The following is a 57,671-nucleotide window of genomic DNA, read 5'->3' as shown; positions in this document are numbered from 1 at the left end:
CTTCAATTTCTATAGGCTTACTAAAAGATCAAGAAAAATGTATCATTGACTATTCAAAGGAACTCTTCTTCGTTAGTAATGACAAAAAGTGTCCTTTTAGAAATAAGACGATACAATTTCTAAAAGAAAATAATTTATCTCAGCGTCAACTTCAACAATTAGATTCTTATTCGCTTATGGAAGAGTTTATTCAGGACGGAAAAGGGATAGCCTTTTTGCCGATTAAAAATGATAAATTGGTACCAATTGAAGATGTTCCAGTTGAGAAATTAGCTGTTCATTTTTTTACAAATCAAAACTCTTTCAAACAAATCCCTGATGAACTATTTGGTTAATAAAAAATCCCTCCTTTATGAATCTAAAAGAGGGATTTTCATATTCTATACAATTGATTTTTCACACATTTTGCTCCACTTCTGCACTTTTCTCCTTCTTATTCCGTTTCATATTCTTCAGTCCCTTAACCGTCCCAACCAATCCTTTCGGAAAAACGAGTAGCACGATAATATACAATAAACCTAGAATAATCGTCCATCTTTCAAAAATCGGATATTCCGTCGCTAGTTCTGATAAATAATATTTTAGTGATTCAATAATTCCAGCTCCTGCAATTGCTCCAATTAACGTTCCAACCCCACCAACCATCGTCATCAATAATGCATTTAATGTCATTTCAATTGAAAATACAGTCGTATTAACAAAACGTAATGTAATAACAAATAAACCACCGCTAATCGCAGCTACTACTCCTGCAACAATGCTAGCAATAATTTTATAATGAAGCACTTTATATCCTAGTGCTTCAACACGTTGCTCATTTTGTGAAATTGCTTTTAATACTTTTCCAATAGAAGATTTGGTGAAAAGACGTAAGAGAACAAAAATGATAAGTAAACATATAAGTGTTACATAATAAAACGTAAAACGATCACGGAATACGTCTGGTACACCAAATGTAAAACCATCTCCTCCGTGAGTGAGCCCACGCCATTTTTCAGCAAGGACGAAAAACAACTGTGAAATAGCAAGTGTTAACATTGCATAAAAATGACTTTTCAATCGTAAAGAAAGCAAACCAATTATATAACTAACGATTGCTGAAACGATAATTGCAGCTACTATTCCAATTAAAAAGTTCGTTATTGATACGCCTTGTCGATCAAATAAAAGCGCTACCCCATATGCTCCTATCCCAAAGAACATACAATGACCGAACGATACAATTCCTGTATACCCAAGCAATACATCAAAACTCATTGCAAAAATAGCAAAGATGAAGATTTGAGTGAACAAAATTAACAGGCTCCGTGAATCATTTACGAACGGAAATACACTTAAACAAATGAGCATACATACTCCGAAGTATACTTTAATTCGGTCCGATGTGTTGTTCACCATTTCACCCCTTTTCACCAACAAGTCCAGTTGGCTTCACTATTAAGAAAAATAGTAACATTAACATATTAATTGCAAGTGATAAATCTGGTATAAAATACGCTGTAAAAGCACCAGCTAATCCAACAATTAAAGAAGCAATAGCTGAACCTTGGACGCTTCCTAATCCACCGATAATTACTACTATAAAAGCTAAAATTGCATACTGCATGCCCATCTCGGCGAAAATAACGCCCGAATACGGTGCTAATAAGAATCCTCCCAAAGCTGCCATCCCTGCTCCTAATAAAAAGACGAAAGAAAATATCGCTTTTACATTAATACCAAGCGCTTGAACCATTTCTTTATCCATTACACCTGCACGGATCATAAGACCTATCTTCGTCTTTTTGAGTAATAGTAGTAGTGCGATGTAAATAATTATCCCAATCAAAATAACAAATAGACGATATTTAATTAATATAATACCTCCGAATGTAAAACTTCCTTGTAACCATAACGGTAATTTTGCACTAATAGGGTTTGGCCCCCAAAATATTTTAATACACTCACTAAGAACGAGCATTCCTCCAAGCGTAACGAGCAGCTGTCGAACATGATTTCCATATACCGGTCTAATAAGAAACCTTTCTAAAATAAATCCTAGGAACATTCCCATGGCTACTGCTCCAACTAAAGCTAATATATAACTTCCTGTCATATTAAATAACCAAACACCTGTAAATGCTCCCCATGCAAATAAACCACCGTGTGCAAAGTTTAAAACGCTCATTAGACCGAAAATAAGTGAAAGACCTGATGCTAACAAAAAAATGAGCATCCCTGTTGAAATCCCATTTACAAATAAATTGATTAACACATCCATCCTTTTCACCTCGGATTCATGTTAAGAGATTCCTAAATATTTATGACACATTTCCTTATCCTTTTTTAATTCATTCATAAAACCGTTATGAACAATTCGTCCGTTATCCATAATGTAAAAATAATCACCAATTTGACTAGCCATCATAAAATTTTGCTCAACAAGTAAAACTGTTGTTTTCTCTTTCATCTTCAAAATAGCTACCATTAATTTCTCCACCATTATCGGGGATAGCCCTTTGCTCGGCTCATCAATAAGTAATAATCCATCACTATTAATAAACGCTCTTGAAATAGCCAACATTTGCTTTTGCCCTCCGCTCAAGAGCCCACTTTTCTTATTCCAAAACTGCTTTAAATCCGGAAATAGTTCCAGCATCCACTCTATTTTCCCTTCTACTTCCTCACCTTTTCCCCTAGCAAGAGCGAATGTTTCTTCTACTGTCAAATCATGAAAAATACCTTGATTTTCTGGTACATACCCTATTCCTTTCCTTGAAATTAAATGTGTTGGTAATCCACTTACTTTTGCACTATCATAATAAATTTCACCATCTGCAATGCGGTGAAACCCCATAACTGAACGTAATGTCGTTGTTTTCCCTGCCCCGTTTCTACCAAACAGTACAGTAATTGTCCCTTTCTCAACAGCAAGAGATACTCCTTGCAAAATATGAAACTGATCTAAATACGTTTCTATATTATTCACTTGTAATAGTGCCACTATATAATCCCCCTAAATAAGCACTTTGTACACGCTCATCTTTCATAATTTCTTCTGGCAATCCTTCAGCCAATAACTCTCCATGAAATAAAACGATAAGATGATCTGACAAACCTAGTATCATATCCATTTTGTGTTCGATAAGTACAATTGTGCTCTCTGGATGTTTCTTAATATTTTCAATCACTTGTAATATAGCAGGGACCTCCTCAACCGAAATACCTGCCGTCGGCTCATCAAGTAATAACACATCCGTTTTTAAAGCCAATAACATCGCAAGTTCTAGCTTTCTTTTCTCTCCATGTGCCAAATCTTTCGCTAATACGTTCTCTTTCTCGTGAAGTAATACTGTTTTTAAGAAACGTCTCGCCTCTCCAACTTGTTGCTTTAATTTTGCCGAACTCGGAAAAAAACTATAGTAATCTTGTACGAATGATTGAACACTTAAACGGACATTTTCAAGTACCGTTAATTCTGGGAATATGTTTGTAAGCTGAAAAGAGCGACCGATTCCTAAGCGTGTTCGATCTGAAATCGATAGTTTTGTAATATCTTGCCCTTTAAAATACACTTCACCTGTTGTAGGTGAAATCTGTCCACTTAGTAAATTAAATAATGTTGTCTTCCCCGCACCATTTGGCCCGATAATAGAAATGAGCTTTCCTTTTTGGACAGTTAAATTTACATCTTTAATAACTTGATGTTCACCAAAAGATACACTAAGATTTTTCGTCTCTAGCAAATGTGTCACGAAATCCCTCCCTTTAAAGCCGTGAGTATGAAGGAAATATGTATAAAGAGGGTCCACCCTCTTTATACAAAAACAACAGAAAATTCAGTCTATTTATTTTGAACTGGTGGTTCTGTTTCTTTCATCGTTAATTCTCGCTCTAACACTGGCACCGGATAATCAACACCATCTTGCTTTTTCAATGTGATAGAATACAGCGTCTGCATCGCTTGGTGGTCCTTCTCTCTAAACTTCATCTTTCCTTTCGGTGTATCAAATTCCATTCCTTCCATTTTCTTAATCAATGTATCTACATCTGTATCACCTTTTGTTTTCTTTAAGGCTTCTACAATAGAAATTGCTGCTGACATTCCTCCCGCTGTAAACAAATCTGGCACTACACCATTAAAACGTTTTTTATGCTCTTCAACTAGCCAATCATTCACTTTATTTTTTGGAAGTGTGTGATAATATACAGAAAAACCTTGCATACCTACTAATGCATCCATTGTTTTTAATGCTGGTATATCTGGCGCACCTGTAGAAATTTTAATACCTTGCGCTTCCACATTCATATCTTTCAACTGTTTCCAAGGTGAATTTGCCCCTGCCCAAACGATAAATAAATAATCTGGTTTTGAACTAATGATATTTTGAATATTCGCTGTAAAATCTGTTGAATTTGTATCCGCGTATTGCTCATTCACAATGCTCGCACCTAATTTTTTCGCACCCGCTTTAAATGCAGCAATCCCTTCACGACCAAAAGCGTTATCTGGGGCAAATGTTGCAATCTTTACACCTTTTTTCGCAATTGCCGCTGCTCCTGCAATCGCATCTTGTGAGGAACTTCTTCCAGTTCTAAAAATATATTTATTCCAGTTCTTCCCGGTAATACTATCCGCAACTGCCGGTTCTACAACCATAATCTTTTCATATTCCCCGGCCAGTGGTAAAACCGCTAACGTATCACTTGAACTAGACGATCCAACTAAAAAATCAACTTTCTCTTCTTCTAATAACTTCGTAGCTTTTTTAACTGCTACATCAGCTTTCGTTTCTGTATCTTCTACAACAAACTTAATCTTTTTCCCATCTACTTTCCCAGTTCCACCAGTTGCATAGTCTAACCCTAATTCAAATCCGTTCACTGTTTGTTTTCCATACGATTCTAGCGGTCCTGTTAAAGAAGCAAGAACTCCTACCTTAATCGTTTTTTCATCCTCTGTACTTGTTTTCTTTCCTGAACAAGCTGCCGTTATTAATAACGAACCTAAAACACAACCAGTAAACATTGTCTTTAGCCACTTACGCTTTTTCATCGACATTGTGATCCTCCCCATACTTTACTTTCTGATAGAATCAAACACGCCAAAATCCCCTGTCCGTAATCATGACTAACTAATTCGATAGATAATGGAAAACTCTTGTAGTACCCTCTACATTCGGCACAAATATATAATCACCTTCCTATGTAATGGAAACGGACATACAATCAATATATATTCTGCAATCCAATTGAAAATACTGTTTCATTTCAGTAATGATCATACAAAAAGACTAACTTATTTTTTAAGTTAGTCTTTTCACCTTAATTAGAGTTAAGTTCTACTTTCTCTAACCCTTCAGCCAATTGTTTCTTATCTAGTCCTTCTCCTATTACTACTAAGTTTGTCGGGAAACCGAAGTCTTGTTCTAATAAAGTTGGTACTCCGAACGAATATTGGAATAGGTGAGGGTATTTATCTCCACGGAATTTCACAAAACCTTTCACTCGATAAATACTATCTGGTAAATTCGAAAGCCATTCATATAATTTGTCTTGATCAATCGGTTTCGTAAATTGATATGTCATCGTTTGTATATGTAAATGCTGTTTGACATGTAGTGTCTCATGTTCCTCATCATTTGGAAATTCTGCTTCTTCTATATCTTTTAAAGATATATTACAATACTTTGTCTCATACATTTTCGCATGATCATTTATTGCCTTTACTTCTTCAAATACTGTGTTCTTATCTTCATCTGTTAGTAAATCTGCTTTATTAACAAGAATGTGACTACCAAATTTAAGTTGCTCATGCAATAGCTGTTGTACATTTGCACTTAATATACTTCGGTTTAACCACCTTACTGCATCTAAAACGACTACAATTGATTTCACTTCCAGAAAAGGAGCTAAAATTGGCGAGACACACGCGTCTAACACTTCAATTGGATGCGCAACACCTGTCGTTTCTATATAAATTACATCTGGTCTTTCTTGTTGGTATAACGAATGTAATTGTATTTCAAGCTCTTCTTTTAATGTACAACAAATACATCCTTTAAGAAGTTCTCTTAAAACATTCTCTTTTCCAATAATATCTGTATCTACCGAGTATTCACCAATTTCATTCATTAATACTGCAACTTTTCTATTCTTCTTTTTCTCTGCTAACAATAAATTTTGTAATAATGTTGATTTTCCACTACCTAAAAAACCACCTAATATATGAATCTCCACTTTATTCATTCAACCGACCATCCATTTCTTTACTTCAAATGTATTCAAAGCGTAATAATTACGATTTATATTTATCATTTTATTAAAAGAATGACCATTTGTAAATATAAGAGATTCACTGTTCATTTACTTCATATGCAACTCTAACTCCAGACTCAATTGCCCCTTGCATCCATCCATGTGTTAATGTCGTATGCTCTCCTGCAAAGTGTACTTTTCCAGATGGTGGTGTAATATACGGAAATAACTCGAGCTCTTGGCCTGGTTCGAAAGCTGTAAATGCACCGCAAGAATACGGATTTTTACTCCAGCTAAAAGATGTTCCAGTGACAAACTCACTATAGACGATGTCACCGTATATTTCCGCTAAATTTTTTAATGCGTAACGAATACGATCTCTTTGCGGGAGACTATCCCATGTTAACGCCTCATCTGCCCACGTATAACTTGCTATAACGATAGCTGGTCCTGGAGTATGAATGCCATAACTCGGATAGTATGTAAAACGTATCGGTAAATCAGTAATAGATTTACCTCCACACTGTCCCGCTTTCTCCCAAAATCTACTTTTAAACTCTATTGCAATTTTAGTTGCAGCAATATAATTTAATTCACGAATTGCTCTTTTTTTAAAATAAGAGAATAAATAGTATGGCTGAACTTCTACAAACCTTAACGCTGAAAATGGAATTGTAATAATAGCAAAATCACTTGTTATTGTAAATTGCTCTAACGTTTGTTCATGATTTCCTTGTAACATTACTTTATTATCTTCTTGTATAATTTTATCAACCTTATACTGCATTAAAATATGTTCCCTTAATTGTGGTAAGAATGCATTCGATAACTTATCCATTCCACCAGTTATTTCATAATATTTCGTTGTTGAAGTAAAGAAAATCATTTCACGTAATACTTCAATTAAGGACATTCCCATATAAGCTTCCATATCAAGAAGTACCCCAATCATATCTATTGCACCATCTGAATAATACTCCATTAAAAATGAACCAAGCGAATACGTTTTATACTTTTTTTCAACGATAAGCCAGTTTTTATCAGGATCCTTCTTAATATAATTTAGTATTGGTTCTAATACCTCAATCATTAGCTCTTCTGCCGTTTTTCCTCTTTCTTTATCCAAAACCGGATATTCAAGTACACTTGGATCATTTTCAAACACATTCAATCTCGTTTGAATGTTATTCGTATAAATGATATCTGCAAAAGTTTTATTTATAAAAAGGTTTAAAGGTAGTTTAAATTTATGAATATACGCTAAGGTTAACTTATGGGTGTCAGGGATTCTCATCGGTCCCGCATTAAAATATAAACCCACACTAAATGGTTCCCGAATCGTATACACTCTGCCACCTATTCTGTTATTTGCTTCTATAATCGTTACTTCGTGCCCAGCCTCTTTTAATAAAGAACCTGCAACTAATCCAGAAATCCCTGCACCTGCAATCGTAATCCGTTTTGGGTTATTCTTTTTAACAAGCCCTGCATGAATAATATGAAGCATTTCTTCCATTGTTAATGGGTTCCCCATACCATTTCCCCTTTTACAAAGGATTTTACTGAATTATATTCGGTTCACTGAATTCCTATGTTTTGTTCGCAGATTTGCACGGATACATTTTCAAATACTTGAATATCTTTTATAAAATGTAATAAACTAGATATGACTCTATAGAAGTAAGACGTATTATCTTACATAACAAAACCAATGAAATTGCGAGGAATTTTGAAATGAAAAAAGGTATTAACCGTGTTGTATTAGTAGGAACAGGAGCAGTTGGATGTAGTTATGCTTACTGCATGATTAACCAAGCCGTAGCTGAAGAATTTGTTTTAGTCGATGTAAATGAAGCAAAAGCTGAAGGGGAAGCAATGGATTTAAGTCATGCTGTTCCATTCGCCCCAGCTCCAACTAGAGTATGGAAAGGCAGCTACGAAGATTGTAAAGATGCTGACCTTGTAGTTATTACAGCTGGATTACCACAAAAGCCAGGCGAAACACGTTTAGATTTAGTTGAGAAAAACGCCAAAATCTTTAAACAAATCGTTCGCAGTATTATGGATAGCGGATTTGATGGCATCTTCTTAATCGCAACAAACCCTGTAGATATTTTAACTTATGTAACTTGGAAAGAATCTGGTTTACCGAAAGAACGTGTAATCGGTTCTGGTACAACGCTTGATTCTGCTCGTTTCCGCTATATGTTAGGTGAGTACTTCGATATTGGTCCACACAACATTCACGCTTATATTATCGGAGAACACGGCGATACTGAACTTCCAGTTTGGAGCCATGTTTCCGTTGGTATCCAAAAACTACAAACACTGCTTGAAAAAGACAACACGTATAATCAAGAAGATTTAGACAAAATTTTCATAAACGTCCGTGATGCAGCTTACCATATTATTGAGCGTAAAGGCGCAACTTATTATGGTATCGGTATGTCACTTCTACGTGTTACAAAAGCAATTTTAAACGACGAAAATAGTGTATTAACTGTATCAGCTTACTTAGAAGGTCAATACGGTCAAAAAGATGTTTATATCGGGGTACCTGCTGTTTTAAATCGCGGCGGTGTTCGTGAAATTTTAGAGGTTGAATTAAGTGAAGATGAAGAATTAAAATTCGACCACTCTGTTCAAGTATTGAAAGAAACAATGGCTCCGGTTCTTTAATTAAGATAAAAAGCAATCCAATTTATTTTGGATTGCTTTTTATTTTCATTATCTCCTATGACTTTTTAGTGATTTTCTATCATTTCTTATTTTTTAGTCGCATCCTCATTATTTATATCAAGTACATCTAATAAAAAGATAAAGATTGGTATCCCGATAATAAGCCCCCATATTCCGAGGAAATGCTCTGAGAAGATAAGAATCATAAATGTGTAGAATATTGGTAAATTTGTTTTTGCAGACATAAACTTCGGATTTAAAAAATAACTTTCAAGAGCATGGATTACTGTTATGAATACGAGTATGTATACTACGTACATAACTCCGCCTACGTTGTAAGCAATGATACAAAGTGGAAACAAAGAAATAATCACACCTGCAACAGGAATCAACCCTAGTAAGAAAATCATAACAGCTAATACAAGTAGCTGTGGAAATCCTAAAACGATTAATGCAATGACAGTAAGAATACAATTTACAACGGCAATTAAAAACTGAGCCTCAATTACTTTGCCGAACGATCTTGCAAATCTTTCACCAAAATATGCAATTTCCTCATAAAAGATTTTTAACTTACTATCTTTAAACTTAGATGTAAATGTAATAATACGCTCTTTTTCTAATAAGAAAAATAAGCTTAAAATTAGAGATAATAATATTTGTAAACTTACCTTCCCTATATTTGCTATCGATTGATAGATGACATCTACACCTTGTTCTATATATTTTGATACTTCCATCCCATTAATTGTCGAAAGTGCATATTTAACGATTTCATTATCAGGTGGATTTTGAAAAAATAGTTTAAACTGATAAATTAATTGTGAAATTTGTATCGTCAGCACAGGTAAATATTTATATAACGTTGTGCCTATAAAGGAAACCAATATTATATATAAACATGCAATAACAATTTTCCGGTTTACTTTCAATTTTCTTGAAATAAAACGTTGAAATCGATCCATTAAAAACGTCAGTATAAACGTAATTAATATTAAATTAATCATACTTTTTAATGCGTATAATACAAGCGCTACTATTATTAAAACGAGAAACCGTTGAAACCCTCTACTTCGAAAAAAACTCTTTACTTCATTCATTAAGAATTAACCTCCCCCTTCAATGGATGGAAATTGAATATATTACATTTTATGAACTCCTATAGACAATCTTTCTTACTAATTGAGAAGAATCCTTTTTTTCTTTTCATATTGTTAGATTCCAGTTATTTTTCATATAATCTTTTATAAACTAGGTAATTTTCTATTTTTAGACTGCTGTTCATACGCATATCCAATATTGAAAAGCTCTTTTTCACCAAACTGTTTCCCTACAAACACTACACCGATTGGTTCTCCATTTTTATCATATCCAGCAGGAACCGCTAATTCCGGATAACCAGCTACAGCTGATAGAAGAACTTCATCGTTATTAATCATAACTAGAGCATCCAAACCTTTTTCTACTAAATACCTATCTAGCTCTTTTCTTGCATTTTCTTGACTCGTTTGCACTACGTTTTCAAACTCTTCTTTCGTTATAACAGATTTTTCAGACCCTTCAATTAATGTTTGTCCGTATTTTATTCGTCTTTTACTATCCTTTTTATTAAACGCTATAATCTCTTCTAACGATTTTACCGGTACATTCTTTTGCTGTGAAAGATAGTCGTTTACATTATGCTTGAACTCATATTCTAATGTTTGCAAATTATCTACACCCTCAGCACTTAACTGGATATTATCAGTTAATATCGCACCTGCATCTTGAAGGTCTTTTCTAATTTTTTCTGCTACTGCTTTTCTATTTTAATCTTGTTGGTCTACAGAAAAAAGAAGCCCTATCTTTTTCCCTTTTAATCCATCTATCGATAAATCCTTTGTATAATCAATTCTTTCTTTATCTTTCATTTTTTCTGTCATAACATCTTTTTCGTCATAACCTATCATTGCATTAAATAATGTTGCTGCATCTTTTACCGTTCTTGCCATAGGTCCTGCTGTATCAAGAGTTTCAGCTAACGGAATAATTCCTGTTCTGCTTACCATACCTAAAGATGGACGTAACCCAACTACTGATTGCTGCGCCGCGGGTGCAACAATCGATCCCGTCGTTTCTGTTCCAATTGCAAGCGGTGCAAAATCTGCTGCAACTACTGTAGCAGATCCTGAACTTGATCCTGAAGTATCGAATGTAATCGGACCGTACGGGTTTAAATTTTGTCCTTTCTTCCCGCTATACCCACTTGGCATTGTAAAAGATAAATAGTTCGCCCACTCAGACATATTCGCTTTTCCTAAAACAAATGCTCCTTCTTCTTTCAACTGCTTCACAATTGTTGCGTCTTGATCTGCAATCCAATCTTTTAATACATAAGTTCCTGCACTAGTCGGCATCACTTTTTCCGTCTGTACATTATCTTTTACAACGACAGGAATACCATATAAATTCGAATTTTTGTTTCTACCCCGCTCTTGATCTAACTTTCTTGCTTCTTCCATCGCATTAGGATTTATCTCTGTAACAGAATTTAATGTTATTCCATTTTGATCATGTTCTTGTATTCTAAAGAGATAAATACTCGTTAATTCTTCATATGACAACTTTCCATCATCAATCATTTTTTGAAGCTCATCTACAGTCGCATTTACGACTTCTTTTTCTTTTATCTTTACATTTTCTATATTGATTCCTTTAAGCTGATTATGTATCGGTTGTAGCACTCTTTCTTTATCATATACAATACGCTCAGGTTCCTTTGGAAAATAATTTTTATACACGTAATATCCACCAGCACACGCTAATAAGACAATGCCTCCAGTGATAGACAGCGTTACCTTTACCCATTTCTTCATGTTGCTTCCTCCACTCTATAAGATGCTTAGCTATACAAAAAAGAGAGTTACCTTTTACTTAACTCTCTCCAATCAAAATGCTAAATGAAAAAATGAAAGATTTCAATCTAATTACTTCTTTTTTTGCATTTGCTTTGCTAACATTTCTTTCACTTGATTATACGTTAACCCTGAATTTTTATTTAAACGCTTTACTTCCTCAACATCAGTACCTACCACTGTATATTTTTTCTCATCATTCATTTTTCTAATTCCCTTCTCACCGTATTATTTCTTATATTTCTTCCCTAAATACGCATAAATTAACACCACTACAAAAAAGGAAGCTGTTTTTAAGCACAGCTTCCTTCTCGTTACATATTGTATTTCTTAATAAAATTTCACTACATCTTCAGTAGGTAAGAACGTTCTTTCTGCTGGTTGTTCGTTTGGTTCACCAAATGGCATTTGACCTACTAAGCTCCACTCTGCCGGAATGCTCCAAGTTTCTTTCACTTCAGCATCTACGATTGGGTTGTAATGTTGTAATGACGCTCCAATTCCTTCAGCAGATAATAGCATCCACACAGTATGTTGTAACATCGCATTTCCTTGATGAGACCAGAATGGGAACTGATCTTTATATAATGGCGCATTTTCTTGCATTTTTTCTACAGTTGCTTGATCTTCAAAGAATAGAACTGTTCCTACACCTGCATGGAAGCCTTTTAGTCTTTCTACAGTCGCTTCAAAGTTTTCTGCTGGTACGCGGGCTCTTAGTGTTTCTTTAACGATATCCCAAAACTTTTCATGCTCTCCATCCATTAATACAACCATACGACCACTTTGCATATTGAAAGATGTTGGTGCGTGTAAAGCTGTTTTTAACACTTCTTCAATTCTTTCTTTCGTAATTGCATCGTTTTTTGCTACTTTACGAATTGAACGGCGGTTCACGATTGCTTCTTTTAAGTTTGTTGTAGTTGCTGACATTTTAATTCCTCCAAATGTTTGTTTTATAATTTATTTTGTTATTTCATAACAAGCGAATTAGCAATATCCATCGGTATTACATTGCATACCTTCAAATGAATTTGTTTTATCCTTTTCAATTTCTTTATCAATGACCCTTTCTAGTGTTTCTTTACTAGCAAGCCCTTGAATGACTTCATCTCCAATCATGACAGTTGGAACAGCCATAATATTCGCTTCATCATATGCGTGTTGAATTGCTTCTTGATGCTTTTCTTTATATTTACGAGTTACTAAAGCATCTTTAAATTCCGCCTCAGGAAGTCCTACTTCTACCGCTAATTTTGTTAACACATCAATATCTTCAATGTTTTGCTCTTCTTGGAAAAATGCTGTGAATACGCGGTGATGATACTCATTACCTAGTCCACGTTCTTTCGCAAATTGACATCCTTCGAAAGCTAAATGTGTATATGGATGCGGTGAAACACGTGGCAAGCGCATATCAATTCCTAACTTCTTCGCTGTCGGAAGAATGAAAGCATCCCATGAACCTAATTTTTCTGGTTCATTCCATGGATCTATTTTTGAATATGGACTTGGACGTAATTCAAATGGCATCCATTCAATCTCTACATCTTTCTCTTTCGCTACCTCATCTAATGGACCTTTTGCTAAAAAACAAAACGGACATATAAAATCTGAGTATACTTTCATTTTTACAGTCATAACTTTTACACCTTACCTTTATTGTTGTAATCAAATCGGTTACATAAATGACAAAAAAATATAAATATGATTTAAGCATTCATTTTTTCTTGCAAAGTTTCAAACAACTGCCCCATTGTAATATTTCTCAAAACTTCTTCCATCGCGGATTGTGCTTGAATTAAAATAATTTCTAACACCGCTTGAATATTCGCACCAATTGGACAATCTGGATTCGGTTTCTCGTGAATATGAAATAGCTTGTCTTCTTCGACTACGTTCACTGCATGATACACATCTAACAATGTGATTTCATATAAATCCTTTAGTAATCCCGCGCCACCCGGTCCACGATTTACGTAAACAAAGCCAGCTTGTTTCAAGTACGACATGATTTTACGAATGACTACTGGATTTGTATTAACACTCTCAGCCATATAGTCTGAAGTACAAAGTGAAGATGGATTGTTTTTCAAAATAGATAAAATATGAACAGCTATGGAAAAGCGGCTACTAATTTTCATCGTAATCACCACCTCGATGTAATCATTATAGTTACAACTAAAAAATAAGTCAATCCTTTTCATAGATTTTTTATAAGTAAATTAAAAAGTGTCCCATTATGATATATGAGACACCTCTTTTTATTCTGCAAATAGCGATTGAAATTCTTCAATAAATAGCTGCACAGCGATTGAAGAATCCTTTAATGAAGGAACAGCTAAAGCAATTTCTCTCCATACTTGTGGTTCCAATTCTCTCGTTTGCACATTTTTTGGTAAATTCGTTAAAGATAATTCAGCTAATATTGCAATGCCCAATCCTTCTTGAATCATATTTAAAGCTGTAGTAACTGTCGAAATTACATATTCAGCCCGAAGTGGTACGTTTGCTTGTTTAAACATATCAATAATGGGTGGTTCGTATCCACCCTTACATAATATGATCGGTTCATTCTCTAAATCACAAATTGTAAGAGCGTCCTTCTTACAGAGAGGATGATCCTCTCTTAAGATAGCAACCATTTTCCCCTTCGTTAATGGAACAATCTCCATATCTTTATTAGGCAAAATAACAATCCCTATATCAATAACCCTCGATACTAACCAATCTTCAACTTCTTTAATCGTCCCTTCACAAAGAACTACTTCTAAGTTCGGATACTTTTCCTTAAAAAGGTTTATCATTTTGGGTAAGAAATGTGCAGAAGCGCTCGGAAAACTCCCAATTCGAATCGTCCCAACTTCGTGTCCTTTCTCCATCGCAACTTCTTGTTCAATCTTCGCTACACCGTTCAAAATCTCTCTAATATGTACAAGAATCCTATTTCCTACATCCGTAACGAGTAGCCCTTTTCGTTTATCACGTATAAGAATCGTAACTCCTAACTCTGACTCAATACTTGAAATCGCATGACTAACAGCTGGCTGCGTCATATTTAACACCCTGGCAGCCTTCGTAAAACTACCTAAATCAACAGTTTTTATTAATACTTGCAGTTGTGTAATGGTCATAACTAATCACTTATACTCCTCATAAAAAAGATTCATTTTATTTATTACAGTCGATATCATATCATAGTGAAATGAATAACAACAAGGAGGTCTTTCAGTGACACAGCTTTCTCGAACTAAGACGGCCATCATCCTTACCTTTCTCGTTTTCATGTGGGGAATCAATTGGCCTTTATCAAAGTTTGCCCTGCATTATACACCACCTGTTTTATTTGCAGGCGTTCGAACTTTAATTGGAGGATTCATTTTACTTCTGTTCGCATTACCGAAATACAAAGAGTTACATTTAAAAGAAACGTGGCATTTATACGTTATTTCTTCCTTACTTAACATCATTATATTTTACGGATTACAAACTGTCGGCCTTCAATATATGCCTGCTGGGTTATTTTCCGCCATTGTATTTCTACAACCAGTTTTACTCGGTATTTTCTCGTGGATATGGCTTGAAGAATCAATGTACGGCTTGAAAATTTTCTGGCTTGTTCTCGGATTTATTGGTGTAGGCGTTATTAGCTCAAGCAGTTTAACAGGACATATTTCTGTTATTGGAATCCTTCTCGCGTTAGGATGCGCTATTGGCTGGGCACTGGGCACAGTATTCATTAAGAAGACTGGTCACCGTGTTAATGCCATTTGGATGGTAACACTTCAGCTTATTATTGGTGGTCTTTGCTTAATTGGATTTGGTTCAGAGTTTGAAAGCTGGTCTAGTATCGCTTGGAGTATGCCATTTGTTAGCGTACTTCTCTTTATTTCATTCTTTGTTATTGCAATGGGGTGGCTTGCATACTTCACACTTGTTGGAGCTGGTGAAGCAAGTAAAGTTGGGGCTTATACATTCCTCATTCCACTAATAGCTATTATTGTAAGTTCAATTTTCTTACATGAGGCTATTACCATTAGCTTATTCATCGGACTATTATTTATTGTTGTGAGTATTTGTTTTGTAAATATAAAACCGAAAACACTTGCTGTAAGGCAGCAAGTTGAATTGAAATAAACGTAAGAAAGAGCCTACTGTTTGTAGGCTCTTTCTTACGTCTTACTTTTTACGACGTACTACAAAAACACACGCACTTACCGACGATACTATGGCAAAAATAGATAAGACAATTGCTATCAATTGCATATTACTAGTACCTTCATTTTTTTCTACACTAGACACTTCACCATGTTCTCCTGTTAATGACGTACCTTTTGCAATTGTAGTAAGTGAATGCGGTTTTTCAGCTTTTTCATCGCCTGTCCATTCAACAATTTCTTCATCTTTATATTGTTGATATGCGTCCCAAGCTATTTTTTGCTCTTTATCCGGATTTTTAGCGACGAAAGTAAATCGCTGGAACTGACCGGGTAAAATCCCTTCTCCTGTTGCTTCCCATACTACAGTTTTAACTTTTCCAGCTGTATCTTTTTGCTCCTCAACTTTCCATCCTGGCACTGGTTCATACTGCTGGAACTCTACTCCAGACGGTATTTTCAGTGTAACTTTTGTTGTTGCTACATTTTTTTCAACTGGTACTTTTATCGTATATGCCTCCCAAGAACCAACGTCAGAAGTTGCTGGTTTTACAGTGACGTGCGCACTAACAGGTAACGAAAACATTCCCATTGCAATAATTGTTGCGATCATTGTTGTTCCTAATTTTTTTATACGTTTCATTTTCTATTAGCTCCTTTTCATACATAGCTTCTTTTTATCTGCCACCGACAATAAATTTAAAATCTGTATCGAAACTATCAAGAGATTTTGTTAACCCATGAACATGTATATTCCAGTTTCCTGTCATATTAATATACATACCTTCTGCTTCATATTCTCCTGGTGAAACTACTGAAACTTTAAATGAACCTTTTCCCATGTTCATATCTAATGATTGAGTCGTCAATATCATTTGTTCCATATCAGTAACAGGCTGTCCCTTTTCGCCCTTTAGTGTAATATGGAATTTATTTTGTCCTACCTTATTCGGACTTACATTTAGCGTAAGTTCATATCCATTATCTAATTGCTTACTCTCTGTAAATGGTCCAGTAGGAGGCATCGGTGGTGTTTGTACGTTTGTCATAAAAGCTACGATTACGAAAATGATAATTCCAATGACAAACTCTACTTTCACCGTAGCTCCTAATCCTTGCTGCGCTCTTATTCTCCCTTTCACATAATGAATAATTCCCAATATCCCCATGAAAATAAATAATAGTATCTTTGCTAATAAAGCCAATCCATACTTCGTATCAAATAACGAGTGGATTGTTGGAATAAAAAATGTACTATTAAAAAGGCCTGTTATTAAAATCACAATGACAGCACCTGTTGCCCACGGTGAAAAACGCTTAATCATATCCCAATACATATGCCACTTATTATCCTCTTTACATAAAAGAAGAATAATAGATGATAAACCACCAACCCATAATGAAGCTGCTAATAAATGTAGAAAATCCATAACGACAGCAATGTCTTTAAACTTTAAACCGTATGCGTGACTATTAAAGGCCTTCATAACAAGTAGCCCTATAAACAATAGTATTGGAATACTCCATACTTTAAACGACGAAAACTTCTCATGCTTCACCGCAAAATACGTAACAATTATAAGCGTACTAATGAGAACCATTTGAGTAATCCATACATAACCAAAAACAGAAAGCTGTAATGTTTCTTTTAATAGTAAAGGATTGAATGCTTCTAGCCATGAAACATCAGCATTTATTTTCGCTTGCAGTGGTAGATTGAATAACAAGCTAATCAATATCCCAAATAAAGAGATCCATATTATGTTCTTACTCCTTGATCGAACCGAGGTTGCATTACCTTTATACATAATAAGATTAAAGAATAGCACTCCTATAAATAGTGAGAAACTTGTATATAAAATTCCACGTTCCATAATCATATCGATTTGTGGGACGTAGCCCATCTCTTCCACTTGTATATCGTCTGTTTCCGCTTCCGCTAATCCAACCCGGAACGGGATAACTCCTTGAATTGGATGTCCATCAGCTGAAATAGCTTTCCACTGAATAGAGTAGAGACCATTTTTGAGATTTTCTTTTAATCCGGCTTCTAATAGTTTTTTATTTTTTTTATCAATATGAGCATCTTTTAAATCGACTCTTTTACCTGATGTATCTCTCACGTACAATGTATTAAAACGTGAAACTTGTATGTCCTCATCGAATTCAATTTTCACAACAGATGGTGCTCTCTTCAACGTTTCATTTTCCATAGGGTTTGATTTCACAACGTACGCATGAGCAGATGCACTTTTCGGTATCAATATGATAAGCACACATGCAAGTAATAACCATGTCCCTAATCTTCTCATTACTTTCACACTCATTTCACTTCTTTCTTCCTCATCGCTCTATTTTCATTACTTTAACTTCCGAAGTTTGATTCTCGGGCGAAATATTAACCTGATTAAATATAAACTTCTATAAAGTATAACTCTTATTTCTCTTCCACCTCTAAACTTCTAATATAATAGTAACTATCACTATAGATACAACTTACATTTTTAAAGTCGATTGTTATTATATCATAAAATATATTTATGTAAGTTATCAAAGAAGAAAAGTTATCGTGAATCATTTGTGAAGAAAATGTGAAATGCATAAATAAAAAGGTGTTACGTAATAACGTAACACCTTTTTAAAAATATCCTTCTTCTATTTCTCTTCCGGATAATCACAATACTCGATAATCGTTCCTTCTGTATCCGCTGGGTTAAGATATATTAATCTTCTACCGTGCTTATTAATCCGAAGTGTATGCTCTAACGTTCGAATTCCTTGTTCTTTCAATTCCTCTAAAGCCACATCTAAATCATCTACTCGATACGCAACGTGATGAACACCTTTACCTTTTTGTTTAATAAAACGGGCAATTGGAGATGTCGTATTATTTGTCGGTGCAAGTAATTCAATTCTATCTCCATCCACTTCAAGAATGGCTACTTCGCTTTCCACACCAGGAGCTTCACTTACGTAACGATCTATTAAAGTTCCTAGTAACACATTTTCATAAAAACGTATCGTACTATCTATATCTCGAACTGCGATTCCGATATGATCAATTGTTTTTTTCATTTTATTTCCCCTACTACTTTATTTTTTCTCATTATTAATAGTAACAAAAAAAGCTATAGAAACAAGTCTATAACTTTTTTTATTTAACCTATTTTCTTATCCGCTCTAGTTGCTGGTTGAACTTGGTTTTTCACTTTTAAAATGCTAATGCCATATCCGATAAATCCACCGATAATCGCTGGGAAGATCCAGCCTAATCCTACTTCCTGCATCGGAAGGAATTTAGTGAACACTTGGCTTACTACTTCAATGTTAACTCCAGCTGCACTTAATCCATCAAATAAGCTGATGATAAATGTTACGATTAAGCTTACTTGATAAACTTCAGCTCTTCCTTTAAATAATGAATGGAAGAATGTTAAGAAAATCAATACGATTGCTAGTGGATAAATTGCTGTTAATACTGGAACAGAAACTGCGATCAATTGTGTTAATCCTACGTTTGCAACAATTGCACTAAATACACATAGCGTAATTGCAATTGCTTTGTAAGGAACATTTGGGAATAACTTATGGAAGAATGAAGAACATGCTGATACAAGTCCCACACTAGTTGTTAAACAAGCTACTGTAATCATTAATCCTAATAATACTCCGCCATATGATCCGAAATAGTAGTTAGAAACTTTCGCTAATACTTCTCCGCCGTTCTCTAAATGTCCAAGCTTTGCAACACTTGAAGCACCCATATAAGAAAGTGCTGTATAGATAATTGCTAAAATAGATGCTGCAATAATTGTCGCTTTTGCACAAACGACCATAATTTGTGTTTTCGTTTTCGCACCTTTTTCTTTAATAGCATTGATAATGATAATCCCGAATACAAATGATGCTAGCGTATCCATCGTTAAGTATCCTTCTTGGAATCCTTTAAAGAATGCATGTGATGTATAAGCTTCCACTGGTGCTTGCATATCTCCAATCGGATGTATAAAAGCAACGATTACTAAAATACCGATGAAAGTCAACTTAATTGGCGTTAAGATTTTTCCAACAATATCGACAATTTTCGCGGGATTTAGCGAAAAAAAACAAGTGATACTAAAGAATATAATTGTGAAAAGAATTAAAGGTGTAGAACCTACTCCTTCTGGCATAAACGGCTTAAGACCAATTTCATAAGAAACATTTCCTGTTCTTGGTATTGCAAATAACGGACCAATCGCTAAGTATAAAACTGTTGTAAACACAATCCCAAACACTGGGTGAGCACGACTAGCTAACGACTGCAAATCATCTTTACCTGAAAAACCAAATGCTAGTACACCTAGTAATGGTAATCCAACACCAGTTACTAAAAATCCAGCGTTAGCAATCCATACATTCTCTCCAGCTGATTGACCAAGCATCGCTGGAAAAATTAAATTTCCCGCTCCAAAAAATAGTGCAAATAACATTAATCCAATAACTACTATGAACGAAAACGGTACTTTATTCGCCATAATATAACCCCCATTCAAGTTTCCTTATCTCATTTTCCAATTTTAACTAATTGAATTTTCTGAATATTTAATTTAAGTATCAACTATTCTTGAATTCATTATAGTTTGCTATATAATATTTTGCAATACTATTTTCGAACTTTTCTTTTATTTTATAAATATACATTTTTTAACATGAAAAATAGACTAAAAAACCAACACGGTCATCCATGTTGGTTTTTCCATTTACTATCATAAATTAAAATTTCGCTGCTACTTTTTTAACGTTTTCTAGACCTTCTTCAACAATTTGTTGTGAACGATCTGGATATTGATTGTGCCCTTCAATTACAACTGTCTCTGGATTTGTAATTCCCCAGAATCCAAGTACAGTTGTTACGTAATTAACTGCCATTTCCATAGGAGCCATTTGCTCTGAAGAGTAATCTGAACCACGAGCACCTAACACAACTACTTTTTTACCACCAACTAAACCTTCTGGGCCATTTTCTGTATATTTAAACGTTTTTCCAGCTTGAGATAAGTATGAAATATATGTGATTAATGGTGCTGGTACTGTAAAGTTCCATAATGGGAATGCAAATACAACCTTATCAGCTTCTAAAAACTGATTTAAATATTGATCTACTATAGCAACTGCCTTCTCTTCTTCAGCTGTTAACTCCATGCCTTGGCTACGTTTATATCCACCTGAAATCGCGATATTTCCGTAATAAGGAAGATCTAATGCAAATAAATCTAATTCCGTAATTTCTGTATTTGGATTTGCTTCTTTATAAGTACTTACAAATGTTTCATACATTTTTGAACTAACTGCTTGCTCCGCTGGACGATCGTTTGCTTTTACAAATAATACTTTTGACATTTTTTTATTCCCCTCTACATTCGTATTTTCTTCTTTTTTACCAAATAATGAGCTAAATAGTCCCATTTTCTTCACCTAATCTTTCTTTTCATATTCATTATTCATCATCATAAAAATTCTTATTCTAAGAAAAAGTTCCAATAGATACCTTAAGTTAAGCCGCCGAAACTTTTTGTTATTTAATTACCTTATGTAAGCAATTGTAATATAGTCACTTACTTTAGTCAAGTAACTTTTAATAAAAAATAAAATCTCAATTTAAAAATATTAACTAAAATACAATTGAACACCAAATACATCTTTATTACTTGTATAATAAACTTAGAGAGGAAAATTCATATATAGAAAGGATTTATTCATGAGCACTATAGAAAAGATTCAAACTTTTATTATTCTTTTTGCTGTTACATGCGGCATCGTACTCGGACAATTTAATATGATACATACGTATTCAGACAAATTTATTGTCCCCTTCTTATTTTTCATGCTATATGGATTATTCCTCAGCATCCCATTAAAAGAAATAAAAAAAGGATTTCGCAATTTAAAATTTGCTGGAACAAGTCTTACTATTAACTTCTTATGGACACCTTTACTCGCTTGGGGGTTAGGGGCACTATTTCTTTCCGATCATCCAGCACTTTGGGTTGGATTTATAATGTTAATGGTTACTCCATGTACAGATTGGTACTTAATCTTTACTGAAATAGCGAAAGGTAATGTAGCACTTTCTACTGCAATTTTACCTGTAAATTTAATTTTGCAAGTTCTACTCCTTCCCATTTATTTATTTTTATTTGCTGGTGTCATGAAAACTGTAGCGGTTTCTGTTTTAGTAGAAAGTATTGTTATCGTAATCGTCTTACCATTTATACTTGCACACGCTACAAAATTCATTATGAATAAAATAAAAAAAGCTGAAACTCTCGAGAATAAACTCATTCCGTTTTTTAGCTCTGCTCAAATTGTATTTTTAAGTTTAGCAATAGTAGCGATGTTTGCATCACAAGGTAAATATTTACTACAAAATATGAATGTTGTTTTATTATTACTCGTCCCTGTTCTATTGTTCTTCATCATTAATTTTTTACTAGGACAATTTATCGGGCGCATGATGCATTTATCTTACAAAGATACAGTAAGTCTAAGCTTAACAACGTTAGCAAGAAACTCACCTGTTGCACTCGCTATCGCTGTGACCGCTTTTCCAGATGAGCCTCTTATCGCACTTGCACTCGTTATTGGACCATTGATTGAGTTACCAGTACTAGCTTGTGTGTCACAAGTTTTGTTGCTTATTAAGAAAAAACGGCAATACGCATAATAAAAAACGTCCCATTTTGGGACGTTTTTTATTATGGAAAGATTACATACAACACTTATTTCTTATTTATCATTACAAATGAAATTACCGAAACTACAAACATAATACTACCAATTATAAATCGATGGGCTCTAAAAATTTTATATGTTATAGAGAATTAACCTTTCGTTACATTAACAGATCCTTTCTAATTAAAAATGATAGGAAACGTAAATATAACGAAAGCTGCCCAAAGTCCGTAGATTGGCAAATACTTCGTAATGGCATCTTGGATAGCTGTCGGTCCTGATTTGTTTTGCAAGAAACGCATATAGGAAAACATAATCCAAATTAGATTTGCCCAGATCAGTATGTTTACACCTAAAACAGCTAGTCTATTAGGTGTAATCCCGTAAGAAGAAAGTCTGAATACTATGGCTGACAATGCGACAGTGTCAATAATAAGCGCCAGAACAATTAAGGAAAAATTTATATAATCTGAAATGTTCTTTTTCTCGTCCGAGTCACTCTCAACGATAGAAAATATAGTAACAGCCAATACACCAAGCAGTATTCCGTTGAATGCCATTAGGAAATTACGATCCAAGAACGGGTTTTTCCCGACCAAAATTATCGTTATAAGATAAATAAACAATGTGACCAGGACAAGCGGACTAAAGATTTTAGATATGTATGGTGTAATATTTTTAGCAAGCTTAAGATTCATTGATACTAAGTATGCAGCCACAATAGCGAGAGCCGCTGCTCCAAATAAAACAACATTACTAAAATAGAATTCTCCTATATCTAAGTCAACAAAGCTAAACAAACGCATGGTGAATATTGCTAGTATCATTCCGCTCACTGCCATGCTCCCGTAGAGAAGACAATATTCTAAATTAAATTTAATATAGGCTAATCTTGTACCGCCTTTTGAATATTCATTTCCTGTAAACGCAAGCCCTACTAAGACCCATAAAAATATAGGAAGATGTAAATAAGCAAGTATGGTACTGTCTTTATAATTTATTGGCAACGTATTAAGATACACCCCGGAAACTAGGAATAACGCTATAAGGGAATAAATAATACTTTTTTTCGGCTTATTATTGTAAACAAAATAAGCAGCAATAAAGGGAATTACACCAAAAGCCAAGTTTATTGGAGCAATTGCTTCCTGCTCAACAAAGTGGAAAATGATCCTGGTGCTTATGCCGGCCAGAATAGCTAAAAGGCCCATGAATAAGAAACCTTTTTGAAACAAAGATGTTTTTTCTTTATTTACTTTCTCCTTGAAATGCAACCTTTCATACCAAGCAGCTAGAACCTGGGAATCAGGGTTTTGGTCCCATGCTTGTGAGAATGCTTTTTTAAAAGCTTTCGGATCTTTTCTATACATCTTCTCCAACTCATGGGGGTTATCCATATGTTTAACAATTAAATTGTTACTGTTCATAATTATACCTCCTCTAATTAAAAAAATAAGATTGTTACCTTTTAACAAAAGTACTTCACTCATTTATTATGATTTTGATTTTAATATAAAATTTATCGTTTTACAATAAAATTTTATTATTTAAAGCATTTTTTTTATCGTTAAATTTCATTTCAAAGAAAAACAAAAGAGCATGACAATTTTATGTCATGCTCTTTTAACAAATTAATTCTCAAATACAAAATTAATCTTATTATCTTTCCACTCTAATTTCGCATCAAACGTTTTCTCGCCCTTTTTAAAGCCTTTAATTAAATCGGTCTTTTCACCTTTTAAGAGCTTTGTCATATTCTTTTGCGAAATTGTTTTACTTAATATCTTCTTTGAAATGGTGAAATCACATTGCGTTGTATTATAGTTAGAACAACCGTAAAACGTTGACTTATCAATTACATCGCCATCACATTTTTTACAGCTACCAACCTTTTTACCCGTTGTAAATTTCGATCCTTTTCGTTCAATCGATTCAACATGTAGTCCAGTGAAATCCCACTTCTCAGACATTTCCACTGCATCTTCAATAATTTTAGCTGATAGCTTTTTCGTTTGTTCCATAAAAGTTGCTGGTGATGCTGTACCTTCACCAATTTCCGCAAGACGTTGTTCCCATTTCGCAGTCATTTCCGGTGAAGCTAGTATTTTGTCACCAATTGCGGTAATTAATACTTTTCCTTTATCAGTCGCATACACTTGGTTTTTCTTTACATCTATATATTTACGGTCTTTCAACATCGTAATAATACCCGCGCGAGTCGCTTCCGTACCTAAACCTTCTGTTTTCTTCAATACCTTCTCTAGCTCTTCATTCTCTAAATACTTACCAGCTGTTTTCATTAACGTAATAAGTTGTCCTTCTGTATAACGCTTCGGTGGCTGTGTTTTTCCTTCTTTCACTTTCACCTTTACAACTTTTCCTTCTTCACCTTCAGCTACAATTGGAAGAATGGTTTCGTCATCTTTATCGTCTTGGAAAATAACTTTACGCCAACCTTCTTGAATTTGCTGTTTTCCTTTTGAAATGAATTCAGCGCGTTCATCTACAAGCGTAATGATTGTTGTATAGTCAAAGATTGCAACTTCATAATGAGCTGCAATGAGCCTTCTTACAATCATATCGTAAATTTTCTTTTCATCACCGGATAGTCTGCTTGGGTTTGTAACTTGCTCTGTCGGAATAATTGCGTAGTGATCTGTTACTTTCTTTTCATTCACATAACGCTTATTGTTCATAATGGATTCAATTGGTGCCGGTAATAAGCCTTTATATTCATCAAATTGACTTAACTTCTGTAAAATATCAGGGAACGTCGCTGCTTCTCCTTGTGTAACATAGTTAGAATCTGAACGTGGATAAGAAACAATCCCTTTTTGATAGAGTGCTTGCGTTATATCAAGCGTCTTTTTCGGTGAAAACTTAAAGGCTTTATTTGCCGTTGCTTGCAGTGATGATAAGTTGAATAAAAGCGGCGGCTGAAACTCTTTACGCTCCGTTTTCATTTCCTTCACAACAGCCGGTTTCCCTTGGCAAAATGCCGCAATTTTATTCGCCATATCAGGGTCTTTTAAGCGGGATTCATTATCCTTCTCCCATTTCCCGTCATATTTCTTTCCTTCTATATTAAAGGTTGCAAACACTTCCCAGAAAGGCTCTGACTTAAAGTTTTCAATTTCTTTCTCACGCTTTACAATCAATGCTAACGTTGGTGTTTGGACACGACCAGCAGAAAATACATCATTCATTCCTTTTTTCTTTAACAAAATACTAAACACACGTGATGCATTCATGCCAACAACCCAGTCAGCACAAGATCTTGTGTATGCTTCGTAATACGTATTAATTGTATCTGATTCATCAAGTAAATTTTTAAACCCTTGATAAATAGCTTGCTTCGTTAAAGACGAAATCCATAGACGCTTCATAGGCTTTTGCACGTTACAAAGATTAATAATATTTCGTACGATTAGTTCCCCTTCACGCCCAGCATCGCCTGCGTGAATAATTTCTGTTACCTGTGGATTATGTAACAGCTGTTTCACAGCGTTAAATTGCTTATACTTTGACTTTGTTACTTCAAATTGAAAACGCTCTGGAATTATCGGTAATGTATTAAGTGACCATTTTTTCCACTCTGCGTGATAATGCTCTGGATTACATAACTGCGTCAAATGACCAATTGCCCATGTACAGTACGCTCCATTTGGAAATAACTCATTCGCTTCTACCTCTAAATATCCATCTTTCCGGCGATATTTAAACTGTGAAACAAGAGCCAACCCTTGATCTGGTTTCTCGGCAATAATTAATTTCATTTTATAACTCCCTATCTGTATTCCAGTGTTACTTTCATTGTCTATATGTTTAGAAGCGATGATAAAACAACAATCTTATTTATCATTCGCGGTTTGTCTCGCAAATGGGAGACCTATAATATTATACGCTTATTCTTTATGGCTTCACAATAGAAACTCATAATATAACAATTTCTTTCACATGCTTACAATTAAAAAAGACGCCCTAAAAAATCAAGCGTTCCTTTGCTTACATCTATGAAATTGTGCAGATAATATGCAGATATAAATTATCATATGTACACATATGATGAAATGAACGATAGGACAAGGAGGTATCATAATGTTTGCTTATACGTTAACTACCTTAACACTTTGCTGTACCTCAATTCTTATTGTATCCAATATTTCTAAACGTAAGGGTACCCTAATGGAGTATATGGTATTTATTATGTCTTTTAGTATGAGTATCGGTTTAAGTATTGGTTTTTATTTAGGCATTCTCTTTAAGGGGGAATTACTATATTCTACTTTACTTGCTATTTTAATTAGTGGTTTTATCGGTTTTTTAGTGGGTCTACGTTTTCACCTATATACTGCTTTAGAAGGAATGTTCTCTGGATTAATGGCAAGTATGATGGGAGCAATGATTACAGAAATGTTAAACGCTCAACAAGCTCATAGTATATTGTTCATTAGCCTTTTACTTACTATAACGATTACTATGTCCTGTGTGATTCAATTGTTATCGGAGAACTTTTCTACTTTTATCCAACGTCGTTTTTTGTTATTCCTTTCAATTAGTGTAGTAATTATCGTTGCCGTATTCGCGACATTCCCAGATCATACTCCTGCACCTTCACCTTCACCTTCACCTTCACCTTCACCTTCACCTGGGCATAATCAACATATACATTAGTACTTGCAACAAAAATGAATAAGCAGCTATCCATAGGATAACTGCTTCCTATTATTCTGGCTTATTAGGAATATTTTGGTTTGGAACATAATCAGATTTATAATCTGTATAGTTCACTTCCGTTACCATCCCTGCTGAAGCATGATGTAGGTCGTGACAGTGGAACATCCACTCACCGGGATTGTCTGCTACAAAGGCTACTTCATATTCTTCTCCTGGTTTTAAGTTCATTGTATCTTTTGCAATTGGAGAACCTTCTATCGGTTTTCCATCTTTACTCAACACCTGGAAGAAGTGACCATGTAAATGCATTGGGTGATCATCCATTTTAGAACGATTTACCAATTTCACTTTTACTAAATCACCCTTTTTCACTTGAATTGGGTCAATATCCGGAAATACCTTTCCGTTAATTGTATATACCATTTCATTTTCATTCATTTGCGTATTTAAGTCCATATTATATGTGGCAGTATACTCTTGATTTAACGTGAAACTACCTAATTTTTTAGCACCATATTTCGTCATATCTAATTTCGCTAATTTTCCCTTTTCATCTGCTTTATCTTTCATCTCTTTGCTGCCATCATACTCAATAACAGCTTTCATTCCTTTTGCACCTTTATTTTTTGAATGGTCCTCAACATACCACTTCCCAGGATTATTAGCAGTAAATTCAATATCATAACGTTCACCCGGTGCGATTGAAATTACTTTATCCTTTATAACTTTTGGATTGTTTATTGGTTGACCATCTGTCGCAATTACTTTTATATCATGACCGTGAACATGTATATCATGTGATAGATAACCAGCATTAACAAGTCGAAGACGAACTTTATCTCCCTTATTCACTTTCAATGGCACTACTAAATCACCGCTTTTTCCATTGATTGTGAATAAATCATACATACTCATATCATGACCTTCCATCTTCATATTTCCATGGTCCATTCCTGCCATATTGCCAGAGTCTTTTTGATCACTGCCCATGTCCATACCAGAATGATCCATGCCGTTCTTATCATCATTCTTTTTCGTATTTTCATCACCTTTAGATTTATTACCTATTTGCCCTTTTGTCATTTCTTTTAACTGCTTTTTAATTTCTTCTTTATCTGTAACCCATTCATCCAACAGTAATGTGTAATCTTTATCATATTTTTCCTTTGTATCCTCTACAATGAGCGCTCCATACAAACCTCTATCTAATTGATTTACAGAATCTTGATGCGAGTGATACCAGTACGTTCCTGGTACGTTCGCTTCAAATTCGTAAGTGAAACTTTTTCCTGGTTCAACTGCATCTTGTGTCACGCCCGGAATTCCATCCATGTTATTTGGGACAGGATATCCATGCCAATGAATAGATACTGGTGCAGATAATTCATTTTTTAATGTCACTTTCACCTTTTCACCTTTTTTCACCCGAATTTCTGGACCAGGAGATGAGCCATTAAATGTCCAGACTGGAACAATAACACCGTTACTTAATTTTTGCTTTTCTTCTTTCGCTATTAAAGTAACTTCTGGCCCTTTTTCAACCTTCAATGGTGTTGTAGCTGTTTCAGTCTGTAGTGTTTTGTTATCATTCATATTTTTATGATCATTTGTTGTATTTGTCGTCACAGAACAGGCAGCAATTAAAAATATTACAGAGACAGTAACGGCTGCTAATACAACTCGCTTCATGGACAATCCCTCCTTATTCTTTTTCAAAATCATTATAGAAGTTGATTTTCAAGAAAATAAGGAGATGTAATTAGATCTTACGTAAGCTAATTGGAAAATTACTAAAAGCGGAGACATTACAAGAGACGAATATTTTAGTAATACAAAATACTTTCCTTGTCGCGACTATATTAGCCGTTCTCGTATTTGTTTTGACGTTATTTCTTAAGAAACAATAACACTGCTATTATTAAATAAGAAAAATGTAGCTAAAATGCTCTTCACAAAAGAACTTAGATTTCTGTATAATAAGAACTAATGTTCCTCACAGACAATGGACTCAAATTACACAAATATATCAAATAGAAGAGGATTGATATACGATGAAAATTGATAGACCAAAAATTTCACCAGAGTTATCTTCAAAGAATTTTCAAGATATTTTTTATGAAGAAGATCCAACATTGGAAGTGTGTGAAATTATAGACTCCACTTTCGAAAATGAATCTGTAGATAGAGTGCGGTTATATGATGCGGTGATAAAAAACTGTAAGTTTACTAATACAGACTTTAGCAATATTGATATTACAGATGTTTGTTTTGAAAACTGTGATTTATCAAATGTTAATTTAAGCAATTCTTCTGTTCACAGAGTCGAATTTAAAAACAGTAAATTAATCGGAGTAAATTTCACAGGATCTAGCTTAGGAAATGTTAAATTTGAGAATTCAATTTTGAATTTAGCGGCATTTGGAAATTCTAAACTAGAAAAAATCATCTTCAATGAAACTTCATTAAATAATGCAGATTTTTTTGACTGTAAACTTAAAAAAGTTGAATTCCAATTATGTAGTCTTGATGAAGCTAATTTTGATCAGACATCACTGAAGGGGATAGATATTAGTTCTTCTACCTTTGATACACTTACAGTTTCAGTGAACGATTTAAGAGGATGTAAAGTATCGACATATCAAGCTGTTCAGTTTGCTACTTTATTAGGATTAATAATTAAAGATTAGTATTTCGAAGAAAAGAACCCTATCCCGAATCATGGATTTTTTAATTGTCCACGATTCGAGATAAAGTTCAAATAAATTAGTGATGACTCTTTTATTATTTTACTACAGCTTGGTTTCCTTTTACATGTTCATTATTTACACTCATAAATTCTTCAATTTCTTCAACTTCCCTAATGATATCTTTTGACAAGTTTTCATACCCGTCTTTCGTTACAAGAATGTCATCTTCAATACGAATTCCAATTGATTCTCCTTCAATATAAAGACCAGGTTCAATTGTTATAACCATACCTTCTTCTAACACTCTATCTTTATATGTTCCTACATCATGTGTATCTAAACCAAGGAAATGGCTGACACCATGATAATAGTATTTTGATAACTCTTCATCTTCTTGAATTAAACCAATTGCTTTACACTCTTCTGCCAGTACCTTTTTTGTATGCTCATTTAATGCAGCGAACTTTAATCCTGGCTTAATAATCTCTGTTGTTTCTTTTAATGCTTTTAATACAATATTATAAATTTGTTTTTGGCGACTAGAGAATGTTCCATTTGCCGGGAATGTATAACTAATATCAGCGTTATAGTAGTCTTTTTGAGCACCTAAATCTAGTAATACTAAGTCACCATTTTGAATTTGTGCATCATTATCTTCATAATGAAGAACTGTAGCATTTTTCCCACTCGCCAAAATTGTATTGAACGCATGGTACTTAATGCCAGATGACTTCAGTGTAAAATCAAATTGTGCTTCTAATTCATACTCCATCATGCCTGCTTTTGCATGCTTAAGTACGTTGTAAATACCGTCTTTCGTTATAGCAATCGCTTCTTTAATAATTTCAATTTCTTCCTCTGTTTTAAATACTCGTAATTCACAAATGTTCGGATATACATTACCAATTGTTACGTGTGGGTATTTTTCTCTTACATGTTTAGCAAATGCTAATGTTTTTGTCTCCGTACCATTCCAATCACGACGTTCTATATCTAAATATAGATGCTTCGCATTTTCTGTAAAAAGTATATTTGACATTGTCTTTTCAAAGCTATCTAAATATATAACTTTCTTTATACCTGAAATTTTCTCTGCTTCTTCGTTAGAAACTGTTTTACCGACCCATTTTTCCATTACTGGATCTGCCTTTTCAATGAAAAGTGTTTCTTCAACACTACTTCCAACCTTTTTCAGCATAAAAATAACATTTGGTTCATCGATTCCCGTTAAGTAGTAAAAATTACGATTCGATACAAATTTATAATGTGCATCAGCTGACATATGCGGTGCTTGTCCCGCAAATAAAATCGTAATAGACCCCTCTGGTAATGTGTTTGCTAATCGTTCTCTATTTTGAGCAAAAAATGTTGATTTCATGATAATCCCCCTAGCGTTTTATGTATAATTGTGAAACTAATTATTCAATACACTTCATTCTATTATTGTTATAATTTTTCGTCAATTTTTAACTAAATTTTAGATAGTATTGACACAGGAAACTAAACAAGTTACAATAACTATAAATTAGTAAGTTGCTAATTTAAATTTAAATAAGAGGTGAACAAAATGCAAAACATTTTATTCCGTATTAACGAATTGTCAAAAAAAGAAAAAGCGAATGGATTAACAGTTGATGAAAAACAAGAACAACAAATGTTGCGCCAAAACTATACACAAACATTTCGTGGAAGCTTAGATTCCATTTTATTAAACACAAAAATTGTTGATCAAAATGGTCTTAACGTTACACCTGCTGCATTACAAGATGCTCAAATACGTTTAAAATTAAGCAAATGAGTTCCGAGCTAAAGAATTCTAATAAAACATAAAAAGAGCTGGATTTCCTATATAGAAATTCCAGCTCTTTTTATTGTCTTTTTTAATTTAGTAAACGAGCGATACATCGCAATTCTCCACGACACAATCATCGCAAATGCAAGTAAGAAAAACATTCCACTTAACTCCGCTAAATCAATCGATTGACTTAAATATGATTTCAACGCTACTCGTACAGCTAATAATCCGACTAAAATAAATATAAATGCTTTTGACGGTTTCATATATATTTGTTCGTCTCTTATTTCAAACTTCGTTGTTTTTATAAGAAATACAGAGAAAATAAGCCCTGCAATAATTGCTTCTATTATTTCTAACGACGTTAATCGGAATTCCGGTAAAAAGTACATCATTGCTCCAGTACTCATAAAAATTGGCGGCAATATAATTTTCTTTTTCGTTACCGGTTTTTTCGCTGCTTTAAAGCGCAGAAACATGACACCAACAGCCATACAAACCGCTAAAATACTTGATAAAAGTGCTATCATACTCTTCCCACTCCTATCTATTTAAAAGACTTTTTGAGCAAAATCATAAACCAAACGAGCCCGATACTTATAATAACATGACCTAATCCAGCCATATGGCTTAAACCGTAAAAGTCAGTTCCATTTACTTGTAGAAGACCTCTCCATAGCATTGTAACAATAGTAAAGATTACTCCTACATTATAAACAACAAACCATGCACAAAAGCTCTTTGTTTCTTGTACATGAAACACTTTACATAAAGCTAAAGCAATTAAAAAGAATACAAAACCGAGCACTAATACATGTGTATGCACTAATTGCAACATTGTGGATCCTTTAATTCCTTGTGCTTTCGAATACTCTCTTGCAAATACACCTGATAATAAACCAATAATTAAGTAAATAACTGCCGCATTATATAATTTCTTCATTCTATTCCTCCTGTTGTAAACTTTCTATATTCGCTGCAATTATTTTAAGCAAAGTTTATGAACGGAGTATGAACAAAATATTACATTCAATTTTTGAAAATAAAAAAGCCATTCCACAAATAATAATTGTAGAATGGCTTTTCAATTTATTTTAAATCTTCTATTGAGAAAGCACCTGGCAGTAACTGCTCAACAGTCACTTCTTTTTCATCACCTTTTACATTCGTTAATAATACAGGCATTTTCGGATCACAGAATTCAGCAATTACTTGTCTACACGCACCACATGGTGAAATCGGTCCATCAGTTTCTCCTGTAATAACTAAGTAACTAAAATCGCGCTCACCTTCTGATACTGCTTTAAATATTGCTGTTCTTTCTGCACAGTTACATAAACCGTAAGAAGCATTTTCTATATTACAACCAGTATAGATTTTCCCTTCTTTCGTAACTAACGCTGCGCCAACAGGAAATTTAGAATACGGAATATACGCTTTCGATAACATCTTGTTTGCTTCTTCAATATATTTTTTCTTACCCATATTATTTCCCCCTCAAAGTAAACGAAATGATGATTAGTCAGTAATAACTGTATGAACTAATTTAGGAGCCACTGCTGTTTCAGCGATAGAGATGTTCTCATAAATTTTTGCTTTTACATCTTCTACATTTTCACGATTTGCGTAGATTGTTACGAATGGCTCGCCTTCTTTTACTGCATCGCCAACTTTTTTACGTAACATTAATCCTACTGCTAAATCGATTTCATCTTCCTTCGTTGCACGACCTGCACCAAGTAACATAGCTGCAATACCAATCTCATCTGCAACAATGTTAGAAATAACACCTGAAGTTTTTGCAGGTACATCAATTACATACTTAGCTTGTGGCATTTTTTCTGGATTGTCTACAATTGAGCTATCTCCGCCTTGATTGCTTAAGAACTCTTTAAATTTCTCAGTTGCTTTTCCGTTTTTCATCACTTCAATTAGCATTTCACGAGCTTCTTCTAACGTATTTGCTTTTTTCGCAAGTACGACCATTTGGCTACCTAATACAAGTACTAATTCTGTTAAATCTTCTGGACCTTCACCTTTTAACGTATCAATCGCTTCTTTTACTTCTAGAGCGTTACCAATCGCAAAACCAAGCGGTTGTGACATGTCCGAAATAACAGCCATAGTTTGACGTCCTACATTATTTCCGATACGTACCATTGCATGTGCTAATTCTTTTGCATCTTCTTCTGTTTTCATAAATGCACCAGCACCTGTTTTTACATCAAGTACGATTGCGTCAGCACCTGCTGCAATTTTTTTACTCATAATTGAACTTGCAATGAGAGGAATTGAGTTAACCGTTCCTGTTACATCGCGTAATGCATAAATCTTTTTATCTGCAGGTGTTAAGTTTCCTGTTTGTCCAATAACAGCTACTTTGTCACGGTTTACAATATCAATGAACTGCTCTTTCGTAATTTCAACGTGGAATCCTTCTACCGCTTCTAATTTATCAATTGTTCCGCCTGTATGTCCTAAACCACGACCAGACATTTTTGCTACTGGTACATCTAAAGCAGCTACTAATGGTCCTAATACTAATGTTGTCGTATCACCAACACCGCCAGTTGAATGTTTATCTACTTTAATTCCTTCAATTGCTGATAAGTCGATCGTTTCACCAGACTCAACCATCGCCATCGTTAAATCTGCACGTTCGCGATCTGTCATATCTTTAAAGAAGATTGCCATTGCAAGCGCACTCACTTGATAATCAGGAATACTTCCGTCTGTATATCCATTAATAAAGAATTTGATTTCTTCAGTCGTTAATTCTTTGCCGTCACGTTTTTTTGCAATAATATCTACCATTCTCATTACAATCACCATTCCTTTTTATATGATACGAATCTATTAAAATAATAAGCCAACGATTGTTGCTGATAAGAAACTTACTAATGTTGCACCGAATAGTAATTTCAAACCAAATCTTGCGACTACATTCCCTTGCTTTTCATTTAAGCTCTTAACCGCCCCTGCAATAATCCCAATTGAAGAGAAGTTTGCAAATGAAACTAAGAATACAGATATAATCGCTGTCGTTCTATCTGAGAAATTAAAGTTTCCTTGTGCTAAATCTGTCATAGCGACAAATTCATTCGATACTAATTTTGTTGCCATAATATTTCCGGCATTAACTGCTTCATGCCAAGGTACACCCATAATAAATGCAAATGGTGCAAATGCATAACCAAGAATTTCTTGGAATGAAATACCGATTACACCTTTAAATACTGCATTAATGAATGCGATAAGAGCAACGAAACCGACTAACATAGCTGCTACTGTAATCGCAACTTTAAATCCATCAATAATGTATTCCCCTAATACTTCAAAGAAAGTCTTTTTCTCTTCTTCTTGTACTTCTAACATATCTTCTTCCTCAGTAACTTCATACGGGTTAATGATAGAAGCAATGATGAAGCCACCGAATAAGTTAAGCACTAAAGCGGTTACAACATATTGCGGTTTTAATAACACCATATATGATCCGACGATAGACATTGAAACGGTAGACATTGCAGATGCACATAATGTATACATTCTTTTCTCTGGCAATAACCCTAATTGTTTCTTAACTGAAATAAACACTTCAGATTGTCCTAAAATCGCAGAAGCAACTGCATTATATGATTCTAGTTTCCCCATTCCATTTACTTTACTTAATGCTAGACCGATAGATTTCACAATAATAGGTAATACTTTAATGTGTTGCAAAATACCTATTAAAGCTGATATAAATATGATTGGCATTAATACACTTAAAAAGAACGAAAACTCTTTTTGATTTACTAATCCACCAAATACGAAATTCACACCATCAGCGGCATATTTTAATAACTCTCCAAAACCATCTGCTATTCCGCTAATTAATATATTCCCTACACTTGTATTTAATAATAAAAACCCCAAAATAAATTGTAATATAACCATCGTTATGATTGGGCGATATTTGACTTTCTTTCTATTATTACTAGCAAGCCAAGCGATACCTAAAATCAATACGAGGCCAAAAATACCAATTAAGTATTTCATAAGCCGTCTCCTCCCATTCGTATCCGCTTACATTTTTTTCAATTATTAAAGCAATAGATACACTTTACTTTGTGTATCTATTGCTCTTCACTTCATTAATGATTAGTAGTTATCTGTAGCACCTTTTGCATCATTTAATACGATTGCAACACTAGCACTTGCTCCAACGCGAGAAGCTCCAGCAGCTACCATTTTGTCTGCATCTTCACGTGTACGAACACCGCCAGATGCTTTTACACCAACGTTTGGTCCTACTGTTTTACGCATTAATGCGATATCTTCAGCAGTTGCTCCGCCAGTTGAGAATCCAGTTGAAGTTTTTACGAAGTCAGCACCAGCTTTTACTGATAATTCACAAGCGCGTACTTTCTCTTCATCTGTTAATAGGCAAGTTTCAATGATTACTTTTACAAGAGCTTTTCCTTTTGCTGCTTGTACTACTTCATAAATGTCTTTTTCAACAAGTTCGTTGTCACCATCTTTTAAAGCGCCTACGTTGATTACCATATCAACTTCAGTTGCACCTTTTGCAATAGCATCTTTTGTTTCAAATGCTTTTGTTTCAGTCGTGCTTGCTCCTAATGGGAAACCGATTACAGTACAAACGTCTACATCATGTCCAGCTAGTTCATCAGCCGCTAATTTTACCCATGTTGGGTTAATACAAACAGAAGCGAATTTATATTCCTTTGCTTCTTCGATTACTTTCATAACATCTTCTTTAGTAGTATTAGCTTTTAAAATTGTATGGTCAATTAACTTTGCAATGTTCATTATCTTCACTCCTCATATCTTTTAACAACTTCATTCTAACTCTTAGTTGAACAAATGTAAATACACTTTTGAAATTTTGTTCATTCTTTTTTAAAAGGAATTTTCTTGTAGTAAATAAAGCGCATTCTAACAAAGAACATTTCAAATATATAATCAAAATTTTTATGTTAACAATGGTAGTATGTATCTCCATATCCATAATTATTTTTTAAAAGGCAATTTGTGTTCAAAAAAAACTCCTATCATTCATACATAACAAAATAAAAGGCGTTCTCAAAATTAACATCTTGAGAACGCCTTTTATTTCTAATCTTTTTGATAATGTAACAATTCTTTTGCTGTATGCTGATCGATAATTAATACATTTGCATACCCGCCACGTAACGCACCATCAATTGCTTTGATTTTTCTATTACCACCTGCAACTAAAATAGAGCGTTTCTTTAATTTCAGTTCTTCTAACTCAATTCCAATGGTCCGCTTATTAATTTCTTCACTACTAATATTTCCGTCCCCATCAAAGAATCGTGAACAAATGTCACCGACCGATTGTTTTTTGAGTAAACTCGTTTCATCCTTATCGAAATAACCTAATCGGAATAATAGCGCTTCGTCTCGCACTGTTCCTACAGTGAAAATTGCAATATTCGCTTGTTTCCCCATTTCGATAATGTGATGAATATGTCGATCCTGCTCTACTAATTCTTTTGTCACTGCATTATCAAATATAACTGGAAGGGGGAGATTTCTTGGCGTCGTTTGAAAAGCATCTGCAAATAAAGCGATTGTTTCATTCGCATATGTATTTACACTCGAATGACTAATACCACCTTTTAACTGAACAACCTCTACCCCTTTTACATGTTGCGGTACGATTTTTCTAGCGATTTCATACATCGTCATTCCCCAGCTTACACCAACAATATCACCGTTTTTAACCGTCTTTTCCATATACTCAGCTGCATATTTGCTAATATACTCTGTAATCGTTGCATATTCCGGAACTGGAGAAAATACAACATGTGCCTCTAATAAGTTATACTTTTCTTTCAGTAAATTCCCGACGTTATCTAAATCCGCAAATGGATCAGCGATGCTAATTTGAACAAACCCTTTTTCTTTCGCGTACTTTAACAATCTAGAAATTGTTGGTCTTGAAATATTTAATTTGTTAGCAATTTCTTGCTGACTATAATCTGATTGATAATATAATCTTGCAACTTCAACGCTTAATTGTTGTTTATCTTTTTCCATAGTAACTCATTACAAATCCCTTCCTGTATTTCCCTTTCGTTACAAGCATTATACAGCTTTATGCAAAAAAATTCGACTACCGAATTTTATCTATCTGAACTTCTACTACACTTAATATATAATGAAAACTTATTGTGTAGATTTACAAACTCAATATAGATACGCTTGAAACATGTAAATCAATTAACATTTAATTCACATTTTTTCTGTAGTAACGATAACAAAGCCGTTCAATAAGAAACATGAAACATCATCTAAAAACTATTCAAATACCCCTTATAAACAGAAGTTACTATTTATAAGGGGTATTTACTCAATTTAATTTTATAAAAATTGGATGGAAATAATGCAAGTTCTCACTTATTTAGAATAAGTGAAAAGATGATGTTTTATTTGTTCAATAAAATAATGATGGTGTATATTATCGTTAGATACTCGACTTGCCATAATAGCCCCCTCCATTGAAGAGGCAAGAAAGGAAGCGAGTGATATAACCTCTATATCTTCTTTAAATTCTTGTTTCTCTATTCCTTCTTTTATGAGAGAAGCCATTAACATTACTGTATCATCATAACCTTTTGCTGCTGCTTTTTGTAATTCTGGAAATACTCCAGTACTTTCAATGGCACTATTAAGTAATGGACAGCCTCCAGCAATAGGAGGATTATTAGCTGCATCTTGATATACAAGGAAAATTGCAAGGATTTTATCAATTGCTGTCTTTTTATTTTCCATTGCTTTATGAAAATGACTCCACATAATCTCACCACTTTTGTCGTAGGCAGCAAGGACAATTTCTTCTTTACTTTTGAATCTACGATAAATAGATCCTTTAGGTAGTTCAGTAGCTGTCATTATATCCTGGATGGATGTGCGAGTTATCCCATTAGTATTAAATAAATATAAAGATGTTTCAATAATTTTTTCTTTAACCTTATCAACTTTAGTCATGCTTTGTAATCCTCCTAATGAAAACGATCCTAATATTCTAGGTAATGTTTACCCTCTATTTTCTTAATTTTTTTGTAAGTATAAATAAGTTTGGAACAGAAATATCTTATCAATCCCTATCTTATGGAAACCTCAAAGAATACGGTTTGAAAAGAAGTTAATCAAATTGTATTACCTACATAAATTAAGTGAATCTTCTGTCAAAACGACATGACCAATTGTTTAGTTCAGTCATATTATACAACTAATTTTATCTAAAATCGTAGAGGTGTAAAAATATATAGTTAATTTTAATGTATAGACATATGATTATTATATATAATTTTTATTAATATGTTTAGCTAAAGTGTTTGAACTACTCCCACTTTCACTTCATTCTATAAAAGATTAACCATTAATGATTACTGGAATTAAATTGTAACAAAGCAACTGAAATATAAATATATTTGCTTTTTTCCATTTTGATTTTGTTAATACTTTATAAAAAGGGTTTAAAAAACTAGAAACTTGTAGTATCATTAGATTTCGATTCAGACCGAACCGTCCGGTTTAGAATCTTATATAAATATATTTAGAAGGAGAGCGTTATGCAGAAAGAAAAATCAAAAATTATAGGTAATTTAATTATGGGGGCAATACAGTGAACTTTATAAAAATGAATAAAAAAGAAATCATTATGCTAATAATCTTTACACTGTTTGTACCATTTCAAATTGGCTTGTACATACTATTTGGCATATCACTTTTAGCTAATGTCAATTTAGTTGAATCAGAATTTGTTCTTAGTGCCATCGGTTTTACTGTACCTGCTATTGTAGGAATCATTTGCTTTAGGAAAGAAATTATTGAAAGTTTTACTTATTTTAAAGAGAAGACAATTTTGAAAATAGTAAGTATTCCTATGGTAGTTTTATTTACGTTAATTGTGGAACAGTGTGTTATGTATTTTCTAGCAACTGGTCAACCAGAGAACCAAGAGCAGCTCCTTGAAACGGGTGCAGAGGTACCGCTTGTATTTACATTGCTTGTATTTGGTATTCTGGGTCCAATACTTGAAGAAATTGTGTTTCGCCACATATTAATAAATCGTTTTTCTTACCATATTGGTACTGCTATTGCATCTATCATTTCGATTATGATTTTTACACTTCTTCATACGAACCAACTTTCAGATATTGCTATTTATTTACCTGGATCGTTGATACTTACTGCGGCTTATCTTATTTCTAAAAGATCCATTGCATATGTTATAGCGATACATATGTTAAACAATTGCCTTGCTTTCATTCTGTAAGAAACTAGACTTGTTTCTGATGCCAAAAATATTCTATGTTTCTATCAAGCATTTTTGGCACCAGAACTACTTTTTCTATGACATAAGAAAGCTAATCAAAAATTATAAAATATTAGGAGAGTGTCAGTCATGATTGTAACAACAACTTCTGGAATTCAAGGTAAAGAGATTATTGAGTATATTGATATTGTAAATGGTGAAGCTATTATGGGTGCAAATATTGTCCGCGATGTATTCGCTTCCGTTCGTGATGTTGTCGGTGGCCGTGTTGGTGCTTACGAAAGTAAACTAAAAGACGCTCGTGATATTGCAATGGGCGAAATGAAAGAACTTGCAAAAGAAAAAGGTGCGAACGCTATCGTTGGTATTGACGTAGATTACGAAGTTGTTCGTGATGGAATGTTAATGGTTGCTGTCAGTGGTACAGCTGTACGTATATAAGTAAATAAAAAAACGGTTCCTCTTGGAATTTATACTTTGAGGGGAAATCCTGATTCTGTTGCAGATTTTAAAGAATAAAACGAGAAATAATCAACTTTTTTATTTCTCGTTTTATCTACATATTTATTTTTGGAAAAACAATCTAACTCCAAATACTAATAATACGGCGCCTGTAATACCCTCTATTGTACGGTTCACTCTTTCTTTTCTTAAAAAAGTTCTTAATTGACGTATGAGTGAGATGTAAAGTAAATACCATATTGCTGTCAAAGTCGTAAATGTGACTCCTAATAAAAGAAATTGGAGGAAATGATTTTGATTACTCACAATAAATTGGGGTAAAAAACTAAGGAAAAATACAGCGGTTTTTGGATTTAAAATTGCCGTAGTAAATCCTTGTCTAAAGCTTTTAATTGCCCCAATATCCTTAGAGTCCATTTCTGCTGAACCTGACATATCTTCTTTTTTATGTAAGGCACTTTTAATTGACTTTACAGCTAAATAAATTAAATAAACAGCCCCAGCATATTTTATAAATGTAAATAACATAGCAAATTTCATTAAGATAGCAGAAAGTCCTAACGTAGCCATTATTGTATGAATCATCATTCCAGATATCGTTCCTAAAACAGTCTTTATCCCGCCATTTTTACCATGCGAGATAGTATTTTTTGTAACTAGTGCAAAACCAGGACCAGGCATGATTATGATTAACATTGCTGTAAGGATAAATAATAGATAATTTTCCATGTTGTAGTATTTCCTCTCCAATTTTTAGTTTTGCTTACAGTATAGCTTTTTTCATTAAAACATTACATATAAAAGACTTGATCAGAAATTTATTTAGGTTATTCGTATCAATTTGATTAACTATTACCCAATAGCCACATTGATAAAACACATGACAAACTTATATATAATTGCAAGCTCAACTCTCACAAAAAACAGGATGAAAAATAAACAGCAGAACTAGTCCACTGTTTACTTTGCCACACCTTCATGTAATTTTTCTGTATAATCCTTTACATCTTTCCAGCTATCTTTCGCTGTATGTAAATCTTCTTTTATAAACGTAAACTCTTCCGGACTAATTCCTTTTACGTTTTGTAATAAATTATTATACTTTGCACCTACTGTATACCATTGATTTGATATGTTTTGTAGTGCTGTAATTGCTGCATCAATTGTTTCTGTCATGTTTGTTGTTTTATTTTTTACATCAGTCAAAATTACGACTTCTGCTTGTGCTCCTGAAATTCTATCTTTTAAATTGGCGATTTCTCTTTCTGCATTTGCGATATCTTTTTTCGCAACCGCAATCATCGGCCCGCCAGCAAGACATGTTATTAAAGCTACGCAAAGTACGCCACCAGCAATGACCATATCATTACTCTTTTTAATCGAATCGTTATATGTATTTATTTGTTGCTCTAGAGCTGGAATACCAGCATTCGTACTTGCCAATATCGCTGTTAACTGATTTGTATCCTCTTTGAAACTATTTGTATCTTTCGCCATTCTATCGCGAAAAGCTTTCAAATTTCCTAATAATCCATCTACCTCATTTTGATTCTTTACAATATCCGCATACAACTTTTCTAAATCCGCTTTTAATTTTCCACTATCCTTTTGATCAATCGCTATTAACATGTCATTATAATACGATTGAAAAGTATTATTGTAATTTATAATATTTTGATCTGTTTTCATAATTTGAGGCTTCATATTATTTAACCAATATGCTGCATTAATTTTTGCATCTCTTTGATGCTGAATCATATTCCCTTTAAATTCACTATTAATCGAACTTATTTTACTTAAATCCGTCTCTTGTTGATTTTGAATTAATTTTGCATATGAATCCATTGCAAATATACTTGATGTCGTTTGTGCCATTACATCTTGGAATCCTGCTGGTCCAAGAGAATAGTTTTTCACATTTTCTTGTAGCACCTTTACATTTTGTTCTGCTGCAAAAGGATGTAAAGGAAATGCGTTACTCGTTGCCACCCCAGCAATCATTACCGCTAAAAGACATTTTTTATAAAATCGTTTCTGCATATTTTTCACCTATTCTCTTTATAAGGATATCAAAAGCTCCTGCTCACAACTGAACAGGAGCTTCAAATCATTCATCAACACTTAACGCTCTAACGATTCGTATTCAATTATGCTTTTTTCGTGTCTACTACTTTAATATCTTCAGCATAAATCTTTTCTGCATAGTCTTTAATGTTTTTCCAGCTATCTTTCGCAATGTTTAAATCTTCTTTAATGAAAACAAGATCGTTTGGACTAATTGAATCCACATTTTGAAGTAAAGAATTGTATTTCGATCCCATTGTATACCATTGGTTTGAAATGTTTTGCAACGCTGTAATTGCAGTATCAATCGTATTTGTTAAATACTCAGTTTGTGTTTTAATGTTCGTTAACCCAGCTACTTCTAATTGAGCAGTTGTAATTTGTCCAGTTATTTTTTGAATTTCAGCTTGTGCATTGTCAAGTTCTTTCTTCGCTAATACGATACCAGCTGTACCACCGCCTACAGCTGCTGCACCACCTGCAATTAATGCGACTCCTAGCGGTGTTCCTGCGCCCGTAGCAATAACTACTGCACCACCAATAATTGCAATTGGTCCTAGAGCTGTCGCAACAGATGAACCGATAATAATTGCATTATATTTACTAATTGCCTCATTGTACGTTGTAATTTGATTTTGTAGAAGCGGAATTCCTGCATCTTGACTAGCTAATATAGATGTAATTTGATTTGCATCACCCTTGAAGTTTTGCGTATCCGACGTCATTTTATTTCGGAATTTTTTCAAGTCTTCTACTAACTGATCCACTTGCGCTTTATTTTCATTAATACTACTTGATAACCTAGTTAGGCCTTTCGTAAGAGTCGCTTTATCTTTTGCATCTACCGCAGCAACTAAAGTATCATAATAGTTTTGGAATTTCGTATTGTAGTTAATGATGTTTTGATTCGTTGAAATAAGCTGTGGCTTTAATACATCTAACCATTGCTTCGCATTTCCTCTAGCTGTATCTTGGTGCTGAATCACTTTTCCTTTTAAAGCTGCATCAACAGTCGATACATTTCCAAAGTTAACATTACCTTGTTTAATAATTGTTAAAGCATACAGATCCATTACTAAAGCATTTGAACCTGTTCTTTCCATTGCATCTTTCAAGCCTTCTGGTCCTAATGAATATTCTTCATAGTCATTATAAGCTTTTGCTACCGCATGAACTGGAGCTTGTTTCACTGTACTTTCAGCTGCATACGTATGAGCCGGCATAATATTTCCTGCTGCAAATACTGCCATCAGTGCTGATAGAGCCATTACTTTATATGGTTTTTTTGTCATTTTTTCTTCTCTCCCTATATCGCTAATTATTTTTCTATTTAATGTACTTCAACGTTTGTAACGTAATCTTCAAATTGATTTGTTTGCTTATTCATTTCATCACTTACTTTTTTAATTTGATTAAAATGTTTTTGAAGTAAACTACTGTCTGTATACGTGCCTTCTTCAACATTTGTTTGAATTTGGATCATATTATTATTTAAAACTTTCCAATCCGTTAATAACGTTTCTAAAGTTGTAATTTGACGATCAATTAATTCTGTAAAGCTATTTACTTGATCTTCAACGAATGTAATTTGAGTCGCTTCTGCTTCAGTTTGTGATAACTTTTGAATAAGTGGCAATAACTCTTTTTGCTTTTGTTGAATGCGAAGAGCTGCTTCCCTCGTTTGACTATCTGCAGCATTTACAATTTCATTACTTAAAGTACCGATAGAAACAAAATCGATTGTTTTCGTTTGTGCAGTTTGATTTGTGATTGTAAATACTTGTTTACCGATATTAATAGAACCTTTAATGATTTCTTGAGGTCTATTCAAAATAGTAGTTAGTTCAGCTTGAATTTCCCCTTGAATTCTTTTAATATCTTCTCTTAATTTCACAATATCTCCACTTGATCCTTGCAGTGTTTTTATTGCTTCATCGGCTTTAATTGATAAGTTGTTACTATCTTTGTCTAATACTGTTTTAAATCGATTTAACTCTAATAAATCTTGCTCCATACTCTCTTGGATGCTCTGTACTTGCAATTGTAATTTTCCATATGCACTCATAAAATCTGTTTTTGCTTGCTGATCTTCATTTACATTTCCTGCTAGTTCATAGAGCTTACTATAATAACTATTGAATCTAGTGCTGTATCTCATCATCTCTTGATTTAAGTCAATTAGCTTCGGATTATATTCATCAATCCACTCTCGTACATTCGCCTTTGCAAACTTTTGATGATTCGTTAAGCTACTCATCGCATTTACCTTAATGTCTGGCTGTTGCAAAATAATTAATCCGTATGCTTGAATAAGCGGTGATTGTGATCCTAACATTCTAATTGAATTGGATAATGTATTTGGAGCAATTACATTTTGCGCATATACTGTTTTCACTTCCGTTTGCCCCTCCTTAGCGTAAGCGCTTACAGGAATGAAGCAACTCGTAGATACCGCTGTAACCAATAACCCTGTAATTAAAGTCTTTTTCACTTTAACTCCTCCTATGTATTAGCAACTATTACTATCGCATTTTATTATTCTATTTTCTTGCCCATAATTTGAGATGGTTAAAATAGAGAACGTTCTCAACGTGATCTATGTATGAACCACCTCTCTCGTATTGCTACAGTACTTACTTATCGTCACAAAACATTTTATTATTTTTCATATGTGTTTAGTATGAATAATATTGTATAAATTTTCTATTTCATCGAAATTCCCACATTCACACAGTGAATATATTACATAAAAATATTATTCATTTTAAACTAAACAACATACGTAAATATGAAATTTCATTTTGTTTTCATATAAGTTTTGTACTGTAAGGTCATTTAAACACAGCTGTTTATATATCGTAAAGAAGTATTTTCATTCCCTTTATTTTCAAGCTTTCATGTCCTTATTTCAAAATATAATCCGATTCACTTTATCGATTGAAATATCTATATATCACAACAGAAAACACTACTTTCAAATAACTAATGAAGTTATATTAGTATAGTTTTTAACCCCGTATGCAATTATGCATAGCATATACACAAAAAGGATAGCTTCATTTTCGCGAAGCTATCCTTAAAAAATTTTCTTATTTTTTCAAATGATATGGAACTGTCGTAATAACAACATTTCTTTTATAAAGTAAATACGCACGTATAAGTAAACTGGATTGATTATGAAGAATGTTATGCCAACCTTTTTTCGGAATGAACTGTGGTATAACGACCGTAACACGGTAATTCGATTCACTTGCCTTATATTGCACTGTATCGATAAACTTCGTTAGCGGCTGAATAATACTTCTATAATGAGAATGTAATGTAACAAGCCTTACTTCAGGTTGCCACTTCTTCCATTTCTCCTCAAATTTCTTTTCCTCTTCTCTGTCAAAAGCAACATATACTGCGATAACTTGATCTGCCGAAAGCGATTTCGCATAGTTCAATGAATTTTCTACTACATGCGTCATACCTGCTACAGGAACGACAATTACATTCCCCTCAATTGGAATAAGAGGCTCGCAAGTTTTTAAACTTAATTGATCACCCACTGCATCATAATGCTTCTTAATTCGATGGAATAAGAAGATAATAACTGGTAAGAAAATAAGAATCGACCAAACTTGTGCAAATTTAGTTAAAAAGAACATGCTCATTACGATAAAACTAATAACTGCACCAATTAAATTAACCGTTAATCTTAAAGCCCATCCTTCAGGCTTTTCGCGAAGCCATTTTAATACCATCCCTGTTTGAGAAAGTGTAAATGGAATAAATACACCTACTGCATATAGTGGAATTAAATGTTCTGTTTGTCCTTGGAAAGCTACAATTAAAATAATTGAAGCAACTCCAAGTATAATAATACCGTTTGAGTAACCTAGGCGGTCTCCTCTAATCGTAAACATTCTCGGTATGAATTTATCTTTTGCAAGGTTAACCGCTAATAAAGGAAATGCAGAATAACCTGTATTAGCAGCAAGAATTAATATTAATGCTGTTGTACCTTGTATGAAATAGTACATGAAATTACGTCCAAATGTTTGTTCAGCAATTTGAGAAACAACTGTTACTTCTTTACTCGGAGTCACTCCGTAATAATAAGCTAAAAATACAATTCCTGAAAATAACACAGCAAGTAATGCACCCATTGCAAGCAATGTTTTTGCAGCATTGTTTGGTGCAGGATCTTTAAAGTTCGGAATTGCATTTGAAATTGCTTCAACACCTGTTAAAGCAGAACTACCTGATGCAAATGCTCTTAGTAATAAAAATAAACTAATCCCTGCAACTGGTGTACCAATTGGCGCATGTAAAGTGGGTGAAACATGACCAGTTAAAATATTATATATGCCCACACCAATTAATATAAATAGTGCTAAAACGAATAAATAAACAGGATATGCTAAAACGGAAGCTGATTCCGTTACTCCCCTTAAATTTAATATCGTAATTAATATAACAAATATAACCGCAATAATTACGTTGTGTGCATGTAAGCTAGGAAACGCAGACGTAATTGCATCTGTACCAGCGGACACACTTACCGCAACAGTTAAAATATAGTCAACTAATAAAGATCCTCCAGCAATTAAGCCTGGATTCATCCCTAAATTTTCTTTTGATACAACATACGCTCCCCCGCCATGCGGATAAGCAAAAATAATTTGACGATAAGATAAAATAAGGGCTGTCAATAATACTAATACCCCAACAGCGATCGGAATGGAATACCAATAAGCGATCGCTCCAACACCTGCTAAAGCAATTAAAATTTGCTCTGGACCGTAAGCAACTGATGACAATGCGTCAGAAGATAAAATAGCTAAAGCTTTCGTTTTATTAAGCTTTTGTTCTCCAAGCTCCGTTGATTTTAACGGTCTTCCAATTAAAAATCTTTTAATAGATGAAACCAATGCTGTCCACTCTCCAATAATTTTGTACGAACTTTTCTGCTTGTTGCAGCCAGTAAACTATTTACTCAGAAAACAAAAAATGTCTACAAGCCATAGCGAAATAGACTTGTAGACATTATTTTTTTTGTCGCACAAGCTCCACCTTCCTTCTCAATATAACGCTTACGAGGTTAGCTGTCGGATTCGGGCCTATGAGTAGCCCTACCTTTTTTAAGGATTCACCCCATCGGATTATGTACTAATCCGTAAAAACGGGTCCCCCGTACCATGCGGTTTCAGCGATTTAGAAAATTGAAACTGTGGATTATAATACTCCTTTATTTTCAAAAAGTAAACAAAAATTTTTAATAAGAAAAAAATTAAAATGATTGTGCATAATCCACTGAGAAATATCCATAATGAATACTAAAAAATCCGCAAAGGAGACCCCTATGTCTAAAGAAAAGAAGCCTATTTTTTCCGATTCATATTTAGATGCAGTAGCAAATGAAATTAATCAGTTATATGGTAAACGTGAACAGGAAATAAATTTGACAGATAGAACGAAAAGAAATAAATAATTTGTCATACAAAAAAATAAAAAAGATAGCAATACACTTATATATTGCTATCTTTTTTATTTTTTCATACATCTAATTCTATTACAGATCTGTTAAAGGTCATCTCTTCATACACCTTTAAATTTTGATATATAGTGCCTAATAATGGTGCCGCTATAGAAAATTGCTCTGCTACATCCAGTAAATATCCTTGCAAGTGCTTCCCTTCAATAAACGAACCCTTCTCCATATCACGTTGCATCGATGACTTCATATCATACGAAATTTTATCAATTGTTTTCATATGTTCCTGGGCAATATTAACCTTTATTGGAGCTCCTAATACTTTCATAATTTGTACAGATTCCTCAAATACATTACGGATAAAATCACGGCCGCCTTCACTTTCACGAATTGGTCCAATTGGTGCACGCATTAACGTTGTCACACCGGACATTACAGTAATAAATAAATATTTATGCCACATATCTTGCGTAATATTTTCACTTAAAACAAAACTAGATTTCGTACCTGCAAATGCTTTAGAAATATGCTTTACTCTCTCTGAATTTTGAGACTTAATTTCTCCAAACACAAGTCTGTTGGCAGCGCTAGTTTGTACAATTTCTCCTTGATCGTTTAACGTCGTCTCGATAAAGCATAAACCGCCAAGTACTTTTTCTTCGCCGAATTCTTTTTGTAATAGTGATAAATGAGCGATACCATTTAACAATGGAATGATTACAGTACCTTCGCCAACAAACGGCTTCAAATCTTGAATTGCCTCGTTTAAGTGATACGCTTTTGTTGAAAATAAAATGACATCAAATGGAGAAGTTCTCTCTTCCTTCGTTATTAATTTCGGTTGAAAGGAAAAATCCCCGTTAACACTTCGGATTACAAGTCCTCTTTCCTCTAATTGTTTTTTCCGTTTACTACGAACAAGAAATGTAACATCTTCTCCCTTTTCGACTAATCTGCCACCAAAAAATCCTCCGACTCCACCAGCGCCTAATACTAAAATCCGCATACAGCATCCCCCTTTTCAAAATACAATTTTATAACTTTTAGTATACATAACATTATACATGTCCTCTGCTAAATAAGCTGAATTTTCACTCTCAATCGAGTATAAAACAGTGGTTATTTTCAAATAAATTTGGGCATGTTGTTTCTATAGCATATATGGAAAGGAAACAATGTAGATGGAGGCAATACAAGCAATTGAGGAAAAAGATGTAGCAACAGCTATATTTCAATTTATATTCCCGTTTTCGTTTAAAGCTGGATATGAACAAAATATGTTCCCTTTCTTACAAAAAAACGATTTCCGTCCTTTTCGGCTTGATCATCTCTATGATGAAAATACATATTATGGGGAGTTTAAAGTTTCACATCAAAATATGGAAGCATACTATCTTTCATTTACAAATAAAATTCTCTTTCCTCACTCAGAGCATCAAAAGGGCTTGCAACGTTATTCAAAGGACCTTAACTTAACTGGATATTTAACAACAAACCTTATTTCAATCCCATTCAAGATACACTCTATTGATGTAACACTTTGTCCTTATGAACTTGGCTTCTTAACAATTCGAACAGAAGTAAACACTGCTCCAAACATGACTTTATCTGAAGCAATCGAATTCGCTGCTCGCTTCCGTGTACTTGAAACTAAAAATGATACAAATGAGACTATTTGTATTGAATGTAACGGAAAAAAGTATTCCCAAGTTGAAAAATTCATTTTTGGTTATTTATTTCATGGCGTAACTGATTTCTTTGAAAAGAAGAGATTAAGAAGTTCATACTTTCAAACCTTCCCTTTCTTCGAAGACCAAAGAATGTACGTCCAAACTTTATTGTCACTAAAAGAAGGTATGGAACTTAATGAAGTGGATGTTTATCGTACTTCTAGTCTTTCCGGATTAACAAGTGATGGTAAGCCATATGTGAGTGCAAATAACCTTCCTTACATTCATGACTATTTAAAAAAACACGCTTACCAGAGATGGGCTCCAAATCGTTATTTCATAATGGAAGAACATATTTTTACATGTGTAACAAATGAAGGAGAACGCGAAATCGCTAAACTTGCTAGTCAAATGTACGGGGAATTTTATTACGCTTTATTATTAAACCTATTCCATAAAATTGTTTTATTAAAAATGGCAAACGCCTATGCTGAGCTAAACATTGAACAAGATACTAATGAAATAGAGAAATTAATTTATTCGATCAATTCGTTCACTGCTAATTATTTTTCTTTAGAATTAGTATCCCAATCACAAAGTGAAGATATTTTCTTCCGCTTAAGAAAACTTTTTAATATTGAGGTTCTATACTCGAACGCGAAACAAAATCTTGATAGTTTGTTTAAATATCAAGAAAATGTCGCCTCTAAAAAAGATAGCCTCTTATTATTAATTTTAACGCTCTACTCTGTAGTGGGCCAAATGTTAGGGTTTACTATGATTGACCTTTTAAGAAACACCGATTCAAACAAAATATCGTCACCTCTTGAATTTTTCGCTCTATTAATTGCGATTAGCGGCATTGTCATTTCACTTATTTTAGGAGCCCAAAGTTTATACCAATGGGGTTTACAGCATAAACGAAGAAAAGCTTGGGTAAAACAAACTGTACTTTCTGCCGTTAAAGAGAAAGAAGATAAAAATTAAAGAAGGTTATTTTCAAATTCTTGGTGCGCTACAGTAAGTGAAATTTTTATCAGCGATTTTCCGATTATATCGGCGCAACTCGAAATATATCAGCGATTTTTAAGATATATCGACTTACCGACAAAAACCGACAAATGACAGAACCGTATAATAAAAAAAGGGTGCTCCAAAATTAAACTTGGAGTACCCCTTTTACTATAAGAATTCAGTTTACTTCCCTGCTTCGATTTGCTCTAATGCAGCAGCTACTTGCTCTTCCGTTAATTCATGTTGTATTACGTAGCGGTTACGTGGACTTACACGACATTCATGAGAACATGCACGTAAATATTTCGCTTCGTTTTCTTCAGAACATAAAATTTTCTTATTACATTCTGGATTTGAACAGTTTACATAGCGCTCACAAGGTTCACCTGTAAAGTGGTCTTTACCAACGATAACATGTTCTTTTTGGTTTACTGGTACAGCGATACGCTCATCGAACACGTAACATTGTCCATCCCAAAGCTCACCTTGTACTTCTGGGTCTTTTCCGTACGTTACAATTCCGCCGTGAAGCTGACTTACATCTTCATAGCCTTCACGAACTAACCAACCAGAAAACTTCTCACAACGAATTCCGCCTGTACAATAAGTTAAAATCTTTTTACCTTCAAGTACTTCTTTGTTTTCACGAATCCAATCTGGTAATTCACGGAAGGATTCGATATCAGGTTTAATCGCACCTTTGAAGTGGCCTAAATCAAATTCATAATCATTTCGTGCATCAATGATAACTGTATCTTCTTGTTTCATTGCTTCATAAAAATCTTTTGGCTCTAAATACTTCCCAGTTATTTCGTGTGGGTTAATGTCATCTTCTAGACGAAGTGTAACTAACTCTGGACGAGGACGCACGTGCATTTTCTTGAATGCATGACCATCAGCTTCATCTATTTTAAATACGATGCCATCGAAACGTGGATCATTGTTCATTGCTTCCATGTATTTCTCTGTTTGTTCTACAGTTCCAGAACAAGTTCCGTTAATACCTTCTTTTGCTACAAGAATTCTTCCTTTTAATTCAAGTGAATTACAAAATGCTAAATGCTCTGCCGCGAATTCTTCTGGGTTTTCAATTGTTGTGTACATGTAATATAGTAATACTCTGTATGGTTTTGTAGTTGCCAATGTATTTCTACCACCTATCTAATTTTTTAAATCATGTATAAGTTAACGTTCATATCAAAACATATATAATAAGAAAATGAATCCCATTTTCTTTTCTTTATACTATTTTCTATCAGTTAACAAAAATAAAAAACAAGATTACACACCAAAACACTATGGTTATGTTGTAATCCCAATATATTATATATCATACAAATGCAATTCCATCAATTAATATGCTGGATTATCGGCTTTATGTTCACATAAATTTCAAAATTGACCCTTTAATTTATTATATTTCCCCACGTCATCACACCATAAACTCCCAATTTATTTTATGTTATCACACCATCCATTGTATAAAGGCATATAATTTGCATTAAGGAAACTTTCGTGTTCAAATGAAATTATCACATAACATATTTAAATGTATTGAAATAATGAGTAAGAATAAATACAATAATTTCATCAAGTTAACATTTTAAAGGGGAAAACTACTATGAATAAAGATATAACAAAAGATGAAAATCTCCCTTCTGAAAGTACAACTGTACAATCAGCTCACTTAGCTTTAAGTGGAGAAACAAAAGGCTGGAAAAGACTGTTACCATTTTTAGGACCCGCTTTTATCGCGTCCGTTGCTTATATTGATCCTGGCAACTTTGCTACAAATATCGCAGCTGGTTCACAATATGGATATTTACTATTATGGGTTATACTCGCTTCTAACTTAATGGCTGTATTAATCCAAACTTTATCAGCTAAATTAGGAATTGCTACAGGAAACAATTTACCCGAAATAGCTCGTGAAAACTTTCCAAAGCCTGTGTCTATCGGCTTATGGATACAAGGTGAACTAGTTATTATGGCTACAGATTTAGCGGAATTTATTGGAGCTGCTTTGGGGCTTTACTTACTATTTGGAATCCCGATGCTACCTGCCGCTTTAATTACTGCAGCCGGATCATTTATTATTCTTGAGTTTCAACGTAGAGGATTTCGTCCACTAGAAGCTATTATTACAGGAATGATTTTCATTGTAGTAATCGCTTTTGGGATTCAAGTTTTTTATGCAAAACCAGAATTAAGTCCCCTTCTTTCAGGACTATTTATTCCAAAATTCCAAGGTGTAGACAGTATATTACTTGCAGCAGGGATTTTAGGTGCAACAGTTATGCCGCATGCAATATACTTGCATTCTGCCTTAACACAACGCCGCGTGGTCGGCACAAATGACGAACAAAAGAAAAAGATTTTTCGTTTCGAATTTATCGATATTATTATTGCAATGGTTATTGCTGGAGCAATTAATGCAAGTATGTTAATTGTAGCAGCTGCACTATTCTTTAAAAACGGCTTGCACGTTGAAGATTTAGATGTTGCTTACACTCAATTTACCAATTTAGTAGGTCCTGTATCAGCTGCATTATTTGGAATTGGACTTTTATCAGCAGGACTATCTAGCTCTTCTGTCGGTACAATGTCGGGTGATATTATTATGCAAGGTTTCATTCGCATGCATATTCCGTTATACTTACGCCGATTTATTACAATGATTCCACCATTAGTTATTATCGCTTTAGGTGTAAATCCAACTTACGCTCTAGTCATGAGCCAAGTCGTCTTATCATTCGGTATTGCATTTGCGCTAGTACCACTTATTATGTTTACAAGTAACAAAAAGATTATGGGTGCACTCGTTAACCACCGTATAACAACATTTATCGCTTGGATAATTGCAGCACTCGTTATCATTTTAAATATCTTCTTACTGTATCAAACATTTGTAGGATAATGAAAAAGGGTATTCCAATTTTAATTTGGAATACCCTTTTTGGATGAAATGATTTTCTTCTAGTTACCACTTATGTATGTCCCTCTTTCCGGCATCATGACACCATTTTCAGTTCGAAAGTAAAGTGGCAATCCTTCCGCAAAAAACATACTTACCTTGGACGGATTTTGCCTTTGATGATGGATATGTAAATGTGGCTCACTTGAACTTCCTGAGTTACCGACTTGAGCAAGAAATTCTCCTTCATTTACACGTTGTCCTTCTCTAACTTTAATGGACCCTTTCTTTAAGTGGGCAAGAATCAAAAATGTCTCTGTTTCATCTATCCGTAAATATATGTAATTCCCTGCCATTGACTGAAAATCATCCAATCCGGGAATTAAATCTTTTTCATCATTATTGATTGATACAACCGTCCCAGAAGCTGGTGCCATTACTTTCGCTCCATATATTCCGTAATCCTCTAACTTACTACTTTTCACTTCAGCAGGTGGAATGAGGATATCATATGCCCACCTTTCATTTGGCTTTATAACATGATAGTTCGTTTCTAACTGATCACCGCCCCAGCCTATTAATGCTCGTTCATTCAAAGGAACACGAACTACTGCTTTAGGACTCATAGATTGTATATCTGCTGGGTAAGCAATTCTACCTATATTAGCAAACCAACCGACAGGCCAAGCTCCAATGATAGAAAACAGAATGATTAAAAATAGCGTTCTATCTATCCGCTTTCTAAAAATGCCTTTCCAAAAAAATATTATTACTAATCCTACCAAGAGGAAAACTGAAATAAAACTAAAAGCCTGAATACTCCACCAAACAAAAACTGATGTAACACCATTAGCTACATAAACTAAGATCCAACTTATAATTAAAAAAGAAACTATAATCACTAATAAAAATTTCTTCCACATGTCGCATCCCTACTCTCATATCCTTTTTCTCAATGATACAAAGTAAAAATTACGACATATAAAAGAAATACTTACGACTTTCTTACTTTTTTATACTGCGGTAATTTCACAGTGAAAACTGTTTCTTTATCGTTACTACGTACAGTTAGATCCCCTTGATGGAGCTCGGCTATACTTTTTGAAATTGCAAGCCCCATTCCTTTCCCACCAGTATAAGAACTACGTGATTTTTCACTACGATAAAATTTCTCAAAAACGTAAGGAAGGTCCTCTTCCGGAATACATTGTCCAAAATTTTTAATTTCTACTTCAACATTCATTGTTTTATTGGAAATTCCAATTACAATTTCCTTTCCATCTTTTCCATACATAATACTATTACCTATTATATTTTCAAATAGTCTCACTATAAGTGCCACATCAACTTCTACATACAGCACTTCATCACTTTTAATATAAAAGCTCATATTAGCATCATCTAATTGTGGTACAAAGCCAATCATGATTTGTTCAATTAATGCTTTCATATCTACTTCATCTTTATGTAATTCAATCTCTCTATAATTTATTTGACAGTATTCTAATAAATCATCTACTTGATGTTTTAATTCATAACTTTTTCGCTTTAATATACTTACATACTGTTCACATTCTTCTCCATTCGAATGGAGTTTATTTCCTAACAGGTCCGCATAACCGATTAAAGATGTTACTGGCGTTCGTAAATCATGAGAAATATTACTAATCATTTCATTTTTCATTTCCTGTGATTTTTTTTCATTCTCGATAGACTCTTTTAAACTTTTGGCCATTCTATTTACATTCGTCGCTAATTCACCAATCTCGTCATTTTTTGAAATAGGTATATGTACTTCAAAATTACCATTACTTATTTCCTTCACGTTCTTATTAATTTCAGACAATCTTTTCATCATTGTTTTTGTCATACATGCAAAGTATGTCGTAGTAAAAATCAAAAAAACTATAAAGTATAAAAATGAATATTTTTCCTCTAACGCATTAACATGACTATATATATTTCCAACTAAAATTTGAAGCACTATTATACTTACAGTCGCTAACAAGATGCTACATATGAAAGCTAAAAAAAATTTCGCCCTAATACCCTGTAAAGATCTAATCTTCAATTTTATATCCGACTCCCCAAACATTTTGTATAAACTTCGGTTCTTTTGGATTCTCTTCAATTTTATTTCTCAATCTTGCAATATGAACCATTACTGTATTATTACTTTCATAGGCTCTTTCGTTCCAAACGCTCTCATATATTTCTTCAATTGTAAACACACGATTCCTTGCGGCTGCCATTAAGTGTAAAATATCATATTCAGTTTTCGTAAGATTCATTGTTTCTCCATATAACATTACAGTTCTCGACACTTCATCTATTTCTAAACCTCTAATATTTATTTTCTTTTCCATTACTTGGACAGCATTTTGGTTGAAATATGTATACCTTCTTAATTGAGCTTTCACTCTTGCGATAAATTCAATTGTACTGAACGGCTTCACAATATAATCATCTGCCCCAGTACTAAATCCAATTACCTTATCGACATCCGATGATTTCGCGCTTAAAAACATAATTGGTAAACTATGTTTCTCTCTAATCCTTCTACACAATTCTATCCCATCCATTTGTGGCATCATAATATCCAAAATAGCAAGTTGAATACTGTTATTATTTATTATTTCTAAAGCCTCTTCTCCGTTATGAGCACTAAAAACTTTAAAACCTTCTTGCATTAGATTCACTTTTATAAATTGAACAATATCTTGATCATCATCTACAATTAAAATTGAATTTTTCTCCATATACAAACCTCTTTTTGAAATATATTCCACAATCAATTTTATCATAAATTAAAACCATACTCCCCTCTTGAATAATCTTTATTTTCAGACTAGATTATATAATAACAACACATTCTAGTTTCAAAAGAAATGGAGTGAAAGCATGTTTCCTATATTGAAAACAGACCGACTCATTTTAAGAGAACTTACCGAAGAAGATGCACCGCGTATACTACAATGCTTTTCTAATACTAATGTACTGCGCTATTATGGCCAAAAACCGTTACAAGATGTTGATCAAGTGAAACAAATCATTCATAATTTTAAGTTGAGTTACAATGCAAGAAGCGGTATAAAATGGGGAATCAAATTAAAAGACACGAAAGAACTCATCGGTACCATTGGTTTTCACGATTGGTCTTCTGAGCATAAACGAGCCAATATAAGTTATGCCTTTTTGCCTGAACACTGGGGAAAAGGATATGCGACTGAAGCTGTTTCTGAGGTTATATCATACGGTTTCCATACGATTCATTTAAAGCGGATTGGAGCAATTGTATTTCTTGAAAATGAAGCTTCCAATAAAGTACTATTAAAATTAGGCTTTGAAAAAGAAGGCGTTCTAAAAAATTATATGTATCAAGATGATGTCCCATATGATACGAATTTTTACGCTTTATTAAAATCGGTTTAATAGAATTCATGTGTAAAAAACCTTACTTTTAAAAAGTAAGGTTTTTTGTATTTATTCATTAGCAATATAAGCATTCTTATAAGTATAAATACCACCAAATTGATGCTTTTCAATTCCTTTTACATAATCCTTTTGTACATACGCTGAGCCAATATGATAAAGCGGCGCTACCGCAGCATCTTCTAATAATACCTGCTCGGCTTCTCGCAACGCTTCCCATCGGTTTTCCGTATCTAGTACAAAATCCGTTTTCGCTTTCTTTATTAATTCATCGTAATGAACATTAGAATAATTCATTTTATTATTCGGATTCCCTGTCGTAAATAACTCTAAATAACTAATTGGGTCTTTATAGTCAGGTCCCCAATTTGCCATAGTTATATCGTAATCACCTGTTTGTTCTAACTGTAATTTTTGCTTAAATGGCTGTTGTTTAATTTGTATCGCGATTCCTTGCAAATTCTTTTCTAAATCACCTTTTATAT

At 33.8% G+C, this 57,671-nt stretch carries 54 protein-coding genes, 1 pseudogene and 1 riboswitch (2 of these 56 cut by a window edge); of the genes and pseudogenes, 13 read left to right on the top strand and 42 right to left on the bottom strand.

The features are described 5' to 3' along the window. Positions 1-335 carry the 3' end of a LysR family transcriptional regulator gene (locus QO049_RS12025; protein ID WP_246962551.1) on the top strand. The gene continues 454 nt to the left of window position 1, outside the view, so 335 of the gene's 789 nt are visible here — the last part of the coding sequence; the start codon falls outside the window, past its left edge; it ends in the stop codon at positions 333-335. A 61-nt stretch (positions 336-396) separates the two neighbouring features. Here QO049_RS12025 and QO049_RS12020 read toward each other — a convergent pair whose 3' ends face one another. From QO049_RS12020 to QO049_RS11990, 7 genes are all read right to left on the bottom strand, one after another. Next, on the bottom strand, positions 397-1,350 hold the full coding sequence (locus tag QO049_RS12020) for a branched-chain amino acid ABC transporter permease (protein WP_141543074.1): 954 nt from the start codon (positions 1,348-1,350) through the stop codon (positions 397-399). Positions 1,351-1,399: 49 nt separating this feature from the next. Then, positions 1,400-2,260: a branched-chain amino acid ABC transporter permease gene (locus QO049_RS12015; protein ID WP_000382787.1), complete on the bottom strand. Its 861-nt coding sequence runs from the start codon at positions 2,258-2,260 to the stop codon at positions 1,400-1,402. A gap of 21 nt (positions 2,261-2,281) precedes the next feature. Further along, positions 2,282-2,983 (bottom strand): ABC transporter ATP-binding protein, encoded by a 702-nt coding sequence (locus QO049_RS12010; RefSeq protein ID WP_001196696.1) that lies wholly within the window; start codon positions 2,981-2,983, stop codon positions 2,282-2,284. After that, positions 2,961-3,734: an ABC transporter ATP-binding protein gene (locus tag QO049_RS12005; protein WP_000149338.1), complete on the bottom strand. Its 774-nt coding sequence runs from the start codon at positions 3,732-3,734 to the stop codon at positions 2,961-2,963. The genes QO049_RS12010 and QO049_RS12005 overlap by 23 nt, the downstream gene beginning before the upstream one ends. A gap of 89 nt (positions 3,735-3,823) precedes the next feature. Continuing rightward, positions 3,824-5,041, bottom strand: a complete 1,218-nt coding sequence (locus QO049_RS12000) for a substrate-binding domain-containing protein (protein ID WP_000062005.1) — start codon at positions 5,039-5,041, stop codon at positions 3,824-3,826. Positions 5,042-5,304: 263 nt separating this feature from the next. Further along, positions 5,305-6,228, bottom strand: coding sequence for a CobW family GTP-binding protein (locus QO049_RS11995; RefSeq protein ID WP_001044941.1), 924 nt, complete (start codon positions 6,226-6,228; stop codon positions 5,305-5,307). A gap of 106 nt (positions 6,229-6,334) precedes the next feature. Further along, complete coding sequence (locus QO049_RS11990) at positions 6,335-7,771, bottom strand: flavin monoamine oxidase family protein (RefSeq protein WP_000528025.1); 1,437 nt, start codon at positions 7,769-7,771, stop codon at positions 6,335-6,337. 200 nt (positions 7,772-7,971) lie between these two features. Here QO049_RS11990 and QO049_RS11985 point away from each other — a divergent pair, with 200 nt between their 5' ends. Then, complete coding sequence (locus tag QO049_RS11985; RefSeq protein ID WP_000715321.1) at positions 7,972-8,916, top strand: L-lactate dehydrogenase; 945 nt, start codon at positions 7,972-7,974, stop codon at positions 8,914-8,916. Between the two features lie 86 nt (positions 8,917-9,002). On the opposite strand, the gene QO049_RS11980 is transcribed toward QO049_RS11985, so the two are convergent. From QO049_RS11980 to QO049_RS11950, 7 genes and pseudogenes are all read right to left on the bottom strand, one after another. Beyond that, positions 9,003-10,016 (bottom strand): AI-2E family transporter, encoded by a 1,014-nt coding sequence (locus QO049_RS11980; RefSeq protein WP_001006597.1) that lies wholly within the window; start codon positions 10,014-10,016, stop codon positions 9,003-9,005. A gap of 144 nt (positions 10,017-10,160) precedes the next feature. Then, positions 10,161-11,771, bottom strand: a pseudogene (locus QO049_RS11975) (amidase family protein). 111 nt (positions 11,772-11,882) lie between these two features. Next, positions 11,883-12,014 carry a hypothetical protein gene (locus tag QO049_RS11970; protein ID WP_000997344.1) on the bottom strand — a complete coding sequence of 44 codons (132 nt, stop codon included), beginning with the start codon at positions 12,012-12,014 and terminating at the stop codon, positions 11,883-11,885. Between the two features lie 126 nt (positions 12,015-12,140). After that, complete coding sequence (locus QO049_RS11965; RefSeq protein WP_246962549.1) at positions 12,141-12,743, bottom strand: nitroreductase family protein; 603 nt, start codon at positions 12,741-12,743, stop codon at positions 12,141-12,143. Positions 12,744-12,800: 57 nt separating this feature from the next. After that, positions 12,801-13,451 carry a DsbA family oxidoreductase gene (locus QO049_RS11960; protein ID WP_000216673.1) on the bottom strand — a complete coding sequence of 217 codons (651 nt, stop codon included), beginning with the start codon at positions 13,449-13,451 and terminating at the stop codon, positions 12,801-12,803. A gap of 71 nt (positions 13,452-13,522) precedes the next feature. Further along, a complete protein-coding gene (locus QO049_RS11955) occupies positions 13,523-13,954 on the bottom strand; it encodes an Rrf2 family transcriptional regulator (protein WP_000704082.1) in 432 nt (143 codons plus the stop codon). A gap of 120 nt (positions 13,955-14,074) precedes the next feature. Further along, on the bottom strand, positions 14,075-14,944 hold the full coding sequence (locus tag QO049_RS11950; RefSeq protein WP_000156749.1) for a LysR family transcriptional regulator: 870 nt from the start codon (positions 14,942-14,944) through the stop codon (positions 14,075-14,077). A gap of 97 nt (positions 14,945-15,041) precedes the next feature. Here QO049_RS11950 and QO049_RS11945 point away from each other — a divergent pair, with 97 nt between their 5' ends. Beyond that, positions 15,042-15,947 carry a DMT family transporter gene (locus tag QO049_RS11945; RefSeq protein WP_284489281.1) on the top strand — a complete coding sequence of 302 codons (906 nt, stop codon included), beginning with the start codon at positions 15,042-15,044 and terminating at the stop codon, positions 15,945-15,947. A 42-nt stretch (positions 15,948-15,989) separates the two neighbouring features. Here QO049_RS11945 and QO049_RS11940 read toward each other — a convergent pair whose 3' ends face one another. The 5 genes from QO049_RS11940 to QO049_RS11920 all read right to left on the bottom strand — a co-directional run bounded on the left by QO049_RS11940 (position 15,990) and on the right by QO049_RS11920 (position 21,415). Then, complete coding sequence (locus tag QO049_RS11940; protein WP_065704352.1) at positions 15,990-16,610, bottom strand: YcnI family copper-binding membrane protein; 621 nt, start codon at positions 16,608-16,610, stop codon at positions 15,990-15,992. 34 nt (positions 16,611-16,644) lie between these two features. Continuing rightward, positions 16,645-18,294: a copper resistance CopC/CopD family protein gene (locus QO049_RS11935; protein WP_246962547.1), complete on the bottom strand. Its 1,650-nt coding sequence runs from the start codon at positions 18,292-18,294 to the stop codon at positions 16,645-16,647. Between the two features lie 328 nt (positions 18,295-18,622). Next, positions 18,623-19,042, bottom strand: a complete 420-nt coding sequence (locus QO049_RS11930) for a VOC family protein (protein WP_000750850.1) — start codon at positions 19,040-19,042, stop codon at positions 18,623-18,625. An 83-nt stretch (positions 19,043-19,125) separates the two neighbouring features. Next, entirely contained in the window at positions 19,126-20,484 is a 1,359-nt protein-coding gene (brnQ, locus tag QO049_RS11925; protein WP_001284783.1) for a branched-chain amino acid transport system II carrier protein, read from the bottom strand. Between the two features lie 238 nt (positions 20,485-20,722). After that, positions 20,723-21,415 carry an FMN-dependent NADH-azoreductase gene (locus tag QO049_RS11920; RefSeq protein WP_087875201.1) on the bottom strand — a complete coding sequence of 231 codons (693 nt, stop codon included), beginning with the start codon at positions 21,413-21,415 and terminating at the stop codon, positions 20,723-20,725. A gap of 292 nt (positions 21,416-21,707) precedes the next feature. Here QO049_RS11920 and QO049_RS11915 point away from each other — a divergent pair, with 292 nt between their 5' ends. Continuing rightward, positions 21,708-22,673 (top strand): arsenic resistance protein, encoded by a 966-nt coding sequence (locus QO049_RS11915; protein WP_000103804.1) that lies wholly within the window; start codon positions 21,708-21,710, stop codon positions 22,671-22,673. A 187-nt stretch (positions 22,674-22,860) separates the two neighbouring features. Here QO049_RS11915 and QO049_RS11910 read toward each other — a convergent pair whose 3' ends face one another. Both QO049_RS11910 and topB read right to left on the bottom strand, forming a co-directional pair. Beyond that, positions 22,861-24,108 carry a DUF4153 domain-containing protein gene (locus QO049_RS11910; RefSeq protein WP_065704357.1) on the bottom strand — a complete coding sequence of 416 codons (1,248 nt, stop codon included), beginning with the start codon at positions 24,106-24,108 and terminating at the stop codon, positions 22,861-22,863. Between the two features lie 204 nt (positions 24,109-24,312). Next, a complete protein-coding gene (topB, locus tag QO049_RS11905) occupies positions 24,313-26,457 on the bottom strand; it encodes a DNA topoisomerase III (RefSeq protein ID WP_284489280.1) in 2,145 nt (714 codons plus the stop codon). A 322-nt stretch (positions 26,458-26,779) separates the two neighbouring features. Between topB and QO049_RS11900 the strand changes: the two genes are divergently transcribed. Then, the gene (locus QO049_RS11900) at positions 26,780-27,355 is read left to right on the top strand and encodes a hypothetical protein (RefSeq protein ID WP_284489279.1); all 576 of its coding nucleotides are present in this window, start codon (positions 26,780-26,782) and stop codon (positions 27,353-27,355) included. A 51-nt stretch (positions 27,356-27,406) separates the two neighbouring features. On the opposite strand, the gene QO049_RS11895 is transcribed toward QO049_RS11900, so the two are convergent. Beyond that, on the bottom strand, positions 27,407-29,047 hold the full coding sequence (locus QO049_RS11895) for a multicopper oxidase family protein (protein WP_144501876.1): 1,641 nt from the start codon (positions 29,045-29,047) through the stop codon (positions 27,407-27,409). A 362-nt stretch (positions 29,048-29,409) separates the two neighbouring features. Here QO049_RS11895 and QO049_RS11890 point away from each other — a divergent pair, with 362 nt between their 5' ends. Further along, entirely contained in the window at positions 29,410-30,045 is a 636-nt protein-coding gene (locus QO049_RS11890) for a pentapeptide repeat-containing protein (protein ID WP_000687273.1), read from the top strand. Between the two features lie 94 nt (positions 30,046-30,139). Here QO049_RS11890 and QO049_RS11885 read toward each other — a convergent pair whose 3' ends face one another. Then, positions 30,140-31,423 (bottom strand): aminopeptidase P family protein, encoded by a 1,284-nt coding sequence (locus QO049_RS11885; protein ID WP_246962542.1) that lies wholly within the window; start codon positions 31,421-31,423, stop codon positions 30,140-30,142. Positions 31,424-31,612: 189 nt separating this feature from the next. Here QO049_RS11885 and QO049_RS11880 point away from each other — a divergent pair, with 189 nt between their 5' ends. Continuing rightward, positions 31,613-31,843 carry a DUF896 domain-containing protein gene (locus tag QO049_RS11880; protein WP_001179612.1) on the top strand — a complete coding sequence of 77 codons (231 nt, stop codon included), beginning with the start codon at positions 31,613-31,615 and terminating at the stop codon, positions 31,841-31,843. A gap of 47 nt (positions 31,844-31,890) precedes the next feature. Here QO049_RS11880 and QO049_RS11875 read toward each other — a convergent pair whose 3' ends face one another. The 8 genes from QO049_RS11875 to QO049_RS11840 form a co-directional block, all read right to left on the bottom strand. Then, positions 31,891-32,370, bottom strand: a complete 480-nt coding sequence (locus tag QO049_RS11875) for a CcdC family protein (RefSeq protein ID WP_000561044.1) — start codon at positions 32,368-32,370, stop codon at positions 31,891-31,893. Positions 32,371-32,387: 17 nt separating this feature from the next. Next, a complete protein-coding gene (locus QO049_RS11870; protein WP_087875197.1) occupies positions 32,388-32,783 on the bottom strand; it encodes a DUF2871 domain-containing protein in 396 nt (131 codons plus the stop codon). 146 nt (positions 32,784-32,929) lie between these two features. Further along, the gene (locus QO049_RS11865; protein WP_000516778.1) at positions 32,930-33,325 is read right to left on the bottom strand and encodes a cytidine deaminase; all 396 of its coding nucleotides are present in this window, start codon (positions 33,323-33,325) and stop codon (positions 32,930-32,932) included. Positions 33,326-33,358: 33 nt separating this feature from the next. Next, complete coding sequence (locus QO049_RS11860; protein ID WP_001983022.1) at positions 33,359-34,660, bottom strand: pyrimidine-nucleoside phosphorylase; 1,302 nt, start codon at positions 34,658-34,660, stop codon at positions 33,359-33,361. A 36-nt stretch (positions 34,661-34,696) separates the two neighbouring features. Next, positions 34,697-35,878, bottom strand: a complete 1,182-nt coding sequence (locus QO049_RS11855) for a NupC/NupG family nucleoside CNT transporter (RefSeq protein ID WP_098290258.1) — start codon at positions 35,876-35,878, stop codon at positions 34,697-34,699. Between the two features lie 102 nt (positions 35,879-35,980). Continuing rightward, entirely contained in the window at positions 35,981-36,652 is a 672-nt protein-coding gene (gene deoC, locus QO049_RS11850; protein ID WP_001017441.1) for a deoxyribose-phosphate aldolase, read from the bottom strand. 306 nt (positions 36,653-36,958) lie between these two features. Further along, complete coding sequence (locus QO049_RS11845; protein ID WP_000409782.1) at positions 36,959-37,906, bottom strand: sugar-binding transcriptional regulator; 948 nt, start codon at positions 37,904-37,906, stop codon at positions 36,959-36,961. A 360-nt stretch (positions 37,907-38,266) separates the two neighbouring features. Further along, a complete protein-coding gene (locus QO049_RS11840) occupies positions 38,267-38,857 on the bottom strand; it encodes a TetR/AcrR family transcriptional regulator (RefSeq protein ID WP_000169648.1) in 591 nt (196 codons plus the stop codon). Positions 38,858-39,497: 640 nt separating this feature from the next. On the opposite strand from QO049_RS11840, the gene QO049_RS11835 reads away from it, so the two are divergent. Beyond that, a complete protein-coding gene (locus tag QO049_RS11835; protein ID WP_001009300.1) occupies positions 39,498-40,151 on the top strand; it encodes a CPBP family intramembrane glutamic endopeptidase in 654 nt (217 codons plus the stop codon). Positions 40,152-40,280: 129 nt separating this feature from the next. Further along, entirely contained in the window at positions 40,281-40,592 is a 312-nt protein-coding gene (locus QO049_RS11830) for a heavy metal-binding domain-containing protein (protein WP_000637518.1), read from the top strand. Between the two features lie 123 nt (positions 40,593-40,715). Here the strand turns inward: QO049_RS11830 and QO049_RS11825 are convergent, their stop codons facing one another. The 5 genes from QO049_RS11825 to QO049_RS11805 form a co-directional block, all read right to left on the bottom strand. Continuing rightward, positions 40,716-41,342 carry a LysE family translocator gene (locus QO049_RS11825; protein ID WP_000432987.1) on the bottom strand — a complete coding sequence of 209 codons (627 nt, stop codon included), beginning with the start codon at positions 41,340-41,342 and terminating at the stop codon, positions 40,716-40,718. Between the two features lie 231 nt (positions 41,343-41,573). Beyond that, positions 41,574-42,653 carry a non-hemolytic enterotoxin NHE subunit C gene (gene nheC, locus QO049_RS11820; protein ID WP_001171982.1) on the bottom strand — a complete coding sequence of 360 codons (1,080 nt, stop codon included), beginning with the start codon at positions 42,651-42,653 and terminating at the stop codon, positions 41,574-41,576. Between the two features lie 107 nt (positions 42,654-42,760). Then, a complete protein-coding gene (gene nheB, locus QO049_RS11815) occupies positions 42,761-43,969 on the bottom strand; it encodes a non-hemolytic enterotoxin NHE subunit B (RefSeq protein WP_000162975.1) in 1,209 nt (402 codons plus the stop codon). A gap of 38 nt (positions 43,970-44,007) precedes the next feature. Beyond that, positions 44,008-45,168, bottom strand: coding sequence for a non-hemolytic enterotoxin NHE subunit A (gene nheA, locus QO049_RS11810; RefSeq protein WP_000751833.1), 1,161 nt, complete (start codon positions 45,166-45,168; stop codon positions 44,008-44,010). A 598-nt stretch (positions 45,169-45,766) separates the two neighbouring features. Continuing rightward, positions 45,767-47,593 carry an APC family permease gene (locus QO049_RS11805; RefSeq protein ID WP_000254887.1) on the bottom strand — a complete coding sequence of 609 codons (1,827 nt, stop codon included), beginning with the start codon at positions 47,591-47,593 and terminating at the stop codon, positions 45,767-45,769. A gap of 144 nt (positions 47,594-47,737) precedes the next feature. After that, positions 47,738-47,884: riboswitch (cyclic di-AMP (ydaO/yuaA leader) on the bottom strand. A 140-nt stretch (positions 47,885-48,024) separates the two neighbouring features. Here QO049_RS11805 and QO049_RS11800 point away from each other — a divergent pair. Beyond that, on the top strand, positions 48,025-48,153 hold the full coding sequence (locus QO049_RS11800; protein ID WP_000031873.1) for a hypothetical protein: 129 nt from the start codon (positions 48,025-48,027) through the stop codon (positions 48,151-48,153). Between the two features lie 64 nt (positions 48,154-48,217). Here the strand turns inward: QO049_RS11800 and panE are convergent, their stop codons facing one another. Next, positions 48,218-49,162 carry a 2-dehydropantoate 2-reductase gene (gene panE, locus QO049_RS11795; RefSeq protein ID WP_001221896.1) on the bottom strand — a complete coding sequence of 315 codons (945 nt, stop codon included), beginning with the start codon at positions 49,160-49,162 and terminating at the stop codon, positions 48,218-48,220. Positions 49,163-49,337: 175 nt separating this feature from the next. Between panE and QO049_RS11790 the strand changes: the two genes are divergently transcribed. After that, a complete protein-coding gene (locus QO049_RS11790; protein ID WP_000387425.1) occupies positions 49,338-50,813 on the top strand; it encodes a hypothetical protein in 1,476 nt (491 codons plus the stop codon). A 210-nt stretch (positions 50,814-51,023) separates the two neighbouring features. Here the strand turns inward: QO049_RS11790 and trhO are convergent, their stop codons facing one another. Further along, complete coding sequence (gene trhO / locus QO049_RS11785; protein WP_000246214.1) at positions 51,024-51,983, bottom strand: oxygen-dependent tRNA uridine(34) hydroxylase TrhO; 960 nt, start codon at positions 51,981-51,983, stop codon at positions 51,024-51,026. 478 nt (positions 51,984-52,461) lie between these two features. On the opposite strand from trhO, the gene QO049_RS11780 reads away from it, so the two are divergent. Beyond that, the gene (locus QO049_RS11780) at positions 52,462-53,757 is read left to right on the top strand and encodes an Nramp family divalent metal transporter (RefSeq protein ID WP_069605017.1); all 1,296 of its coding nucleotides are present in this window, start codon (positions 52,462-52,464) and stop codon (positions 53,755-53,757) included. A 59-nt stretch (positions 53,758-53,816) separates the two neighbouring features. On the opposite strand, the gene QO049_RS11775 is transcribed toward QO049_RS11780, so the two are convergent. From QO049_RS11775 to QO049_RS11765, 3 genes are all read right to left on the bottom strand, one after another. Then, positions 53,817-54,677, bottom strand: a complete 861-nt coding sequence (locus tag QO049_RS11775) for a M23 family metallopeptidase (RefSeq protein WP_144501880.1) — start codon at positions 54,675-54,677, stop codon at positions 53,817-53,819. A gap of 71 nt (positions 54,678-54,748) precedes the next feature. Beyond that, on the bottom strand, positions 54,749-55,849 hold the full coding sequence (locus QO049_RS11770) for a HAMP domain-containing sensor histidine kinase (protein ID WP_144501881.1): 1,101 nt from the start codon (positions 55,847-55,849) through the stop codon (positions 54,749-54,751). Then, positions 55,815-56,513 carry a response regulator transcription factor gene (locus tag QO049_RS11765; protein ID WP_000414526.1) on the bottom strand — a complete coding sequence of 233 codons (699 nt, stop codon included), beginning with the start codon at positions 56,511-56,513 and terminating at the stop codon, positions 55,815-55,817. The genes QO049_RS11770 and QO049_RS11765 overlap by 35 nt, the downstream gene beginning before the upstream one ends. A gap of 142 nt (positions 56,514-56,655) precedes the next feature. On the opposite strand from QO049_RS11765, the gene QO049_RS11760 reads away from it, so the two are divergent. Beyond that, complete coding sequence (locus QO049_RS11760) at positions 56,656-57,186, top strand: GNAT family N-acetyltransferase (protein ID WP_144501882.1); 531 nt, start codon at positions 56,656-56,658, stop codon at positions 57,184-57,186. A gap of 51 nt (positions 57,187-57,237) precedes the next feature. Here the strand turns inward: QO049_RS11760 and QO049_RS11755 are convergent, their stop codons facing one another. Continuing rightward, positions 57,238-57,671 carry the end of a peptide ABC transporter substrate-binding protein gene (locus QO049_RS11755; protein WP_246962539.1) on the bottom strand. The gene runs 1,195 nt beyond the window's last position, so 434 of the gene's 1,629 nt are visible here — the last part of the coding sequence; its start codon lies off the right edge, out of view — the gene reads right to left on this strand; it ends in the stop codon at positions 57,238-57,240.

Source organism: Bacillus sp. RB3, assembly GCF_030164735.1.
Taxonomy (GTDB): Bacteria; Bacillota; Bacilli; order Bacillales; family Bacillaceae_G; genus Bacillus_A; species Bacillus_A cereus.
Note: the sequence above shows the minus strand (reverse complement) of the source record. Positions and strands in the feature narration are given on the sequence as shown.

Bases quoted from the DNA above. Each gene is read 5' to 3' on its own strand.
- QO049_RS11780 (WP_069605017.1), top strand. From the start codon at position 52,462: ATGAATAAAGATATAACAAAAGATGAAAATCTCCCTTCTGAAAGTACA.
- QO049_RS11790 (WP_000387425.1), top strand. From the start codon at position 49,338: ATGGAGGCAATACAAGCAATTGAGGAAAAAGATGTAGCAACAGCTATA.
- QO049_RS11770 (WP_144501881.1), bottom strand. From the start codon at position 55,849: ATGTTTGGGGAGTCGGATATAAAATTGAAGATTAGATCTTTACAGGGT.
- QO049_RS11985 (WP_000715321.1), top strand. From the start codon at position 7,972: ATGAAAAAAGGTATTAACCGTGTTGTATTAGTAGGAACAGGAGCAGTT.
- nheB (WP_000162975.1), bottom strand. From the start codon at position 43,969: ATGACAAAAAAACCATATAAAGTAATGGCTCTATCAGCACTGATGGCA.
- QO049_RS12020 (WP_141543074.1), bottom strand. From the start codon at position 1,350: ATGCTCATTTGTTTAAGTGTATTTCCGTTCGTAAATGATTCACGGAGC.
- QO049_RS11830 (WP_000637518.1), top strand. From the start codon at position 40,281: ATGATTGTAACAACAACTTCTGGAATTCAAGGTAAAGAGATTATTGAG.
- QO049_RS11855 (WP_098290258.1), bottom strand. From the start codon at position 35,878: ATGAAATACTTAATTGGTATTTTTGGCCTCGTATTGATTTTAGGTATC.
- QO049_RS11880 (WP_001179612.1), top strand. From the start codon at position 31,613: ATGCAAAACATTTTATTCCGTATTAACGAATTGTCAAAAAAAGAAAAA.
- QO049_RS11955 (WP_000704082.1), bottom strand. From the start codon at position 13,954: ATGAAAATTAGTAGCCGCTTTTCCATAGCTGTTCATATTTTATCTATT.
- QO049_RS11845 (WP_000409782.1), bottom strand. From the start codon at position 37,906: ATGGAAAAAGATAAACAACAATTAAGCGTTGAAGTTGCAAGATTATAT.
- panE (WP_001221896.1), bottom strand. From the start codon at position 49,162: ATGCGGATTTTAGTATTAGGCGCTGGTGGAGTCGGAGGATTTTTTGGT.
- QO049_RS11960 (WP_000216673.1), bottom strand. From the start codon at position 13,451: ATGACTGTAAAAATGAAAGTATACTCAGATTTTATATGTCCGTTTTGT.
- QO049_RS11910 (WP_065704357.1), bottom strand. From the start codon at position 24,108: ATGAACAGTAACAATTTAATTGTTAAACATATGGATAACCCCCATGAG.
- QO049_RS11930 (WP_000750850.1), bottom strand. From the start codon at position 19,042: ATGAAAAAAACAATTGATCATATCGGAATCGCAGTTCGAGATATAGAT.
- topB (WP_284489280.1), bottom strand. From the start codon at position 26,457: ATGAAATTAATTATTGCCGAGAAACCAGATCAAGGGTTGGCTCTTGTT.
- QO049_RS11800 (WP_000031873.1), top strand. From the start codon at position 48,025: ATGTCTAAAGAAAAGAAGCCTATTTTTTCCGATTCATATTTAGATGCA.
- QO049_RS11760 (WP_144501882.1), top strand. From the start codon at position 56,656: ATGTTTCCTATATTGAAAACAGACCGACTCATTTTAAGAGAACTTACC.
- QO049_RS11775 (WP_144501880.1), bottom strand. From the start codon at position 54,677: ATGTGGAAGAAATTTTTATTAGTGATTATAGTTTCTTTTTTAATTATA.
- QO049_RS11860 (WP_001983022.1), bottom strand. From the start codon at position 34,660: ATGAGAATGGTAGATATTATTGCAAAAAAACGTGACGGCAAAGAATTA.
- QO049_RS11995 (WP_001044941.1), bottom strand. From the start codon at position 6,228: ATGAATAAAGTGGAGATTCATATATTAGGTGGTTTTTTAGGTAGTGGA.
- nheC (WP_001171982.1), bottom strand. From the start codon at position 42,653: ATGCAGAAACGATTTTATAAAAAATGTCTTTTAGCGGTAATGATTGCT.
- QO049_RS11990 (WP_000528025.1), bottom strand. From the start codon at position 7,771: ATGGGGAACCCATTAACAATGGAAGAAATGCTTCATATTATTCATGCA.
- QO049_RS11765 (WP_000414526.1), bottom strand. From the start codon at position 56,513: ATGGAGAAAAATTCAATTTTAATTGTAGATGATGATCAAGATATTGTT.
- QO049_RS11935 (WP_246962547.1), bottom strand. From the start codon at position 18,294: ATGAGTGTGAAAGTAATGAGAAGATTAGGGACATGGTTATTACTTGCA.
- QO049_RS11865 (WP_000516778.1), bottom strand. From the start codon at position 33,325: ATGGGTAAGAAAAAATATATTGAAGAAGCAAACAAGATGTTATCGAAA.
- QO049_RS11915 (WP_000103804.1), top strand. From the start codon at position 21,708: ATGAGCACTATAGAAAAGATTCAAACTTTTATTATTCTTTTTGCTGTT.
- QO049_RS11980 (WP_001006597.1), bottom strand. From the start codon at position 10,016: ATGAATGAAGTAAAGAGTTTTTTTCGAAGTAGAGGGTTTCAACGGTTT.
- QO049_RS11890 (WP_000687273.1), top strand. From the start codon at position 29,410: ATGAAAATTGATAGACCAAAAATTTCACCAGAGTTATCTTCAAAGAAT.
- QO049_RS12000 (WP_000062005.1), bottom strand. From the start codon at position 5,041: ATGTCGATGAAAAAGCGTAAGTGGCTAAAGACAATGTTTACTGGTTGT.
- QO049_RS11950 (WP_000156749.1), bottom strand. From the start codon at position 14,944: ATGACCATTACACAACTGCAAGTATTAATAAAAACTGTTGATTTAGGT.
- QO049_RS11970 (WP_000997344.1), bottom strand. From the start codon at position 12,014: ATGAATGATGAGAAAAAATATACAGTGGTAGGTACTGATGTTGAGGAA.
- QO049_RS11870 (WP_087875197.1), bottom strand. From the start codon at position 32,783: ATGAAGAAATTATATAATGCGGCAGTTATTTACTTAATTATTGGTTTA.
- QO049_RS11840 (WP_000169648.1), bottom strand. From the start codon at position 38,857: ATGACTAAAGTTGATAAGGTTAAAGAAAAAATTATTGAAACATCTTTA.
- QO049_RS11895 (WP_144501876.1), bottom strand. From the start codon at position 29,047: ATGAAGCGAGTTGTATTAGCAGCCGTTACTGTCTCTGTAATATTTTTA.
- QO049_RS11940 (WP_065704352.1), bottom strand. From the start codon at position 16,610: ATGAAACGTATAAAAAAATTAGGAACAACAATGATCGCAACAATTATT.
- QO049_RS11825 (WP_000432987.1), bottom strand. From the start codon at position 41,342: ATGGAAAATTATCTATTATTTATCCTTACAGCAATGTTAATCATAATC.
- QO049_RS11900 (WP_284489279.1), top strand. From the start codon at position 26,780: ATGTTTGCTTATACGTTAACTACCTTAACACTTTGCTGTACCTCAATT.
- deoC (WP_001017441.1), bottom strand. From the start codon at position 36,652: ATGAACATTGCAAAGTTAATTGACCATACAATTTTAAAAGCTAATACT.
- QO049_RS11875 (WP_000561044.1), bottom strand. From the start codon at position 32,370: ATGATAGCACTTTTATCAAGTATTTTAGCGGTTTGTATGGCTGTTGGT.
- brnQ (WP_001284783.1), bottom strand. From the start codon at position 20,484: ATGGCGAATAAAGTACCGTTTTCGTTCATAGTAGTTATTGGATTAATG.
- QO049_RS11920 (WP_087875201.1), bottom strand. From the start codon at position 21,415: ATGGGACTATTTAGCTCATTATTTGGTAAAAAAGAAGAAAATACGAAT.
- QO049_RS12015 (WP_000382787.1), bottom strand. From the start codon at position 2,260: ATGGATGTGTTAATCAATTTATTTGTAAATGGGATTTCAACAGGGATG.
- QO049_RS11965 (WP_246962549.1), bottom strand. From the start codon at position 12,743: ATGTCAGCAACTACAACAAACTTAAAAGAAGCAATCGTGAACCGCCGT.
- QO049_RS11885 (WP_246962542.1), bottom strand. From the start codon at position 31,423: ATGAAATCAACATTTTTTGCTCAAAATAGAGAACGATTAGCAAACACA.